A 56,987-nucleotide genomic window follows, 5' to 3' on the forward strand; every position below is an offset into this window, starting at 1 on the left:
CCGGCTCCTGCGTCCGCGCCTGCACCCGCACCCGCACCCGCAGCGGCACCGGCACCGGCACCCGCAGCGGCGCCTGCGCCCGAAGTCGCTTCGACGACCACCGAGAAAACGCCCGAAGCCGCGGCGATTTCCCAGGCACCGGCGCCCGCCATCGCGCCGCCTCCGGCCCCGCCGGTGCTCCGCACCGAAGTGCCGCTCTTCGCGGCGCTCCCTGCCCAGCTTCGGCAAGCCGATCTCGCAATGCTCGGCAATATGCACGGCCGCGTCGGCGACACCGGCCCGGATCGCAGCGCCTGGGCACGCGCGGTCTACACCGACCTCGACCTGCGCCAGGCCGGCAATGCTGCCCCGCACAGCCGGGGCCATGTCGGCGGCGTGCAGGTCGGCGCGGACCTCCTTGCCGGCGGCAACTGGCGCGTCGGCGCCTACGTCGGAGGGCTGGACGGAAGCGCGGACGTGAGCGGCAACGCGAACGGCGCCTTCGGCAGGGTCGGCAGCACGGACCTGCAGTCGCGCTATCTCGCCGGCTATGCAAACTGGCGCGACGCGACCAGCGGCTGGTACGTCGAGGCCGTGCTGCAAGCGGGCCACCACCGCTACAGCGTGCGGCCCGACGGCAGCCTGCCGGTGTCGGGCAAGGCGCGCAGCGTCTCCGCCTCGATCGAGACCGGCAAGTCCTTCGCGCTGTCCGAAAGCTGGAGCATCGAGCCACAGGTGCAGCTGATTCGCCAAAGAACGCGCGTCGACGACGTGTCGATCAACGGCGCGCTGGTCCGGCAACATGCCGATGGCGGCTGGATCGGCCGTCTGGGCGTGCGGATCAAGGGCGACATGCCCACCGGCGCGGGGCGGCTGCAGCCCTACGCTCGGTTCAACGTCTACCGCGCCAGCGCGGGCGCCGATGTGGTGGATTTCGTTGCCCCGGCTGCCGCCACCCGCGTTGCCAGCAGCGGCGGCTACACCGCGACCGAAGTGGCAGGCGGACTTTCGCTGGCGCTCACGCCGGGCACCACGGTGTACGGCGAGATCGGCCGCACCTTCAGCTCGGGCGGCGACACCCGGGTGAAGTCATCGGTGCAGGGCACGGTCGGCTTGCGCGTGACCTGGTAGCCGATGCCTCGGCGCGGATCGGGTCCGGCGGTGGCTCAGGGGTGCTCGGGTGGCAGGCCGCCGTCTTTCTGGCGCTCGCGGAACAGCGCGGCGCGCATCAGGAAGATGGTCGTGACGGGCGCACTGAGGGCGACGAAGAACGCGACCAGCGCCGCATGCAGGAAGAGATGCGCCCCTTGCACGGAGAAGTAGACGCTGGTGGCCAGCGTGATGCACCAGGTGCCCAGCGTGGCCCCCAGCGTTGGCGCGTGGATGCGCCGGAAGAAGGTGGGCAGCCGCACCAGCCCGAAGGAGCCGATGGCGGCAAAGGCGGCGCCGGCGACAGCGAACACCGCGGTCAGGATCTCTGCCCACAGCGGCAACGGGCCCGCGATGAAGTCGTTCATTCGATGACCTCGCCGCGCAGCAGGAACTTGGCCAGCGCTGTCGAGCCGACGAAGCCGAAGAGCGCAACCAGCATCGCGGCCTCGAAGTACACGCTGCTGGCGTAGACGATGCCGAGCACCAGCATCATCAGCATGCCGTTGATGTACAGGCAGTCCAGCGCCATGATGCGGTCCTGCGCGGCGGGGCCGATGAGCAGCCGCGCCAGCGCGCAGAGCATGGCCACGGCGAGCAGCAGCAGCGCCAGCTTGAGGGCCCAGAGGAGTATCGGGGTCATGATTCGAAGATCTCCATCAGTGGACGTTCGTAGCGGGTCTTGATCATGCCGATGAATGCCGCTTCGTCCTCCTCGTGGAAGAGGTGGATCAGGAGGGTCGAGCGGTCCAGCGCAATCTCGCCCCAGGCCGTGCCGGGCGTCAGGCAGAGGATCATGGCCAGCGTGGCGAGCGCGTTGGGGTCGCGCATTGCGAGCGGTACGCGCACGAAGCACGGCGACATCTCCCTGCTGCGCCGGGTGAGGAGCAGGCGGGCCACGGCGAACGCCGAAACCACCAGGTCGTAGCCCACCAGGCCTCCGAGCCGGAGCGCGAGCCAGGGCTTTCGCATCTTCACGCGCGCCGGCCGCAGGCTCTGCGTCAGCAGCGGGACCACAATCGCGAGCAAGGCCGCGAGCAGCAGCGTGGCCGCATCCAACGACTGGTTCAGCAGCAGCCAGACGACGAAGAGCGCCAGCGACAGCAGCGGCGAGGGCAGCCAGCGCTTGATCATGGTGCGGAGTCTCCCTTGGAGAGGGTCGGGCCGGGCCGCTGGCGCGCGCCGAATACGGCCTCGCGATAGGCGCCGGGGGAGCGCAGCCCCTGGGCGGTGGCGCTGGCGTGCTGCATCACCGGCTCGGCCATCAGCGTGAGGGCCAGGCAGGCGGCCAGCAGCGCCGCTACCGGCAGCACCTCGAGCGCACGCAGCGCAGGCAGGGTCTGGTGCGGCTGGGTCCAGAAATGGCGGATGCCGGTGCGGCTGAGCGCGATCAGCGTGAAAAAGCCGGAGGCGAGCAGCAGCGCGGTGAAGGTCCAGTGGGCCGGCGAGAGGCCACGCGTCTCGCCCACGAGGCTCGAGAGCATCGCGAACTTGCCGACGAAACCCGACAGCGGCGGCAGGCCCGCCAGCAGCAGCGTGCAGGCGAGGAAGCTGAGGCCGAGGAAGGCAATGCCGGCGGGAATGGCCCGGCCATAGAGTGCCTGCGCCTCATCGTCGAGGTTGACGTCTTCCACGTTGCGCAGATCCTCCGCGAGAAAAGGAGCGCCGCCGGGCGCCTCGTGCGGCGCGATGCTCAGGCCGGCGTTGCGCCAGCGCTCGATCATGTCGGTCAGGAGAAAGAAGGCGCTGACCGCCAGCGTGGAGCTCAGCAGGTAGTAGAGCGCGCCGGCCCACACGGACGGCTGGCCCAGCCCGATGGCCGCCAGCAGGGTGCCGGCGGACACCAGCACGCTGAAGCCCGCCAGGTTGGACAGGCGCTGCGTGCCGACGATGCCGAGCGCGCCGCAGAACAGCGTGGCCAGCCCGATTGCGACCAGCGCCCCCTGCCCGAACGTCGCCGAACTGCCGGTATCTGGCGCAAACAGCAGGCTCCAAAGCCTCAACAGCGTGTAGATGCCCAGCTTGGTAAGGAGCGCGAACACTGCGCCCACGGGCGACACTGCGGCGCTGTAGGCCGGCACCAGCCAGAAGTTGAGCGGCCATGCGCCGGCCTTGGCGAAGAAAGCGGTGGCGAGGATGGCTGCCGCCGCATGCACCAGCCCGCGATCGGCCGGCGCCAGCTGCGCGATGCGCACGCCCAGGTCGGCCATGTTCAGCGTGCCCGTCACCCCGTAGAGCAGGGCCGCGCCGACCAGGAACAGCGAGGAGGCCGCCAGGTTGATCGCTACGTAGTGCAGGCCGGCCTGCACGCGCAGCCGGCCGGAGCCGTGCAGCAGCAGACCGTAGGAGGCGGCCAGCATCACCTCGAAGAAGACGAAGAGGTTGAACAGGTCGCCGGTGAGGAAGGCGCCGTTGAGGCCCATGAGCTGCAGCTGCAGCAGTGGATGGAAATGCACGCCCGCGCGGTCCCAGCGCGAGGTGGAATAGATCGAGGCGCAGAAGGCGACCACGCCGGTGAGCGCGACCATCATGGTCGAGAGCCTGTCGGCCACCAGCACGATGCCGAAGGGCGCGCGCCAGTTGCCGGGCAGGTAGACCCCGACCGAGCCGGGGCCGTCCCCGGTGTCAGCGGCGTTGACCCAGCGCAGCAGGGCCAGCGCGGCCAGGAGGCCCAGCAGTCCGGAGACCACGCTCAGGAAGGACTTGGCGCGGCGGCGCTCCTCGCCCATCAGGAGCATCAGCGCGGCCGTGAGGAGCGGCAGCAGGATCGGCACCGCGACCAGGTGCGGCATGCCGAACTCGAGCAGGCGGTCGAGGAAGGAGACGAGGCCCGTCATTCCGCGAGCTCCGTCTTTTCTTCGCCGTCCACGTGGTCTGTGCCGCTGAGCCCGCGCGAGGCGAGCAGCACCACCAGGAACAGCGCCGTCATCGCGAAGCCGATCACGATGGCGGTGAGCACCAGCGCCTGCGGCATCGGGTCGGCTGTGTTGGCCAGGGTGGCGGCGAGGCCGGGGACCAGCACCGGCTCGCTGTCGACCTTGATGCGGCCCATGCTGAAGATGAAGAGGTTGACCGCGTAGGAGATCAGCGTGAGACCCATGATCACCTGGAAGGTGCGTGGCCGCAGCAGCAGGTAGACACCCGAGCCGGTGAGGACGCCGATGGCGATGGCGAGCACGGCTTCCATCAGGCGGCGCCCTTCGCTGCGAGCGCCGCGAGCGCTGCGCGCTCGGCTTCCTTCTCCGCTTGTTCCTCGGCCCAGCGGTGGCTGCGGATGGATTGGTGCGCGAGCGCCGTGAGGATCAGCATCGTCGCGCCGAGCACGAGCGCGAACACGCCGATGTCGAAGAACAGCGCGCTCGGCACGTGTACGTCGCCGAGCACCGGCAGGTGCAGGTGCGCGGTGTGCGTGGTGAGGAAGGGATAGCCGAAAAGCAGCGCGCCCGAGCCCGTTCCCAGGGCCAGCAGCAGGCCGGCGGCGATCCAGCGGCGCGGATAGATGCGCAGGTGCTCCTCCACCCATTCGGCGCCCGAGACGATGAACTGCAGCAGGAGCGCCACCGACATCACCAGCCCGGCGACGAAGCCGCCGCCCGGCTGGTTGTGGCCGCGCATGAAGAAGTAGACCGACACCAGCGCCGCGAGCGGCAGCAGGAAGCGAACCAGCACGGCCGGCACCATCAGGTAGCCGATGGCGGTGTCCGGGGCGCGGCGCGGGTTCAGCAGGTCGCTGCTGCCGTCGTCGGCTTGGGCCCGCTGCTGCATGGGCAGGGCCATGGATTCAGGCGCGGGGCGGAAGCGCCGCAGCAGCGCATAGACGGTCAGCGCGACGATGCCGAGCACCGTGATCTCGCCGAAGGTGTCGAAGCCGCGGAAGTCGACCAGCATCACGTTGACCACGTTGGTGCCGCCGCCTTCGGACAGCGCGCGCTCCAGGAAGAAGGGCGAGATGCTCTGCGGGAAGGGCCGCGTCATCATCGTCCAGGCGAGCGCCGCCATGCCGCCGCCCGCGGCGGACGCTACCAGCAGGTCGCGCCCGCGCCGGCCCCACGGCCGCAGGCGCGCGCGCATCGGCTGCGGCTTGGCGGTGCGCATCGGCAGCCAGCGCAGGCCGAGAAGGATCAGCACCATCGTAACGGTCTCGACCACCAGCTGCGTCAGCGCGAGGTCGGGCGCCGAGAACCAGATGTAGGTGGTGCAGCACACCAGGCCCGCGCCCGAGGCCAGCATCAGCGAGGTCAGGCGGTGGAACTTGGCCTGCCAGGCAGCCGCCAGCGCACAGGTGCAGCCGATCACCCAGGTCATCGCGAACATCGGCGAGAAGGGCAGCAGCTCGCGTGTGCCGCGGTTCGCCGGCGTGAGCCACAGCGAGGCGCCGGCCCCGGCCACCGCCACCACGACCAGCAGCAGCAATTGCATCTGCATGCGCCGCGTGCCCAGCACGCGCCGGCTGCGCCGGCCGGCCTCGCTCAGGCGGGCCATCAGGTTCTCGAAGATGCGCTGACCGTCGAAGCGGTGCAGCAGCGGGGTGCGTGCGAGCGCGCCATGCGCGCGGCCCCGCCGCTGCAGCAGATAGAGACCGGCACCGCCGACCAGCGCGACGGCGCTCATCGCGAGCGGCAGGTTGAAGCCATGCCACACCGCGAGGCTGTATTCGGGCAGCGTGCCGCCGACCACGGGCGTCGCGGCAGTGGCGAGGAAGGCGCCCACGGACCAGGCCGGGGCCACGCCCACCACCAGGCAGATCAGCACCAGCAACTCGGCCGGCACGCGCATCCAGTGCGGCGGCTCGTGGGGCTGCTTCGGCACCTCGGGGCCCGGCAGCGGGCCGAAGAAGACGTCGAACACGAAGCGGGCCGAGTAGGCCACGCTGAAGACGCCGGCCAGGGTGGCGATGACCGGCAGGCTTCGGTTGACCCAGGGCGTGGCCTGGATGAAGACGGTTTCGGCGAAGAACATTTCCTTCGAGAGGAAGCCGTTGAGCAGCGGCACGCCGGCCATCGAGGCACTGGCGATGATGGCCAGGGCGCCGGTGATCGGCATGAGCTTCAGCAGGCCGCTGAGCTTGCGGATGTCGCGCGTGCCGCTCTCGTGATCGATGATGCCCGCCGCCATGAAGAGCGAGGCCTTGAAGGTCGCGTGGTTCATCACGTGGAAGACGGCAGCGACTGCGGCGAGCGGGCTGTTGAGCCCGAGCAGCAGCGTGATGAGCCCGAGATGCGAGATGGTCGAGTAGGCGAGCAGCGCCTTGAGGTCGCGCTGGAACATGGCCACGTAGCCGCCCAGCAGCAGGGTGGCGGCGCCGGCGCCGCCCACCAGCCAGAACCAGGCTTCGGTGCCGGAGAGCACCGGCCACAGGCGCGCCATCAGGAAGACGCCGAGCTTCACCATCGTGGCCGAATGCAGGTAGGCCGACACGGGCGTGGGTGCCGCCATCGCGCGCGGCAGCCAGAAGTGGAAGGGGAATTGCGCGCTCTTGGTGAATGCGCCCAGCAGGACCAGCAGCAGCACCAGCGGGTAGAGCCGGCTGGCGCGGATCTGCTCGCCGGAGGCGAGCACCGCGTCGAGTTCGTAGCTGCCCACGATGCGGCCGAGCACCAGCACGCCGGCCAGCAGGCACAGGCCGCCCGCGCCGGTGACCGTGAGCGCCATGCTCGCGCCGCGTCGCGCATCGCGCCGGTGATGCCAGTAGCCGATCAGCAGGAAGGAGAACAGGCTGGTGAGCTCCCAGAACATCACCATCTGGATCAGGTTGCCCGAAAGCACCACGCCCACCATCGAGCCCATGAAGGCGAGGAAGAAGGAGAAGAAGCGCGGCACGGGATCGGAGGCCGACATGTAGTAGCGCGCGTAGAGCACCACCAGTGCGCCGATGCCGAGCACGAGCATGCAGAACAGCCAGGCGAAACCGTCCATGCGGAACACGAGATCGAGGCCGAGCGCGGGAATCCAGCGGATCTCTTCGCGGATCACGTCCCCGGCGGCGAGGCGAGGGAAGAGCCACGCCACATGCACCGCACAGCCCAGCGCGACCAGGCCTGCAAGTGTCGACTCCCGGTTGCGTGCGTTCGACGGCAGCAGGGCCGCGATCACACTGGCGATGAAGGGAAGTGCGACAAGGAGGGCAAGGGGCATCGCGTTCGATTCTATCGACCGCCTTCTGGCGCAAGCCCTGCGATCAGGCGCTGAACTGCTGCACCGTGCGGATGCCGAGCCAGGTGAGAAACAGGGACCCGCAGACATGCAGCGCCGCGGTGCCCAGCGCCAGGCCGAGGCGCTCGTTCATCAGCATCGCGACGACCTCGGCCGAGAAGCTGGAGAAGGTGGTGAGCCCGCCGAGGAAGCCGGTGATGAGCAGCAGGCGCCAGGCGGGATCGAGCTGCGGCATTGCCTGGAACACCGCGACCGCGATGCCGATCAGGTAGCCGCCGATCAGGTTGGATGCGAGCGTGCCGTAGGGCAGGGGGCCCGCGGAGGCGAGCCAGATGCCGAGGCCCCATCGGCACAGCGCGCCGATCGAGGCGCCCGTGCAGATGGCGAGGACGTGCAGGAACATGCGCGGAAGTATCGTCGCCTCAGGGCGCCATCTGTCGCGGCAACCAGGTCACGAGGTCAGGGGCGATGTAGATGAGCAGCACCGCCGCTGCCATCAGCATGAACATCGGCAGGGTCACGCGTGCGATGTAGAGGAGGTCCTTGCCCGTCATGCCTTGCAGCACGAAGAGGTTGAATCCCACCGGCGGCGTGATCTGCGCCATTTCCACGACCAGCACGACGAAGATGCCGAACCACAGCGGGTCGATGCCTGCGGCCACTACCGTCGGCATGACCACGCCCATGGTCAGCACGACCATCGAGATCCCGTCGAGGAAGCAGCCGAGCACGATGTAGAAAAGGGCCAGCATCACCACGAGCTGGAACTTCGACAGCCCGAGCGTCCCGATCCATTCCGCGAGGTGGCGCGGCAGGCCGATGTAGCCCATGGCGAGCGTGAGGAAGGCGGCTCCGGCAAGGATCAGCGCCATCATGCAGTACAGCCGCGTGGCGCCCAGCAGCGAGTCCTTGAAGGTCTGCCAGGTGAGGGAACCCTGCGTCGCAGAGATGACCAGCGCCCCGACCACCCCAACTGCAGCAGCCTCGGTGGCGGTTGCGATTCCTGCGTAGATCGAGCCCAGCACGGCGAGGATCAGCACCGCGACCGGGATCAGGGTCAGCGATGCGCGCAGCTTCTGCACGAAACTCATTGGGGGATCCGGCGGCGGCACGCGTTGCGGGTTCAGCAGCGCCCACGCCGCGATATAGCCCGAGAAGAGCACGGCCAGCAGGATGCCCGGCACCACGCCTGCGATGAAGAGCTTGGCGATCGACACGTCTGCGCTGACGCCGTAGACGATCATGATGATCGAGGGCGGGATGAGCAGACCCAGGGTCCCGGCGCCGGCCAGTGTGCCGATCACCATGTCGTCCGGGTAGCCCCGCTGCTTGAGTTCCGGCAGCGTCATCTTGCCGATGGTCGCGCAGGTGGCGGCGCTCGAACCGGAGACGGCGGCGAACACGGCACAGCCCGCCACATTGGTGTGCAGCAGCCGACCTGGCAGCCGCTGCATCCACGGCGCCAGACCCCTGAACATGTCTTGCGACAAACGGGTGCGGAAGAGCACCTCGCCCATCCAGAGGAACAGGGGCAGGGCGGTGAGCGTCCAGCCGGAGGCCGAGCCCCAGATGGTCACTGCCATCGCGTCGCCCGCGGGGCGGGCAGAAAACAGCTGCATGCCGATCCATGCGACGCCCGAAAGGGTGAGGCCGATCCAGACGCCGCTGCCGAGAATGAGGAAAAGGGTGGCAATCAGCAACCCGGCGACGGCGATGTCACTCATGGCGAACGGCCTCGGCGGTCTCGGCTTCCATCGGCCTGCCGCGCCATTCGATCAGGAACTCGTCGACCGCGGCAATGGCGAAGACCAGTGCGCCGGCGGCCATGCTCAGCTGCGGCAGCCACAGCGGTGTCGCGTCGTTGCCGGTCGAGATGTCGTTGTAGGCATGCGATTGCCACGCAAGCCGTACGCTGTAGAAGGCGAAGAGCGCTGCCAGCAGCGCCGCAGCTCCTGTTGCCCAGCGCTCCAGCCAACGCCGCGGTCCGCCGTGCAGCCTGCCGAGAACCAGCGTGACGCGGATGTGCTCGCCGCGCTTGAGCGTATGGGCCAGCGCCAGGAAGCCGGCGCCTGCCATCATGTAGCCGGCGTAGGCATCGAGCCCCGCGATGTTGAAGTGCAGCTGGCGACCGACGATGGACAGCAGCACCGCCACCAGCAGACCGATCATGAAAAGCGCCGCCAGGGCGGCGGCGCTGTCGTAGACGAAATCGAGCGTCTTGCGCATCCGGGTCACGGGGGGCTACATCTTCTTGTAGGCGTCGACCACCGCCTGGCCTTCGGGGCCTGCCTTTTCCAGCCATTCCTTGATCATGGTGTCGCCGACCTTCTTCATGTCGGTCTTGAGCTGCGCCGATGGCGGATGAATCGTCATGCCGTTCTTCTTGAGCAGGTCCAGGTACTCGACGTTCTTCTTCTTCGAGATTTCCCAGCCGCGCTTCTCGGCCTCGGCACCGGCCTTCAGCAGTCCGTCCTGGGTGGGCTTGTCGAGCGCGTCGAAGGCTTTCTTGTTCACCAGGACCGCATTCTTGGGAAGCCAGGCCTGGGTGTCATAGAAGTTCTTGATGTACTCGTAGGTCTTGGTGTCGTAGCCGGTGGAACCGGAGGACATGTAGGACTCGATCACGCCTGTGGCCATGGCCTGCGACAGCTCGGCCTGCTGGACCGTGACCGGCTGGGCGCCGACCAGTTCGCCGATGCGCGCCGTAGCAGGGCTGTAGGCGCGCCACTTCACGCCCTTGAGGTCCGCGGCGGATGCGATCTCTTTCTTCACGAAGATGCCCTGCGGCGGCCAGGCAACCGCGTAGAGCAGCATCATCCCTTGCTCGGCCAGCTTTTTTTCGAGCGCCGGCTTCTGGGCTTGGTAGAGCTTCCAGGCGGCGTCGTAGCTGTCGGCCAGGAAGGGAATGCCGTCGGTGCCGAAGATCTGCCATTCGTTCTGGTAGTTGACGAGCAGGATCTCGCCCATCTGTGCCTGTCCGCCCTGCACGGCACGCTTGATCTCCGGCGCCTTGAACAGGGCGGCGTTCGAATGAACGGTGATCTTGAGCTTGCCGCCGGTCGCCTTGTCGACGTCGCTCGCGAACTGGGTGATGTTCTCGGTATGGAAGTTGGCGGCCGGATAGGCGGTGGGAAGGTCCCACTTGGTTTGCGCGAAGGCTGCCGCGCCAAGGGCGAGGCTGGCGAGGGCGATGCCGAACTTGTGAATCATGGGCTCTCCAGAACGTACGGATGGGAAAAGGCGTCGAGCAGCATACGTGCAAATATCGGGCCATCGCGTGGGGCTTTCCCCTGAGGGTTTCGTCTGACGCGTACCGGAGGCGCTCGCAAGAAAGCCGCCCGAGGGCGGCTTTCGGTTGGCGATGCGGCGTGGGGCCGCATGCGGGTTTCTCAGGGCTTCGGCTCGGCTTTCTTTGCCGTGCCCTCGGCCTTCTCCTTCTTGGACTCGGCCTTCGCGACCTTGGTCGCCGGCGCCGTGCCGCCGAAGCTCTGGCCGTTGACCGTCAGCCCCTCGGCCGACAGCTTGGCGGCCGCCTTTTCCTTGACGCCCTTGACCCGGCTCATGAGGTCGGGCCAGTCCTTGAAGTCTCCACCCTTCTTCCGCTCGTCGATGATGCGCTTGGAGAGCGAAGGACCTACGCCCCTGACGGCATCGAGTTCGGCGTCGCCCGCCTTGTTGACATCGACAGCCGCCCACGATGCAGCGGCAAACAGCATGGCCATGATGGCCAGAATCTTCTTCAACATTCTTGAAATTTCCCTGTCAACGTTGTGAAAGAGACGCTCCTCGCGTCCCGTCGCATGCGGATTGCATGCGGCGTGGATTTGAACGAGAAGATCGCGAACGGTGTGAAGGTTGCGACAATTTGAGGGATTTCAGAGCTCTTCCACGCGCCGAGGCGGATAGCTGTCCCAGGCCTGGCAGCCCGGGCAATGCCAGAAATGCTGGTGCGCCTCGAAGCCGCAGGCGGCGCAGCGGTAGCGCATCAGCGGCCGAGTGGCCTGGTCGAGAGCCCGCTGCACGGGCTGGCGGTACTGCTCGTGCGCGAAGCGCTCGCCGGCCAGCCAGCGCGCGGCCGCCACCAGCGAGGGTTGATGGCTCAGGTGGGCGATGTAGCCGTCGCGCGGCTCCGGTGGCGTTGTGGATTGCGCCCCGATATCGTCGGGCAGCACCGGGGTGCCGCCGAGCGCCATGATGGCTTCGAGTACGTCGATGGAAGGCGACTCCGCATAGCGGCGCTGCAGCATGAGGAGTGCCTCGCCACCGCGCTGCGATGCGACTGCGGCCTGCTGGAGCATCGTGGCGTAGAGCGGCAGCGCCAGCGGCGCGGTCTCGCACAGGGCGGCGAGTGTGCTGTAGGCGCCGGCAGAATCGCCGTTGCGCAGCTGCAGCGCGGCGGTGTCGATGGCCGGGCGCGGCGCCTGTGGCGCCAGCGCGACCGCCTGTTCCAGCAACTGGGCCGCCCCCTGGGCATCCCCGGCAGCCACCTGCTCGGCGGCCTGCTCGCAGAGGTGATGCGCACGGCGCACGCTGTAGCTGGCCTGTTCGGCCTCGTCGAGCTTGTGCGCAACGGCGGCGGCCTGTGTCCATTCGCGGGAGCGCTCGTAGATGGCAAGCAGTGCCAGCCGGGCCTCGTTCTCGTAGCGTGTGCCTTCGAGCTTCTGCAGTGCGGCCTCGGCACGGTCAAGCAGCCCCGCGCGCAGGAAGTCCTGCGCCAGCGCGTGCTGCGCGCGGTCGCGATCGGCTCGGCTCAGGTCGCCCCGGCCCAGCAGATGCTCGTGCACGCGCACGGCGCGCTGGTATTCGCCGCGGCGGCGGAACAGGTTGCCTAGCGCGAAGTGCAGCTCCTGCGTGTCGGGGTCGTTCTGCACGGCCTCGATGAAGGCATCGATGGCCTGGTCCTGCTGCTCGTTGAGCAGGAAGTTGAGGCCGCGGAAATAGGCCTTGGGCGCCTGGCGATTCTCGATGCGCAGTTGCCGAAGGTCGAAGCGCGAGGCGAGCCAACCCAGGATGAATGCGAGTGGCAGGCCAAGCAGCAGCCAGCTGAAGTCAAAGTCCATGTTGGCGTACGGCGGGCAGGTCAGTCGTGGCCGTTGGCGTCGTGGGCGCGCCGCCTGCCGTGTCAGCAGCACCGGGGAGCTGGGCGGCTGCGCTGCGGTGCTTCCACCAGCCCGGCAGCATGCCGAGTGCGCCCACCACCAGGCCGCCGGCAAAGGCGGCGAGCACCACCAGCACCAGCGGGGCGCGCCAGGAGGTGCCGAAGAAGAAGTAAACGGTGGCGTCGTGCTGGTTGTTCAGCGCGAAAGCGAAGAGGGTAAAAAAAATGGCTGCCTTGAGCAGCCACAGGAGATATTTCATGCGCGTCCCCGTTGGCGGGGGAATTCTATGCTTCAGCCTTCGCGCCGACGCTGCTCGGCATCCAGCTCCGCGGTGCGCGCATCGACCGCTTCGCGCAGGGCCTTGCCCGGCTTGAAGTGCGGCACGCGCTTCTCGGGGATCTGCACGCTTTCGCCCGAACGCGGATTGCGTCCGATGCGTGGCGGACGCCGGTTTACCGTGAAGCTGCCGAAGCCGCGGATCTCGATGCGGTGCCCGCGCACCAGCGCGTCGCTCATTGCGTCAAGAATGGTCTTGACGGCGTATTCGGCGTCGCGGTGCGTGAGTTGCGCGAAGCGGGCCGCCAATTCCTCAACAAGGTCTGAACGAGTCATGTAACAGGCGAAAACACGGCAAGGGCTTTGCCCTTGCCGTGTCCTTCTGTTCTTATTTTTCGTTGTTGCTGTCGAGCTTGGCACGCAGTAGGGCGCCCAGGCTGGTCGTGCCCGCGTTCTCGCGTGCCGACTGCTGGCTGAGGTTGGCCATCGCGCCTTGCTCGTCGGCCAGGTCCTTCTGCTTGATCGACAGCTGGATGTTGCGGGTCTTGCGATCCACATTGACCACCACCGCCGTGACCTCGTCGCCTTCCTTGAGCACATTGCGGGCATCTTCCACGCGGTCGCGGGAGATCTCGCTGGCTCGCAGGTAGCCGATGATGTCGTCGCCCAGGTCGATCTCGGCGCCGCGCGGGTCGACGGTCTTGACCTTGCCGGTCACGATCTGGCCCTTGTCGTTCACCGTGGTGAAGGTGGTGAAGGGGTCGCTGTCGAGCTGCTTGATGCCGAGGCTGATGCGCTCGCGGTCGACATCGACGGCCAGCACGATCGCTTCGACTTCCTGGCCCTTCTTGTAGTTGCGCACGGCGGTTTCGCCGGGCTCGTTCCACGAGAGGTCGGACAGGTGCACCAGGCCATCGATGCCGGCAGCCAGGCCAACGAACACGCCGAAGTCGGTGATCGACTTGATCGGACCCTTGACGCGGTCGCCGCGCTTGGTGTTCTGCGCGAACTCCTGCCACGGATTGGCCTTGCACTGCTTCATGCCCAGGCTGATGCGGCGCTTGTCTTCGTCGATCTCCAGGACCATGACCTCGACTTCGTCGCCCAGAGAGACGATCTTGTTGGGGGCGATGTTCTTGTTGGTCCAGTCCATCTCGGAGACGTGCACCAGGCCCTCGATGCCGGGCTCGAGCTCGACGAAGGCGCCGTAGTCGGCGATGTTGGTGACCTTGCCGAACAGGCGAGTGCCCTGCGGGTAGCGACGCGAGACGCCCATCCATGGGTCGTCGCCCATCTGCTTGAGGCCCAGCGAGACGCGGTTCTTCTCGGTGTCGAACTTGAGGATCTTGGCCGTGATTTCCTGGCCGGCCTGCACCACCTCGCTCGGATGGCGGACGCGGCGCCAGGCCATGTCGGTGATGTGCAGCAGGCCGTCGATGCCGCCGAGGTCGACGAACGCACCGTACTCGGTGATGTTCTTGACCACACCGCGCACGACTGCGCCTTCCTTGAGGGTCTCCATCAGCTTGGCGCGCTCTTCGCCCATGCTGGCCTCGACCACGGCGCGGCGCGAGAGCACCACGTTGTTGCGCTTGCGGTCGAGCTTGATGACCTTGAATTCAAGGGTCTTGTTTTCGTACGGGGTCAGGTCCTTGATCGGACGGGTGTCGATCAGCGAGCCCGGCAGGAAGGCACGGATGCCGTTGACCAGGACGGTCAGGCCGCCCTTGACCTTGCCGCTCGTCGTGCCGGTGACGAAGTCGCCGGATTCGAGCGCCTTCTCGAGCGCCAGCCACGAGGCCAGACGCTTGGCGGTGTCGCGCGACAGGATGGTGTCGCCGTAGCCGTTCTCGACGCTGCCGATGGCCACGGAGACGAAATCGCCGGCCTGGACTTCGAGTTCGCCCTTGTCGTTCTTGAACTCCTCGATCGGCACGTAGGCTTCGGACTTGAGGCCGGCGTTGACCACGACGTGGTTGTGCTCGACGCGCACGACTTCGGCGGTGATGACCTCGCCGCTGCGCATTTCGGAACGCTTCAGGGATTCTTCGAACAGGTCGGCAAAAGATTCAGACATGTGTCATTTCCTTCCGTCACGCAGGGTTTTCAGCCGCAAATGCAAGATCGCGGGGCGGCTGGCTGGGTCTGGAGACGGCGGTTGTGGGCTTGGTGCCCGGGTTGAGTTGGACAACCAGCAGGCCGGTGCGCTGTCGCGCGGCGGGGACCTGCTGGACCGAAACACCTCTCAAGAAGACTTGAAAGGCTGTACTTCCTGCCACAGGACAAGCACTCGCTCGACCGATTGCTCGACCGAGAGCGCGGAGTTGTCCAGGAGGCGGGCATCAGGCGCCGGCTTCAAAGGGGCGACGCTGCGGGAAGAGTCCCGAAGGTCGCGCGCTTCCAGATCGGCGCGAAGACCGTCGAGTGTAGTCGAAATACCTTTTGAAACCAATTGCTTAAAGCGTCGCTCCGCTCGCTGGGCGGCACTGGCGGTCAGGTAGACCTTGAGGGCGGCATCGGGAAAGACGACCGTGCCCATGTCCCGGCCGTCGGCCACCAGGCCGGGCAGGCGGCGGAAGCTCTTCTGCAGCGCCAGCAATGCCTGCCGCACGGCCGGCAGCGCGGAGACGCGGGAGGCGTCCATGCCGGCCGCCTCGGTTCGGATGGCATCGCTGACGTCCTCGCCGGCCAGCAGCACCTTGCCGTCGGCGAAGCGCAGGGGCAAGGTGCGCGCGAGTTCTGCGATCCGTGCTTCGTGGGTCGCGTCCGCCTCCAGGCCGCTGCGGCGCATCGCGAGGCCCGTCACGCGGTAGAGCGTGCCCGAATCGAGATAGTGGTAGCCCAGCTGGTACGCCACGGCCACGGCCAGCGTCCCCTTGCCCGAGGCGGTGGGGCCGTCGATGCAGATCACCGGGACTTCGGCTGCCTCGGCCACCGAGAACAGGGTCTCGAAGTAGTCGGGGAAGGTCTTGGCGACGCAATGCGGCTCGAGGATGCGCACGGGCAGGCCGGACGGGTTGAAGGCCGCCAGCGAGAAGCACATCGCCACCCGGTGGTCGTCGTAGGTGCGGATACTTGCGGCACGCCAGTCGGCCGCGCGGAGAGGGTGCACGCGCAGGAAGTCGGGGCCGTCCTCGACGACGGCGCCCAGCTTGCGCAGTTCCCGGGCCATGGCGTCGATGCGGTCGGTCTCCTTGACGCGCCAGCTTGCGATGTTGCGCAGCAGGCAGGGGCCGTCGGCGTATAGCGCCATGACGGCCAGGGTCATCGCGGCGTCGGGGATGTGATTGGCGTCGAGCTCGATTGCCTTGAGCGGCCAGGCTCCGCGCGAGATCGCCAGCCAGTTGGGGCCGCTGTCGATCCGGGCGCCCATCTGCCGCGCCGCCTCGACGAAGCGGATGTCGCCCTGGATGGAGTCCGCGCCGACACCCTCGATGCGGATGCCTTCACCCTTGGCGATCGCGCCGAGCGCAATGAAGTAGCTGGCCGAGGAGGCATCGGCTTCGACGTGGATGTCTCCGGGCGAGCGGTAGCGGCTGCCCGCGGGGATCACGAAGCGTTCCCAGCCTTCGCGCCGGACCTCGATGCCGAAGCGCGACAGCAGGTTGAGCGTAATCTCGATGTAGGGCTTCGAGATCAGTTCGCCGATGACCTCGATGGTGATGTCGCGCCCCGCGGCCAGCGGCAGCGCCAGCAGCAGGGCGGTCAGGAACTGGCTGGAGACATCGCCTCGCACCCGGATCGGCGCAGCGAGCTGGAGCGTGTCGAGTGGCGCCGGATGGATGGCCAAGGGCGGATAGCCGGGGTTGCCGAGGTAGTCGATGCGGCAGCCGAGTTGCGCCAGCGCATCGACCAGGTCGCCGATGGGACGCTCGTGCATGCGCGGCACGCCGGACAGCTCGAACTCGCCCCCGAGCAGCGACAGCGCCGCCGTCAGCGGCCGCATCGCAGTCCCGGCATTGCCCAGGAAGAGCTTGGCGCGGGGGGTGCGCAGCCGGCCGTCGAGACCCTCGATGCGCAGCGCGGCGCCCGCGCGATCGATGCGGCAGCCGAGCGCAGCGAGGGCATCGAGCATCACCCGCGTGTCGTCCGAGTCCAGCAGGTCATGCACGGTGGTCGTGCCCCTGGCGAGCGCCGCCAGCAGCAGTACCCGGTTGGAAATGCTCTTGGAACCCGGGAGGCGCACGGTGCCGCCGGCACCCGCGAGTGGTGGAAGGTCGAGGAACGGCGTGGAGAACATGGTCAGTCGGGCGACATGCCGGCGCCCGGCTGCCATCGTGCGCGGGCGGCGCTCGCTGCGGCGATGGCGTCCTCGAGCGCCTGCGAATCGCCTGCCCGCATCAGGGCTTCGAGTTGCGAGAGGGACGCGAGAAAGGCTTGCGACTGCTGCAGTACCTGCTCGCGATTGGCCAGCAGGACATCGCGCCACAGGGCCGGGTCGCCGGCTGCGATGCGCGTGAAGTCGCGAAAGCCCGGGCCGGCCAGCTCGAGGAAGCGCTGCCCCTCGGACTGCGCCGTGATTGCGTTGGTGAAGGCGAAGGCGAGCAGGTGGGGGAGGTGGCTGACGGCCGCGAAGGCCCTGTCGTGCGCCTCCGGCGTCATGGTCAAGACCTTGGCACCGATCCCGGACCAGACCTGTGTTGCACGCTGCACGTTGGAACGCAGCGTGGCCTTGACGGGCGTCAGGACAACCTGACGTCCGGCGTAGAGACTCGCATCGGCATGCTCGACGCCGGCGACCTCCTTGCCGGCGATCGGATGCGCCGGAACGAAGCTGGCGAACTGATCATGCAGCCCGCGTCGCGCGGCCTCGATCACGTCGCCCTTGGTCGAGCCCACATCCATCACGAGTATCTGCTCGGTGATGCCGTGGCGAATCGCCTTGAAGGTGGCTTCGGAGGCGCCCACCGGCACTGCGATCAGCACCAGGTCGGCACCGGACACCGCGAGCAATGCGGAGGGCGCCGCGACGTCGATCACGCCCAGCTGCCGGGCGCGCTCGGTGGTCGATGGCGATTTGCTGTAGCCGACCACGCGCTTCACCAGCTTGGCGCGCTTCAATGCCAGCGCGAAGGATCCGCCCATCAGGCCGCAGCCGATCAAGCCGAGCTGTTCGAACATGGCGGCGACCTCAGGCGGTGACGGGGTAGGCCCCGATAACCTTGTAGAACGCGCAGAGCTTGCGCAGTTCGGCGAGGGCGGCGGCCACGTTGGGCTGCGAAGGATGGCCGTCGAGGTCGATGTAGAAGTAGTACTCCCACTGGCCAGTGCGCGCGGGGCGCGACTCGAAGCGCGTCATTGAAACATCGTTGAGCTTCAGGGGGACAAGCAGGTCGTGCACGGCGCCCGGCCGGTTTGGCACGGAGACCACCAGGCTGGTGCAGTCCTTACTCGAGGCTGGCGGCATGGCCAGGGTCTGCGGCAGGCAGATGACGGCGAAGCGGGTGCGGTTGTAGGAGTCGTCCTGGATCGCATGCGAGACGATGTGCAACCCGAAGCGCGTGGCGGCTCGCTCGCTGGCCAGGCCCGCCCAGGCCGGGTTGCCGGCTGCAAGCCGGGCGCCCTCGGCATTGCTGGAGACGGCGCGCCGCTCCGCATGCGGCAGATGCTTGGACAGCCAGGTCTGGCACTGCGCAAGCGCCTGCGGATGGGCCAGGACCGCCTCGATGCCATCCAGCGAATTGACCGTGCGCAGCAGGTGGTGACGCACCAGCAGGCTGACCTCGCCGACCACGTGCGTCGGGGAGTGCAGGAACAGGTCGAGCGAGCGCGTGACCACTCCTTCGGTGGTGTTCTCGACCCCGACCACGCCGTATTGCGCGCTGCCAGCCGCCGTGGCGTGGAAGACCTCATCGAAGCTCGCGCAGTAGATCAGGTCGGCGGCGCCGCCGAAGTACTCGATGGCGGCTTGCTCGCAGAAGGTGCCCTCGGGTCCGAGCACGGCGACGCGCTGCGGGGACTCGAGCGCCAGGCAGGCCGACATGATCTCGCGCCAGATGGCGGCCACGTGCAGCGCCTTGAGCGGGCCCTGGTTGCTCTGCTGCATCTTCTCGATCACCTGCGCGACGCGGTCGGGTCGGAAGTAGGGCGTGCCTTCGCGCTTCTTGACCTCACCCACCTGCTCGGCCACGTGGGCGCGGCGGTTGAGGAGGTCGAGCAGTTGCCGGTCGAGCGAATCGATCTGCACCCGCAGATCGGCAAGGCTGGCGGAAGGGTCGGAGGCGGGGGGCTGGGGCGTGGAGGCGGTCATCGGTCAGGTCGCACGCGTCTCAATCTACGCGTGCGACTGCTCGAATTCTCGCATGTAGCCCACCAGTGCTTGCACGCCCTCGAGCGGCATCGCGTTGTAGATGCTGGCCCGCATGCCGCCGACCGACTTGTGGCCCTTGAGTTGCAGCAGGCCGGCCTCGCGCGCGCCAGCCAGGAAAGCCTCGTTGCGGCTCTCGTCCTTGAGGAAGAAGGGGACGTTCATGCGCGAGCGGCAATCGGCGGCGACCCGATTCTCGTAGAACGGCGATGCGTCGATGAAGTCGTAGAGCAGCCGCGCCTTGGCGATGTTGCGTTTCTCCATCGCCGCGACGCCGGTCAGCCCGCCCTCGGTCTGCTGCCGCAGCCATTGGAAGGTGAGTCCAGCAACGTAGATGGCCCAGGTCGGCGGGGTGTTGTACATGGACTTGTTGTCCGCGACGATCCGGTAGTTGAACGCGCTGGGGCAGATCTCGAGCGCATGACCCAGCAGGTCCTCGCGCACGATCACCAGCGTCAGGCCAGCCGGGCCGAGATTCTTCTGAGCGCCGCCGAAAGCCAGGCCGACGCGGTTCCAGTCGACAGGGCGTGAAGCCACGTGTGAAGAGAAGTCGATGACCAGCGGGGACTTGCTTCCCAGCGCGGCCAGATCGGGCAACTCCTGGAATTCAACGCCGTGAATGGTCTCGTTCGAGCAGAGGTGCACGTAGGAGGCATCGCCTGAGAGCTGCCAGCTCGCAGCCGCGGGCAGCCATGTGTGCTGGCCGTCGGCGTTCGAGGCCGCAATGCGCGACTGGCAATAGCGCTGCGCTTCCTTCTGCGACTTGGCGCTCCAACTGCCGGTGATCACGAAGTCGACGTTTCCGCCGCGCGACAGGTTCATGGGGACGATGGCGTTCTCGCCAAGGCCGCCGCCTTGCATGAAGAGGACGTGGAAGTACTCGGGCACCGCGAGCAGCGCGCGCAGGTCGGCTTCGGCCTGGGCGCAGATCGCGCCGAACTCCTTGCCGCGATGGCTCATCTCCATCACACCCATGCCGCTGCCGTGCCAGTCCAGCATCTCGGCGGCGGCGCGTTGCAGCACCGCCTCCGGCATCGCGGCCGGACCGGCGGAGAAGTTGTAGGGGCGTTGACCGGCGCTTGGCGTCACTTCTTGGCGGGCGCCTTGGGCGCTGACTTGGCCGGCGGAGCGCCTTCCGTCGGGGCCCCCAGAGCCTTGGCGACATTGGCGTCGAGTGTGCGCATTTTCGGCTCGATGCTGGAGCGGGTTTCGGCCACCAGCTTTTCCGTCAGCGCGGTCTGCATCTTGGGATTGAGTTCCTGGTACTTCTTGCTCAGGGGCGAGTTGATCCAGGCCAGCAGCTGACGCAATTCTTCCTCGCTGAAGTTGTCGCGCAGGATCGGGCCGAGTGCATCGGGTGCGAGCGCCACGGCCTTGTCGCGCACGATGGGGTAGGCCTCATCGAAGTACTTCTTGAGCTCGGCGTCGGCAGCCTTGGCGGCGGCCTCGCGCTTCTCTGCGGGGACCTGCGTCTGCAGGTATTGCGAGCCGGCCTGCGCGATGGGCGCGCTCGACTGCTCGACCAGTCCGCGCGCGAGTGCCTCGATGCCGGGGCGCTGCAGGTCGAGGAACTGCTTGACCATTGCCGGCTTGTCCTGGGCCATGGCCATGGAGCTGCCGGCGAGCGCGACCGCGAGGAGCGCGAACTTGAATTTTTTCACTGAGGGTTCTCCGTTGAAGATGTTGAAGTGGCGTCGTCGGCGCCGTTCTCGTTGTCGCTTTCCGCATTCGCGTCGTTCTCGACGATGCGCTGCAAGCCGCTGAGCTTGGCGCCTTCGTCGAGCCCGATCAGCGTGACGCCTTGCGTCGCGCGGCCGAGTTCGCGGATTTCGGAGACTCGGGTGCGCACGAGCACGCCCTTGTCTGTGATGAGCATGATCTCGTCGTCGGCGTGCACGAGGGTGGCAGCCACGACCTTCCCGTTGCGCTCACTTTGTTGAATGGCAATCATGCCTTTGGTTCCGCGGCCGTGACGCGTGTACTCGGTAATGCTTGTGCGTTTTCCGTAACCATTTTCGGTGGCTGTGAGCACGCTCTGCTCCTCGTCCTCGGCCACCAGCATGGCGATCACGCCCTGGCCGTCCTCCAGCGTCATGCCGCGCACGCCGCGGGCATTGCGGCCCATGGGACGCACGTCGTTCTCGTCGAAACGCACGGCCTTGCCGCCGTCGGAGAACAGCATCACGTCGTGCGCACCGTCAGTCAGCGCGGCGCCGATGAGGTAGTCGCCCGGGTCCAGGTCGACCGCGATGATGCCGGCCTTGCGCGGATTGCTGAACTCGTCGAGCGCGGTCTTCTTGACCGTGCCCATGGAGGTGGCCATGAAGACGTACTGGTTGGCCGGGAAGGTGCGCTTCTCGCCCGTGAGCGGCAGTACGACGTTGATCTTCTCGCCTTCCTGCAGCGGGAACATGTTGACGATCGGCCGCCCGCGCGAGCCGCGCGAGCCCGCCGGAGCCTCCCACACCTTGAGCCAGTAGAGCCGACCACGGTTGGAGAAGCAAAGGATGTAGTCGTGCGTGTTGGCGATGAAGAGCTGGTCGATCCAGTCATCTTCCTTGGTGGCCGTAGCCTGCTTGCCGCGTCCGCCGCGCTTCTGCGCTCGGTACTCGCCCAGTGGCTGGCTCTTGATATAGCCGGCGTGGGAGAGGGTGACAACCATGTCGGTAGGCGTGATCAGATCCTCGGTGGACAGATCGAAGGCGCTGTGCTCGACCTGGCTTCGACGCGCGCCCAGCTTGCTCTGGCCGAACTCCTGCTTGAGGGTGGCGAGCTCGTCGCCGATGATGGTCGAGACGCGCTCCGGCTTGGCCAGGATGTCCAGCAGATCGTCGATCTCGGCCATCACTTCCTTGTACTCGGCCACGATCTTGTCCTGCTCCAGGCCGGTCAGGCGCTGCAGACGCATCTGCAGGATCTCCTGGGCCTGCGTGTCCGAAAGACGGTAGAGGCCGTCCGAGCTCATGCCGTAGTCGCGCTCCAGCCCGTCCGGACGATAGTCGTCGGCATTGACGATGCCGCCGTCGGCACGCGCCCGGGTGAGCATCTCGCGCACCAGCTTGCTGTCCCAGCGGCGCGTCATCAGCTCTGCCTTGGCGACTGGCGGCGTTGGCGCGTTGCGAATGATGGCGATGAACTCGTCGATATTGGCCAGCGCGACCGCCAGGCCTTCGAGCACGTGGCCGCGCTCGCGCGCCTTGCGCAGGTTGAAGACCGTGCGGCGAGTCACGACTTCGCGCCGGTGCTGCAGGAAAACCTGGATCAGGTCCTTCAGGTTGCACAGCTTCGGCTGACCATCCACCAGCGCAACCATGTTGATGCCAAAGGTGTCCTGCAGCTGAGTCTGCTTGTAGAGGTTGTTCAGCACGACCTCGGGCACCTCGCCGCGCTTCAGTTCGATCACCAGCCGCATGCCCGACTTGTCGGATTCGTCCTGGATATGGCTGATGCCCTCGATCTTCTTCTCGTGCACCAGCTCGGCCATGCGCTCCTGCAGCGTCTTCTTGTTGACCTGGTAGGGCAGTTCGTCGACGATGATCGCCTGCCGCTGGCCCCGGTCGATGTCCTCGAAGTGGCACCTTGCGCGCATCACCACCTTGCCGCGACCCGTACGGTAGCCGTCCTTGATGCCGTTGACGCCGTAGATGATCCCGGCCGTGGGGAAATCGGGTGCCGGGATGATCTCCATCAGGTCGTCGATGCTGGCGTCCGGGTGGCGCAGAAGGTGCAGGCAGCCGTCGACGACTTCATTCAGGTTGTGAGGAGGAATGTTGGTCGCCATCCCGACGGCAATGCCACCTGAACCATTGACCAGCAAATTCGGCAGCTTGCTTGGCAATACCAGCGGTTCTTTCTCACTGCCATCGTAATTCGGCCCGAAATCGACTGTTTCCTTGTCGATGTCGGCCAGCATTTCATGCGCAATCTTCGCCAGCCGAATTTCCGTGTAGCGCATCGCTGCCGCGTTATCGCCGTCGACTGATCCGAAATTGCCCTGACCATCGACCAGCATGTGGCGCATCGAGAAGTCCTGGGCCAGCCGCACGATGGTGTCGTAGACCGACTGGTCGCCGTGCGGGTGGTACTTGCCGATGACGTCGCCGACGATACGCGCCGACTTCTTGTATGGCCGGTTCCAATCGTTGTTCAGCTCGTGCATCGCATACAGCACGCGCCGATGCACTGGCTTGAGGCCATCGCGAGCATCCGGTAGGGCGCGTCCCACGATCACGCTCATGGCGTAATCGAGATAGCTGCGGCGCATTTCCTCTTCGAGGCTGATGGGCAAAGTTTCTTTGGCGAACGAGGTCATGGGCAGCGGGCTGACGGCAAGGAACCGGAAATTTTACGCCGTGCAGGGTGTCGCACTGCCGCAACACAAGGCCGGGAATCCGCCTCCGTCCTACGGTTCAGGGGCGCCTGCCGGGCGGTTTGCCAAAGATCCCATGGCACAATCGCCTCAACGTTTTGGGTGGTGGTCACTTAAAGCGTCCTTGATTCGCAGCGCGGCTGCGGCTTTTTCCCCAAGAGGAGAACCATGAAGAAACTGAATAAAGTGGCGATGATGTTTGCAGTCGCTGCGCTCGCCACTGCCGCCGGCGCGCAGACCCGTGTCACCGCCGCGAACGGTGGGCCCGTGATCGACAACTGGCAGAACGGCACTGGCGAATTGGTCTGGAAGAACGGCACGAACGAACTCTGCTGGCGCGATGCGAACTGGACGCCTGCAACCGCTGCCGCTGGCTGCGACGGCGCCCTGGTTCCGCCGCCGCCTCCCGCTGCCGTGACCCCGGCCGCTCCGGTGCCCGCTCCTCGGCCCGCTCCTCCGGCTGTTGCCGCTTCGAAGGTCACCTTCGCTGCCGATGCCTTCTTCGATTTTGACAAGTCCGTGCTCAAGCCCGAAGGCCGCGCCAAGCTGGACGACCTGGTCTCGAAGATCCGTGACGTGAACCTCGAGGTGATCATTGCCGTCGGTCATACCGACTCGATCGGTACCGATGCCTACAACCAGCGCCTGTCTGTCCGTCGCGCTGAAGCCGTGAAGGCCTACTTGGTCTCGAAGGGCATCGAACGCAACCGCGTCTATACCGAAGGCAAGGGCGAGAAGCAGCCTGTGGCCGACAACCGCACCCGCGAAGGCCGCGCCAAGAATCGCCGCGTGGAAATCGAAGTGGTTGGTACCCGCGCCAACCGCTGATTCGCAAGAATCTTCAAAGCAAACCCCGCCTCGGCGGGGTTTTTTAATGGCAAATGCATTGCGGATTCGCCGAGAATGGGCTAAGGCAATTCGCGTCGTTTCATAATCTGCATATGACCGAAACCGTGAATGCCGATCCAGCGGAACTCGCCAAATTCTCGGAGCTGGCTCACCGCTGGTGGGATCTGGAAAGCGAATTCCGGCCGCTTCATGAAATTAATCCACTCCGTCTTGAGTGGATCGAAAGTATTACGCCCATAGCAGGACTTCGGGTGCTCGACGTGGGTTGCGGAGGCGGAATCCTCGCTGATGCGATGGCGCGGCGCGGCGGTGACGTGCTTGGCATCGACTTGGCCGACAAGGCCCTCAAGGTGGCCCAACTGCACGCGCTAGAGGCTGCGACGCGCGGCGTGAAGTATCGCCTTATCAGCGCCGAAGCGCTGGCCGCCGAGCAGCCCGAGAGCTTCGACGTCGTCACCTGCATGGAGATGCTGGAGCATGTGCCGCAGCCGGCCTCGGTCGTGGGGGCCTGCGCCCGGCTGGCCAAGCCCGGCGGCTGGGTCTTCTTCTCGACCATCCATCGCAACCTCAAGTCTTTCCTCTTCGCGATCGTCGGGGCGGAGTACGTGCTGGGCATGCTGCCGCGCGGCACGCACGAGTACCAAAAGCTGATCCGGCCGAGCGAACTGGCTGCCCACTGCCGCGCTGCAGGGCTCGACCTGCACCAGACACGCGGCCTGCAGCACAATCCCGTCACACGTCGCTATTGGCTCAGTGACGACACCAGCGTCAACTACATGTTTGCAACGCGCAAGCCGCCTTTGCCCCCATCATGATCTCCGCTGCCGGACCCAGAGCCGTTCTGTTCGACCTGGACGGCACGCTGATCGACAGCGCACCCGACCTGGGTGCCGCTGCTGATCAAATGCGCACCGAGCGCGGACTGGCCTCGCTGCCGATGGAGCGTTATCGCCCCATGGCCGGCGCCGGGGCGCGCGGGATGCTGGGCGTCGCCTTTGGTATCACCCCCGACGCGCCGGACTTCGCACCGCTGCGCGAGGAATTTTTCCTCAACTATGAAGCTCGGATGATGCGCACGCGGGTATTTGACGGCGTGGCTGAGCTGGTGGCGGCACTTTGCGCGCACGGCCTGCAATGGGGTGTGGTCACCAACAAGTCGGTCCGCTTTACCGAGCCGCTCACGCGCGCGATGCCGTTGTTCGCCACGGCGCGCGCGATCGTCAGCGGCGACACGACCCCTTACGCCAAGCCGCATCCCGAGCCACTGTTCGAGGCGGCACGGCAACTGGGTGTGACGCCGGAGCACTGCATCTATGTGGGCGACGACGAGCGCGACATGACGGCTGGGCGGGCCGCGGGCATGCGCACCGTGGCCGCGGCCTACGGCTACATGGGCGCCGATGCGGACGTGACGCTCTGGGAAGCCGACGCGGCCATCAAATCACCCCTGGAGCTCTTGCAACTACTGGAAGCGGCCTAAAATACGCGACTTGGGGCTGCACTGGTTTCGACGTGGGTTCGGAATCGCAGCGGGGCATGTCGAGCTGAATGCGCTCGTAAAACAGATTCAAACAAACTAACTGCAAACGACGAACGTTTCGCACTCGCCGCTTAATTGCCGGTGAGCTTTGCAACAGCACGCCGATGGGCTGGGCAAGGGGGCAAGGAGCAATCCGCGCCTCCCGGCTGCAAAGATAATCTACATCGGCTGGCCTCGATCCGGGTACCTTGGGTCGAGGCGAGATCCAAGGGTACTGGCGGCCGGTGTAGCGTGCGACTGCGCGACACCGGTGGCGAGACTCAAAACAGATCGCTAAACATGTAGATCTGCGCGAAGAAGGCTTGCGGACGGGGGTTCAAATCCCCCCAGCTCCACCATTCAACCTGCAAAGACTTCCTCTTTGCGTTCACGATGGTCGCGGTTTGCTCCCGAGCGGTTCAGCATCGGGCATCGTTTCCAACCTCTCCTCAAGTACTATGCCGCGCCGATCGGTTCGGTCGGGCCGGCGCGCAGTTCTGGGAGACCACAATGACAATCACCACACCTTCGGTGCAGCCCGTCACTTGGAGTGACCTGTGCGATGCCGGGTTCTGGCGCTCGCTCGCCCCTCAGCTTTGTATCGGCGGTGTGCAGTCGGATGTTGGGACCGCGCCGCGGCAGAGCAATGAACGGCTCGCGCAACGGATGTCGAAGGACGGCTATTTTGGCGACAGCGATGAGGTGATCGAGCGGCTGGCGCCGCTCGTCGGCGGTGCCGTGACGCGCTGCGTCGCTATCGGGCTGCCGGCCGTGTTCGCGTGGGTCTACGACGAGCCGTGGGCTTGCTATGCACGCCTGCGACCGGTGTTCGCGCATTTCCTGGGTGCCGAGTACAAGCCATTGCCGGCCTTCTGGGCGTGGCACGTCGATCCAAGGAAGGGAGAGACCGGTTGGAAGCCGCACCGTGACAACCGCTACAACTCACTAGCCGCGGATGGGTCGCCGATCTCACTCACCTGTTGGATCCCGCTGTCCGACGCGAACCCGCTCAACAGCTGCATGTACATCGTGCCAAAGCACATGGATCCTGGTTACAGCACGCCAGCCGGCATGCCGGAGCCACCGACGCCTGTGTTTGCCGCGCGTGCGCTGCCGGCGAAGCCGGGCGACTACCTGGTCTGGAATCAGTGCGTCATGCACTGGGGCGGCCCGACCAGCGAGTTTGCCGAGCAGCCCCGCATGAGCATGGCACTGGAGTTTCAGCGTGGCGACGTTCAACCCATCATGCAGCCATTCCAACGCGGGGAACATTTTCCGGCCATGCCTCCCTTACTGGAGCAGAAGCCCCATCCCGGCTTCGAGGCCCGCCTGCAACTCGTCGCGCGTCAGATCCTCCAGTACCAGCACATGTATGGCTTGTCGCAGAGTCTCGCCGACCTCGCGGCGTATCTGCTGACGGCGCCCACGCGTGACGACTGGCAGCAGCGTCCAAGCTGCAGATTCTGATTCTTTCTTTCGCATTCCTCGCGCGTTGTCGCACGCGGGCTATAGTCCGCCTCGCTCGCGCTCGCAGCCGGAGGGGATCGGCCTTCCGGCAGGCAACGGAGACACCCGTGGCCCGCGCGCGCTGGAGGATACACATGGAATCATCGACGCCGCCCACGAACTCGAATTACTACGATGTCGTTCCGTACGAGTCTCATCCCTTCCCACAATCGACAATCGAGCATCTCGAGGCCCTGGCCTTCCTCTTCGGCCTCGCCACGCCGCCTCTCAAGACGGCGCGTGTGCTCGAACTGGGCTGCGCCGCGGGCGGTAACCTGATCCCCATCGCCGCCCGCCATCCGGACGCATCGATGGTGGGGGTGGATCTGTCCTCGGTGCAGATCCAGCAGGGCCAAGCAGCCATCGACCAGGCGCAGCTCAGGAACATCGAGCTGCGGGCCCTGGACATCACAGGCATCGACGCTTCCTTTGGCCAGTTCGACTACATCATCTGCCACGGCGTCTACAGCTGGGTGCCGGCGGCGGTGCAGGACGCGATCCTGCGCATCTGCTCCCAAAACCTGGCGCCCGAAGGCGTGGCCTACATCAGCTACAACGTGTACCCCGGATGGAAGGCGCGCGAGATCGTGCGCGACGCCATGATCCTGCGCGGCGCCCCACGCGACGAGCCAGACGAGAAGCTTTCCTACGCCCGCGGGATGCTCGAGTTCCTGGAACAGTCGGCGCGGCCCGACAGCGTACTCAAGAAGACGCTGGAAGAGAACATGCCGATCGTGCGCAACTCGGGGGCGTACTACCTCCTGCACGAATTCCTCGAGCCGCACAACGCCCCCTGCTACTTCAAGGAGTTCGCCGCGCGCGCCGGCGCCCACGGCCTCAGCTACCTGGCGGACGCCGAACCCTCGACGATGTTCGTGCAGAACTACGGGGAAAAGGTGCGTGATCCGCTGCTGAGGGAATGCGGGGGCAGCCAGATCATGATGGAGCAGTACCTGGATTTCCTGGTCAACAGGACGTTCCGGCAGACATTGCTCGTCAAGCAAGAGCGTGCCTCGGGCGTCCGCTATCGCCTTGACGCCGAGCGCATCCGGGCGCTGGAGTACGCCGGGGTGTTTTCGGCCCAAGACGGCGAAGTGCTCACGCTCGATGCGCGCGAGCAGGTCTGCCGCGCGATTCGCAACCTCAAGGTCACGCTGCGGGTGCCGGTCCACAAGGCGGTGGCCCAGGTGCTCGACGAGCGCTACCCGGCGAGCACGCCCACCGATACGCTGATCGCCGCGGTCTCGGCGCGCACCGGCGAGCCGCGGGCCGCTGTCGAGACGCCGGTCATGGCGATGCTGGAGGAACTGCTGATCCTCGGGGCGGTGCGCATCCGGCGCACGCCGCCTCAGGCCAGTGTCGCGGTGTCGGCCTTCCCGCGCGCGGCCGCCGTGACGCGCAATGCGCGGGGTCTTGCGCTGAGTGCGGGACCAACGGCCGTCGCCTGCAATCAATGGCATGAGCTGGTGGGACTGTCCTTGCTCGAGCGCTGCCTGCTGCCCTTGCTCGACGGCAAGCATTCGCACGAGGCCCTGGCCCAGCACCTGGCTGCAGAGGCCCGCGCTGGAAGGCTGCGGTTCATCAAGGACGAGAAGCCGCTGACCGAGGAAGCGGCGCTGCGCGAGTTCACGCAGCGGCAGGTGGCCCTGGCATTGCGCGACCTTCGTCGAAAGGCGCTGATAGAGGCATGATGCACTCCTTTGCAAAAAGGAGATCGCGGTGAAAGAACTCATGTGGACCACGGCAGCGCGCAGCGCGGTCGTGGCGGCGCTGGCGCTGGCCGGTGTGGCCCAGCTGCATGCCGCTTCACAGGCGCCCGCGGCCGCCGAGAACGGCATGGTGGTGAGCGCCCAGCACTTGGCGACAAAGATCGGCGTGGATGTGCTCAAGCGCGGGGGCAATGCCATCGATTCTGCGGTGGCGGTGGGGTACGCGCTCGCGGTGGTTTATCCGGCGGCCGGGAACCTGGGTGGCGGTGGCTTCATGACAGTGCAACTGGCCGACGGCCGCAAGACCTTTCTCGACTTCCGCGAAAAAGCGCCGCTGGCGGCAACCGCCAGCATGTACCTCGACAAGGAAGGCAACGTGGTCAAGGGCCTGAGCACTCTTGGCCATCTTGCAGTCGGCGTTCCGGGCACTGTTTCCGGGCTCGAGCTGGCGCGCCAGAAATACGGCACCCTGCAGCGCGCCGCGCTGATTGCGCCGGCGATCGCTCTGGCCGAACGCGGCTTCGCGCTGGAGCAGGGTGACGTCGACATGCTCGCCACGGCCACCGCCGCGTTCAAGAAGGATTCGGCCACCGGCGCCATCTTCCTCAACAAGGGTGAGCCCTTCGCGGTCGGCCAGAAGCTGGTGCAGAAAGACCTGGCCAAAACGCTCAAGGCAATCAGCCAAAAGGGCCCCGACGGCTTCTACAGGGGACCTGTCGGCGCAGCCATCGTCAAGTCGAGCCAGGCCGGCAAGGGCATCATCACCCAGGCCGACCTCGATCAGTACACGACCCGCGAGCTTGCGCCGATCGAATGCGACTACCGAGGCTACCGCGTGATCTCGGCGCCCCCGCCGAGTTCGGGTGGGGTGGTGATCTGCGAAATGCTGAACATCCTCGAAGGCTATCCGCTCAAGGACCTGGGCTTCCGCTCAGCCGAGGCGGTGCACTACCAGATCGAGGCCATGCGCCACGCCTACATGGACCGCAACAGTTACCTGGGCGACCCCGATTTCGTGAAGAACCCCCTCGACCGCCTGCTCGACAAGGGCTACGCCGAGAAGATCCGCGCGGTCATCGACCCGAAGAAGGCCGGGGTTTCCAAGGAACTCAAGCCCGGCGTCCCGCCGCACGAAGGCAGCAACACCACCCACTATTCGATCGTCGACCAATGGGGCAACGCAGTCTCGGTGACCTATACGCTCAATGACTGGTTCGGCGCCAAGGTCACGGCGGCCGGCACTGGCGTGCTGCTCAACAACGAGATGGATGACTTCACCTCGAAGGTGGGCGTACCCAATCTCTACGGCCTGGTGCAGGGCGAGGCCAATGCCATCGCCCCGGGCAAACGGCCGCTGTCCTCCATGAGCCCGACCATCGTGACCAGGGAAGGCAAGCCTGTCTTCGTGGTCGGCACGCCCGGTGGCAGCCGCATCATCACGGCGGTGCTCCACACGATCCTCAACGTGGTGGACTACGGCATGAACGTGCAGGAGGCGGTCGATGCGCCGCGCTTCCACCAGCAATGGCTACCTGACGTGACCAATGTCGAGACCTTCGCGCTCGGTCCCGATACCCGCAAGATACTGACCGACATGGGCCACAACATCGGTGTGCCCCAGCCGGCCAATCATGTTGCGGCGATCATCGTCGGCGCTCCTTCGCTGGGCGGCAAGCCGGTGGGCAAGAACCGCTTCTACGGCGCCAACGACCCGCGCCGCAACACCGGACTCGCCCTCGGCTACTGATGCGCATCGAGGAGATCCTCTACACCCAGGGCTTCGGCACCCGGCGCGTTTGCGCCGGGCTGGTCCAACAAGGCTTCGTGCAGGTGCAAGGGGCAGCGGTCACCGATCCGGGCGCGGAGTTCGAGGCGCAGGGCCTGCGTTTCACCGTGCAGGGCAGCGCGTGGGAGTACCACGAGAAGGCCTACGTGATGTTGCACAAGCCGGCTGCCACGGAATGCTCGCAGAAGCCTTCGACCTACCCCAGCATCTACACGCTGCTGCCGGCGCCCCTGCGCCAGCGGCCCAACAAGGGTGCGGTGCAGGGCGTGCAGGCCATCGGACGCCTGGACCAGGACACCACGGGGCTGCTTCTGCTGACCGACGACGGCCAGTTCATCCACCGCATGGGCTCGCCCAAGCACCACGTGCCCAAGGTCTACGAAGTGGGCACGAAGCATCCGATCGATCCCGGGCAGCTCGACCGGCTGCTGGCCGGCGTGGTACTCGACGACGATCCCAAGCCGGTGCGGGCGGCGGCCTGCGAGGCGACCGGTCCGCTGCAGCTTCGGCTGACGCTGACGGAGGGCAAGTATCACCAGGTCAAGCGCATGCTCGCTGCCGTTGGCAATCGGGTCGAGACCCTGCACCGTTCCCGCATCGGCCCGCTCGCATTGCCGCCGGACTTGGCGCCCGGCCAGTGGAGGTGGCTGGAGACGGAGCAGGTCGAGGCCCTGCGAAATGCACGCGCCGGTCAGCCGCCGAACAGGATCGATCGTTAAGATTTGAAGCCTCCTTCCGGAAACGTCCCCCCTTGCGCTTCAAGTTCTCCGCCCCAGGCCGCCGTTACGCGGCCTTTTTGTTTGCCTGCGTGGCGCTGCCTTCGCTGGCCGCCGAGCTGCCACCGGTCTTCGTGCTCAATTCGCTCGATGCCACGGTGAGCGTGATCGATCCGGCCAACTGGAGCGAGAAGCAGCGCATCCCGACCGGCAAGGAGCCACACCATCTCTACCTCTCGCCCGACGAGCGCTCGCTGATCGTCGCCAACTCGGCCGGCGACTCGCTGACGTTTCTCAATCCGCGTACGGCCGAGGTCCAGCGCGTGGTTTACGGCATCATCGATCCGTACCACCTGCGCTTCTCGCCCGACATGAAGTGGCTCGTCACTGCCGGCAACCGGCTCAACCACGTCGACATCTACCGCTGGGACGGCAAGGAGCCCAGGCTGGTCAAGCGCCTCCCGTCGGGCAAGACGCCGAGCCACATCTGGATCGACGGCAAGAGCGCCACCGCCTGCGTGACCATGCAGGACAGCGATGAGCTGGTCGCAGTCGACCTGGCCACCCAGACTGTCCGCTGGCGCACCCCCACCGGGCCCATGCCCGCAGATATCTTCGGTATCCACGACGGAAAGACCCTGTTGGTGGGGCTTACCGGCAGCGACGGCGTGCAGGTCTTCGACGTCGCGGGTCCTCAGCCCAAGCCGCTCGGCAAGATCCTGACGGGGCAGGGTGCCCATGCCTTCCGCTTGGCCGGCGACGGCCGCAGCGTCTTCGTCAGCAACCGCGTGGCCAACAGCATCAGCCGCATCGACCTGCAGACACTGCAGGTTGTCGACACCTACCCGGTGCCTGGCGGGCCCGACTGCATGGATGTATCGGCCGACGGCAAGACGCTCTACGTGACCTCGCGCTGGGCCAGGAAGCTCAGCGTGCTTGACCTGGCGGCCCACAAGGTGGTGAGGCAGGTGCCCGTCGGCCGCTCGCCGCACGGGGTCTGGACCCTGGATCATGCAAAGCGCTAGGGCTGCGGCCGCCTCGTTCCTTCTTGCGGTGGCCGTCGCGCCCACCGGCGCCCTCGCGCAGGGCAAGTGCGCCAAGCCGGTCTACCTGAGCTTCGACACCGGCCACATGGGGGTGGCGCCGCTGGTGGCCGATGTGCTCAGGCGCCAGGATGTGCGCGTAACCTTCTTCGCCGCGGCCGAGCGCACCCAGACGGGCGGCGACAGCCTGGACAGCCAGTGGGCACCGTGGTGGAAGGCGAGGGCCGCCGAAGGCCACGAATTCGCCTCCCACACCTACGACCACGCCTACTGGTGGGGCGACATCAAGGGCGTCGCACCTCGCTTTCGCATGCAGCCCTCGTCCGGCGCATTCGCCGGACGGCAGTTCACATGGGATGCGCAGCAGTACTGCGCCAACATCGCCAAAGCCTCCGATCGCCTGCAGCACATTACCGGCAAGAAGCCGCTGCCGCTGTTCCGGGCCCCGGGCGGCAAGACCTCGCCCAAACTGCTGGCGGCGGCCAAGGCCTGCGGCTATGAGCACGTGGGCTGGTCGCCCGCCGGCTTCCTGGGCGACGAGCTGCCGAGCGAGCAATTCAGCAACGAGAAGCTGCTGCAGCAGGCCCTCGATCGCATCCAGCCCGGCGACATCCTGGTCGCGCATTTGGGTATCTGGTCGCGCAAGGACCCGTGGGCGCCGGCGGTGTTGGAGCCCTTGATCGTCGGACTCAAGGGCAAGGGCTTCTGTTTCGAGACGCTGCGCCAGCATCCGGCCTATCGTGCCTGGATCGCATCGCATTCCTGAATCGCGTGCTGCTGTGCCGATGGACTGGCTGACGGACATCTTCGCCAACGTGCAGCAGTGGCTCTTCGAAGCCGCGGTGCAGCCGCTGGTCTACGCCGTCGGCCTCGGCGGGTGGGTCGAGGACGCCTTCAACGCCACAGGCTGGCTTTTGGTCGGGCTGATCCAGATCGGCGTGCTGGTCGCGCTCATCGGCCCCCTGCAGCGCTGGCGCCCGGCCGAGCCGGTGGTCGACCGGCCGGCCATCCGCACCGACATCCTCTACACGCTGATCCATCGGCTGGGCCTCTTTCGCCTGGCCATGTTCTTCGCGGTCGATCCACTGTTCGACGACGTGTTGGGCGCTGTGCGCGCTGCCGGCTGGGGCTCCGCCCACCTGGACCAGCTCTGGCCGGGCATGACGGACATCCCCTGGGTCGCCTTCGCCATCTACCTGGTGGTGCTGGATTTCGTCGAATACCTCATCCACCGCGGGCAGCACCGCTTCAACTGGTGGTGGGCGCTGCATTCGCTGCACCACTCGCAGCGGCAGATGACCATGTGGAGCGACAACCGCAACCACCTGCTCGACGACCTGATCCACGACTCCATCATCGTCGTGGTGGCCCAGGTGATCGGCGTGGCGCCGGGGCAGTTCATCGTCCTTGTCGCCTTCACGCAGCTCAGCGAGAGCCTGCAGCACGCCAACCTGCGCTGGAGCTTCGGCGCGCTCGGCGGGCGGCTCTGGATCAGCCCTCGCTTTCATCGCGTGCACCACAGCATCGGCATCGGCCACGAATCGAAAGGCCCGCGCACGCTCGGTGGCCACAACTTCGGCGTGCTGCTGCCGTGGTGGGACATGCTGTTTCGCACCGTGAGTTTCGAGGATCGTTACGACCCGACGGGCGTGCGCGACCAGGTCGAGCCCGATGCGCATGGCCGGGTGCGGGATTACGGCCGCGGCTTCTGGTCGCAGCAGTGGCTGGGCCTGAAGCGGCTGGCGGACCGCGGTTGAACAGGGTCGCGCGGCTCATGCCGGGGTCATTGAGCCCCGCGTTCACCCGCTGGCGTTATCCTCGGCCCCCGATGCGTCTCCTCCTCGACTCCTTCTGGCGATCGGTTGCCTATTGCATGCACCCGCGGGTGATCGTGCTGTCGCTGCTTCCGCTCGGGCTCATGGTGCTGCTGGCCGCGCTGCTCGGATACTTCTACTGGGACGCCACCGTCGCCTGGACGCGCGAGGCGCTCGAGGCCTGGCCGCTGCTGGCCAGTTTCTGGGGCTGGATCGGGCGGCTGTTCTCCGGCGACGTCACTTCCGTGGTCGCGCCGATGGTCGTCGTGATCGCCGCGACGCCGTTGATCGTGGTGGTGGCGCTGCTGGTCGTCTCCGGCCTGATGGCGCCGGCGCTGACGCGACTGGTGGCCGAGCGCCGCTTCCCGGCGCTGGAGCAGAAAAAGGGCGCTTCATTCGTCGGCAGCGTGTTCCGCTCGCTGGGCCTCACGGTCCTGGCGCTGCTTGCGCTGGTGGTGTCGATGCCGCTATGGCTGATCCCGCCCCTGGTGCTGATCCTGCCGCCGCTGATCTGGGGCTGGCTGACCTACCGCGTGATGAGCTTCGACGCCCTCGCAGAGCACGCGAGCCCCGAGGAGCGTGCGACCCTGCTGCGCGACCACCATCTGCCGCTGCTCGGCATCGGTGTGCTGTGCGGCTACCTGGGCGCGGCGCCAAGCATCGTCTGGGCGTCCGGGCTGCTCTTCGTCGCTGCCTTCCTGGTGCTGGCGCCGCTCGCGATCTGGATCTACACGCTGGTGTTCGCCTTTTCCGCGCTCTGGTTCTCGCACTACTGCCTGGACGCGCTGGCCAAGCTGCGGGCGCAGCGCGCTGCGGCGGCCCTTCCCACCACGGCGGCCGAGGCGGCGGACGCCCGCGCTGTCGCAACCCAATGGGGTGCTCCATGACCCGTCTCATCGGCCTGCTCGTCGTCGGCGACGAGATCCTCTCCGGCAAGCGCGCCGACAAGCACATGCCCAAGCTGATCGAACTGCTCGCCGCTCGCGGCCTGCAACTGGCCTGGGCCGAATACGTGGGCGACGAGCCGACCCGCATCACCGCTGCGCTGGGGCGCGCCTTCGCATCGGGCGACATCGTGTTCTCTACCGGCGGCATAGGCGCCACGCCCGATGACCACACGCGCCAGTGCGCGGCCGCGGCGCTGGGCGTGCCGCTGGCCTTGCATCCCGAGGCCGAGGTCCTGATCCGGGAACGCATGCAGGACACGGCGCGCGAGCAGGGCACCGTCTATGAGCCGGACCGCCCCGACAACATCCATCGCCTCAACATGGGCGTGTTCCCGCTCGGGGCGAAGATCATCCGCAACCCCTACAACAAGATCCCCGGCTTCAGCGTGGCCGACGTGCATTTCGTGCCCGGCTTCCCCGTCATGGCCTGGCCGATGATCGAGTCGGTGCTCGACGAGCGCTACGGCCACCTGTTCGCCCGCGGCCGCTCGGTCGAGAAGTCGGTGATCGTCTACGGTGCCATGGAAGCCACGCTCACGCCGCTGATGGAGGCTGTCGAGCGCACGCATCCGGGCATCAAGGTCTTCAGCCTGCCCAGCGTCGACCACGCCGAGCACGGTCGCCACATCGAACTCGGCGTCAAGGGCGACGCCGAGCGCGTCGACGCGGCCTATGCGCAGCTGCTCGAAGGCCTGCACAGTTTTAATGCGCGTCTTGGCCCCGAATTGGTGCGTTGAGCTGACAGGCACCAATTTGGTTACAACTTGCCTGCTTTTGGGCGCATCGCACGGTGCTTCATGCCGCTACATGCCCCTGACAATGGCACAGAAACTGCATCCTCGAACGCTGCTGTATTTCCAACCACTACCAATCCTAGGAGAAGCCTGATGGCTAAGACCGTCGCCGATGTACTCAAACTCGTCAAGGAAAACGAGGTCAAGTTCGTCGACTTTCGATTCACCGACACCCGCGGCAAAGAGCAGCACGTGACCGTGCCGGTCTCGCACTTCGACGAGGGCAAGTTCAACGACGGTCACGCCTTCGACGGTTCGTCGATCGCCGGTTGGAAGGGCATCGAGGCCTCGGACATGCTGCTCATGCCCGATCCGAACACCGCCAACATCGATCCCTTCTTCGAAGAAACCACCCTGATCCTGACCTGCGACGTGGTCGACCCGACCGACGGCAAACCCTACGAGCGCGATCCGCGCTCGCTGGCCAAGCGCGCAGAGGCCTACATGAAGGCCTCCGGCCTGGGCGACACCGCCTTCTTCGGGCCGGAGCCCGAGTTCTTCGTCTTCGACGGCGTGCGCTGGCAGAACGACATGTCCGGCTGCTACGTCAAGATCGAGTCCGAAGAGGCCTCGTGGAACACCGGCAAGGAGTTCGAGCACGGCAACACCGGCCACCGCCCCGCCGTCAAGGGCGGCTACTTCCCCGTTCCGCCGGTCGACAGCTTCCAGGACATGCGCTCCGAGATGTGCCTGGTGCTCGAGTCGCTGGGCATCCCGGTCGAAGTGCATCACCACGAAGTGGCGAACGCCGGCCAGATGGAGCTCGGCACCAAGTTCAGCACGCTGATCCAGCGCGCCGACTGGGTCCAGCTGCAGAAGTACGTGATCCACAACGTGGCCCATGCCTACGGCAAGACCGCCACCTTCATGCCCAAGCCCATCGTAGGCGACAACGGCTCCGGCATGCACGTGCACCAGTCGGTCTGGAAAGACGGCAAGAACCTGTTCGCCGGCGACGGCTACGCAGGCCTGAGCGACTTCGCGCTGCACTACATCGGCGGCATCATCAAGCATGCCCGCGCGCTGAACGCCATCACCAACCCCGGCACCAACAGCTACAAGCGCCTGGTGCCCGGCTTCGAAGCCCCGGTGAAGCTGGCCTACTCGGCCAAGAACCGCTCGGCCTCGATCCGCATCCCGTTCGTGGCCAACCCGAAGGGCCGCCGCGTCGAAGCGCGCTTCCCCGATCCGATGATGAACCCCTACCTCGGCTTCGCCGCCATGCTGATGGCAGGCCTGGACGGCGTTGAGAACAAGATCCATCCGGGCGAGGCTGCCAGCAAGGACCTCTACCACCTGCCGCCGGAGGAAGACGCGCTGATCCCGACCGTGTGCCACAGCCTCGACCAGGCGCTCGACTATCTCGACAAGGACCGTGCCTTCCTGACCAAGGGCGGCGTGTTCACCGATGCATACATCGACGCCTACATCGACCTCAAGATGCAGGAAGTCACGCGCTTCCGCATGGCCACGCACCCGGTCGAGTTCGACATGTACTACTCCCTGTAAGGGCATCGCCCTCCCGGGGCGCCTTTCAGTGAAATAAAGGACGGCTTGCCGTCCTTTTTTCTTGGGGCGATGGCCTCCCGTGGTCGTGCCGTCGAATTGCACGAAAATGCCGTCCGGTTGCCCACTTTCATACGATGATCATGAAGACTTCTTTCGTTTACCTGCTGGCCGCCATGGCAGCGGCCGGCGTCCACATGCAGGCCCAGGCGCAGCAGGAACGCGTCTGGCGCTGCGGCAACGAGTACACCAACAACGCAGCCATGGCCCAGCAGCGCGGCTGCAAGGTCATGGAAGGCGGCAACGTGACCGTGGTACAGGGGAGCCGGCCGGTTGCGGCGGCTGCTCCAAGCAGCGGAAGTAGCGCCGTGCGGGCACCGGCCGGCAGCCCGCGCGTCGAAAGCGTCGACCAGCGCGCCCGCGACGGCGAAGCCCGATCGGTGCTGGAGTCCGAGCTCAAGAAGGCCGAGGAGCGCCAGGCCCAACTGCTCAGGGAATACAACAACGGCGAGCCCGAGAAGCAGGGCAGCGAGTCCCGCAACTACCAGAAGTACCTCGACCGCGTGGCCGAGATGAAGGCCGAGATCGCCCGCAACGAGAGCGACATCGCCGGCATCCGCCGGGAGATCGGCCGACTGCCGGCCGCGCGCTGATGGCCTTCGGCAAGTCCGCTGCCGCCGCCAAGCGCTTCCAGGCCTTCGACCTCCTTTCCACGCTGATCGCGGTAGTGCGCACCGACGGCTCGGTGCTCTTTGCCAATGCCGGCCTCGAGGACGCGCTGGGCACCTCGCGCCGCACGCTCGAAGGCTCGCAGTTCGGCGCCTGCTTCCACGAACCCCAGGTGCTGCGCACCGCCATCGACGGCGCTCGCAGCAACGACTTCGCCACGCTGCGCTACGAGGCCTTCCTGCGCCGCGTCAACCACGAGCTGATGCCCGTGCAGGTGACGCTCGCGCAAGGCGACCGCAAGGGCGAGCTGATCATCGAGATGTCGCCGCTCGAGCAGCAGGTGCGGCAGGACCGCGAGGAGCGCCTGCTCGACCAGGCGCAGGCCAACAAGGAGCTGATCCGCAACCTCGCGCATGAGATCAAGAACCCGCTGGGCGGCATCCGCGGCGCGGCGCAGCTGCTGCAGATGGAGGTGGAGTCGCGCGACCTGGTCGAGTACACGCAGGTCATCATCCACGAGGCCGATCGCTTGCAGACTCTCGTCGATCGCCTGCTGGCGCCGCACCGCCGCCCGCACGTGGTCGGCGACGTCAACATCCACGAAGTCTGCGAGCGCGTGCGTTCGGTGATCCTCGCCGAGTTCCCGCGCGACCTGCACATCGAACGCGACTTCGACGTATCGATTCCGGAGTTTCGCGGCGACCGCGAGCAACTCATCCAGGCCACGCTCAACATCGTCCACAACGCTGCCCAGGCGCTCGCCGAGCGGCGCGCGGCGGGCGATGCGCGCATTACCTTCAAGACTCGCATCGCGCGCCAGGTGATATTCAACAAGCAGTGGTATCGACTGGCACTGGAATTGCATGTCATCGACAATGGACCGGGTGTGCCGGACGCGATCAAGGACCGCATCTTCTATCCGCTGGTGTCGGGCAGGGAAGGCGGGACAGGCCTTGGATTGACGCTGGCACAGACTTTCGTGCAACAGCACCATGGCGTGATCGAGTGCGACAGTGTCCCGGGCCGGACTGATTTCAAGATATTGATACCGTTGCCTTAGGACAGGGAAGAAGGAACTGCATGAAGCCGATCTGGATAGTGGATGACGACCAATCGATACGCTTCGTGCTTGAGAAGGCGCTGCTGCGCGAGGACCTGCCCACCCGCAGCTTCACCAACACCCGCGAGGTGCTGGCCGCGCTCGAAGCCGCGGCCGACGACGAGATGCTCGGCCCCCAGGTACTGGTGAGCGACATCCGCATGCCAGGCGGCTCGGGCCTCGACCTGCTCGACAAGATCAAGGCCAAGCATCCCGGCCTGCCGGTCATCATCATGACCGCCTTCTCCGACCTAGACAGTGCCGTCTCGGCCTTCCAGGGCGGCGCCTTCGAGTACCTGCCCAAGCCCTTCGATCTGCCGCGCGCCGTGGAACTGATCCGCCGTGCCGTCGACGAGAGCCAGCGCGAGGAAGTGGCAGAAGAGCGCATGGCCGCCACCCCCGAAATGCTGGGCCAGGCGCCGGCCATGCAGGACGTCTTCCGCGCCATCGGGCGGCTGTCGCAGAGCAATGTGACGGTGCTGATCACCGGCGAGTCCGGCAGCGGCAAGGAACTGGTCGCACGCGCGCTGCACAAGCATTCGCCGCGCGCCAACGGGCCCTTCGTGGCCATCAACACCGCGGCGATCCCGAAGGACCTGCTCGAGAGCGAGCTCTTCGGCCACGAGCGAGGTGCCTTCACCGGCGCGCAGACCATGCGGCGCGGGCGCTTCGAGCAGGCCGAGGGCGGCACGCTCTTTCTCGACGAGATCGGCGACATGCCCTTCGACCTGCAGACGCGCCTGCTGCGCGTGCTGAGCGATGGGCACTTCTACCGTGTGGGCGGCCACAACTCGGTCAAGGCCAACGTGCGCGTGATCGCGGCCACGCACCAGGACCTGGAGCTGCGGGTGAAGCAGGGGGGCTTTCGCGAAGACCTGTTTCACCGCCTCAACGTCATCCGGCTGCGGCTGCCTGCCTTGCGCGAGCGAGGCGAGGACGTGCCTGCACTTACCCGCCACTTCCTGCAGCAGAGCGCCAAGCAGCTCGGCGTCGAGCCCAAGCGCATCTCGGACGCAGCGCTGGCGCGGCTGTCGACTTTCGCATTCCCCGGCAACGTCCGGCAGCTCGAGAACATCTGCCACTGGCTGACCGTGATGGCGCCGGCGCAGCTGATCGAGGCCAAGGACCTGCCCCCCGAGGTGATGGCCGGTGCGCCGGTCGAGGCGCCGCTCTCCGCGGCGAGCGCCGCCCCGGCGGCGGCCGGCGAACGCGAGGCTGCCGCTCCTTCAGCCGTGCCCCCCGCGGCCGCGGTGCCAGCCGCGCCGGCTGCCGCTGTAGGTCAGGTCGCCGGCTGGGAAAGCGGCTTGGAGCAGGAAGCCCAGAGCCTGCTGGCGGCCGGGCGCCACGATGTCTGGGACACGTTGTCGCGCCGCTTCGAATCGCGTCTGATCCTCACCGCCCTGGCCAACACGCGGGGCCGCCGCATCGAGGCAGCTCAGAAGCTCGGCATCGGCCGCAACACCATCACACGCAAGATCCAGGAGCTGGGCCTCGAGTAGGTCAGCGCGGGGCCGCGGCCTGTGCTCAGCGGCTGCGCTGGCCCAGCGTCAGCGTGTCGAGCTGGAACTGGCCGCTCCTGTCCCACAGCCAGGTGTCGACATAGGTGTGCGCGCCGAGCTTGCCCGGGTTCGGCAGCGGCGAGGCCTCGCGGATCAGCTCGGCAATCTTGCCGCTGACCTCCGGTGCGTGGCTTGGCGTGCGCGTGAAGTGCACGCCCTTTACCTGCCCCGTGGCGTCGATGTCGGTTTCGGTCACCACCACGGCGTACACCAACGGCGGGATCTTCCCCTTGTAGATGCGCTTGGGATAGGCGTTGTAGATGTGCCGGGCGCCGACCTTCCGATACGCGCGCACGGCCGGCGTCTGCGCGGTGATGAGGCGCACGGTGGGCACGTCGGCGGAGGGCCTGGACACTTCGTCCGCAGGCTTGTCGGCCTCGCGCGAAGCCGCGGGGCCTGCGGCGTCCGGCTTGAAGATCGAGCAGGCGGACAGAGCGAGCGTGGCCGCCAGCAGCGCGGCCTTGAATGCAGTGGTCGAAGTTTTCATGCGTCGAGCTCCAGAATCACGGGGGCATGGTCGCTGGGCTTGTCCCATTTGCGGGGGACGCGGTCGATGACGCATCCCTTCGCCCGCGGCACCAGCGGCTCGCTCACCAGGATGTGATCGATGCGCAGCCCGCGGTTCTTCTGGTAGCCCAGCATTCGGTAGTCCCACCAAGAGTAGCTCTTCTCCGGCTGCTCGAACAGGCGGAAGCTGTCCACCAGTCCGAGCTGCAGCAGGGCCTTGAAGTGCTCGCGCTCCTCGGTGGTGTGATGGATGGTCTCGGCCAGGCCCGCAGGATCGAAGCTGTCGCGGTCCTCCGGCGCGATGTTGAAGTCGCCGAGCACCGCCAGCCGCGGATGCCCCGCCATTTCTTCGCGCAGCCAGTCGCGCAGTGCTCGCAGCCAGCTCATCTTGTAGGCGAATTTTTCTGTCCCGGGCGCCTGTCCGTTGACGAAGTAGCCGTTGACAATGCGCAGCTCGCCGGACGGCGTGTCAAGCGTCGCACTGATGACGCGCGAATGGTCATCCGCGAAGCCGCCGATGTTCTTCGCGACGTCGCGCAGCGGCGCGAGGCTCAGGATCGCGACGCCGTTGTAGGTCCGCTGCCCGAACACCGCCGCGTGATAGCCGGCTGACTGCAGCACGTCCAGCGGGAACTTGTCGTCGCTCATCTTGAGCTCCTGCAGGCACAGCACGTCGACAGGGTTGGCGATCAGCCAGTCCAGCACATGCTGGAGCCGGGCGGTGAGGGAATTGACATTCCAGGTGGCAATTTTCATGAGCAGCGTGTGAACGGCTTGGGGGTGATCCAGGGGGCAGGACCGAAGCGTACCCGAGTCCCGCGGCCCTTTCCGTACGACGGGGACGCAGACTCTCGCGGCGTCAAGCAGCAGCGCCGCTCGCCACGCCTCCCAGGAGGGTCGCCTGCGAGTGGACTGTTCCACGCAGCCTATGCATCCGCAGGGCGACGTGCAGTTCGAGAAAGCGCCCGTCCTGGCGCCAGTCCTTCAGCAGGTTGTCGACCGACTCGAGTCGCTGGCGCAGGGTGTTCACGTGGATCTGCAGCGAGTCGGCGGTGGCCTTCGCGTTCTGCGCATGCTCGAGGTAGGCGAGCAGGGTGCCCGCCAGGTCGGTGCCGCGGCGCTGGTCGTTCTGCACCAGGTCGCCGACGGTCGCCTCGATGAAGCTCGCGACGTCGGCTGCGCGGCGGTGCTCGAACAGCAGCGAATACATCGACAGCGTCGCCTCGGGGACCAGCTCGCGCGATCGACCCAGTGCGCGCAGGATGTCGATGCCGCGCTTGAGCGCGCGGAAGCAATCGGGCAGCCCGTCGACCTGCGACAGCGTGCCGGAGGTCACGCCGACGGCGCCCAGCCGCGCATCGACGAGCAGCGTGGCCTGCAGCGCGCCCTGCAGCGCCTCGAAGGCGGCCTCGGGACTGATGGCGACGATGAAGCCCTCGCATTCCTCCAGCAGCGTGCCGCGCACGATGGCCGGCCGCATGCGGCGCAGCGCGTACTCGATGTGCCGCTCCTCCACGCTGAGCACGACCATGCGCAGCGGCAGCGCCAGGTCCAGCCCCAGCGGTTGCGTCCGCAGCTGCAGCGCGGCCATGGATTCCTGCTGCCAGCTCACCAGCGCCCGGATGGCGGCAGCCGATTCGCCGCTCACCACCAGCTCGCTGCGCTCCTGCGACAGCAGCACCACGCCTGCGACCAGCGCGCCGCGCTCGAAGGTGCGGATCTCGTTCGCGCTCATCGCTCGGTCCGACAGCATGAGCATGGCGCCCAGCAGGCGGTCGGCACCCATCAGCGCCGCCACGCGCAGGTAGCGGCCGGGGCCGCCGTCGACTTCGTGCGAGCGGCCGGTGCGCCGGCCTTCGGTCAGCGCGCGGTGCACCAGGTCCTGGGTGTCCGTGCTGCCCAGCAGTTCGGCCAGCCCGCTGGCAAGATGCGCGGGCGCGACCGTGGCGCGCTGGGTGGGCTGCTCGGCCTCGTCGAGCAGCACGATATGGCCGCCGAGCATCGAGGCCACCATGTTGAGGATGTCGACCACGCTGCAGCCGCGCGCGACCAGCCGCGTCATTTGCTCATGCGCCTCGGCTGCGGCCTGGATCTCCTCGGCCTGCCGGTGCAGCGAGGCGTTTGCATCACTGGCGCGCTGGAGCGCGACCTGCGCCTCCTGGAACAGGCGCGCGTTCTCGATCGCGACCGCGGCCTGTGCAGCCAGTGTCGACAGCATGGCGACCTCCCAGGGTGCATGGCGACGCGGTTGCCTGTCGCAAATGCACAGCACGCCGATGCAATGATTGCCCACCATGAGCGGTGCGCCCAGGAGCGACTGGACACCCTCCTCCTTGATCGCGAGGTCGATGCCCTGCTCGTGTGCGAAGCCATCGTCGGTCAGGTAATTGCTGCTGTGGTAGGGCGTCTTGTGCTTGAGCACGTGCCCGCAGATGCCGTGGTCCGGCGGCACGCGCACGTTCTTGAAGCGCTCCGAGATCGCTCCCTCTGTGGCACGGATATAGAAGTCGTTGCGCACCCGGTCGAAGTTCGTCAGGTAGCCGATGTCGGACGAGAAGATCTGCCGCGCGCGCCGAACGATCGCCAGCAGCACCAGCTCCAGGTCGCGGATCGACGTGAGGTCGTGCGCGCTCTCCAGCACCACCAGCAGTCCACGCTCGCGCCGCTGCTGCAGTGCCTGCTGCTCGCAGATCGCGACCGCGGCACGGATGCTGCCGGCCAGCAGCGAGCGCTGGGCCGGGTCGTGCAACGTGGCCTCCACCCGCTCCAGCATCTCGTCGAACTCGCGCGCGCTGGCGTTGCGCTGGAGCATGGCGAGCAGCTCGGACTGTAGCTCCGTGGGCACCAGCGACGAGGTTTCCGCTATCCGCTCGCCCGTGGCTGGGGGGGCGTGGCGCTCGACTGAATTCGACGTTGTCAAAGATCTCTCCCGACCCTCGCCCTGGGGACGGTGAATCTCAGTGCAAACCCTGATGTGAATCGCATCTGCACCTCAGTGATGTGTGGAGTGCCCATAAGCCTCGTGGTTTGCTGTGCTGATCCGCCATAGCAGATCGTTGGTGCGAACCGGATGATTCATGCACTCGCACATTAACAGTGAGAGACCACAGGAGACAACTCAGTGAAATCGATTGCCAGACTCATGGCGTGGGGAACGGCTCTGTTCGCCCTGGCCACCGCTGCCGTCGCCCAACCCCAGCGCCCACCCGAGATCAAGCTCGGCATGAGCACCTTCATGACCGGACCGGCCTCGGTGCTCGGCGCGCCCGCCAAGGTGGCGGCCGACATGTGGATCGAGGAATTCAATGCCGCGGGCGGCATCAACGGCACGAAGCTCAGCCCGACATGGATCGACGAAGGGCAGGGCGACGACAAGTTCCTTTCCGAATACCGCCGCCTGGCGCAGGAGCCCGGCGAGAAGCTGATGCTCTCGGCCATTTCGAGCGGCTACTGCAATGCATTGGCCCCGGTGGCCGAGGACCTGAAGGTCATCAACATCCTCTGGGAATGCTCGACCGAGAAGGTGCTGGAGGAGCGGCCCTACAAGTACGTGTTCCGTACCGGCCCCAACGCCACGATGGAGATGGTGGCGGCGGTACTGCACCTGCTGAAGCTCAAGCCCGACTTCAAGACCCTCGCGGTGGTGAACCAGGACTACGCCTGGGGCCGCGATTCCTGGGAGATCTTCCGCAACACGCTGCAGGCGCTCAAGCCCGACGTGAGGATCGTGGCCGAGCTGTTCCCGAAGTTCGGCGCCTCCGACTTCTCCACCGAGGTCACGCGGCTGCAGGCGCTGCGGCCCGACGTGGTGCTGTCCACCGCCTGGGGCGGCGATCTCGACACCTTCCTGCGCCAGGCCTCGCAGCGCGGCCTGCTCAAGTCCTCGCAGTTCGTGTTGCCGCTCGCCGACTCCTCGCTCGAACGACTGGGCGACGCAGTGCCTCCGGGCGTGATCGTCGGCTTCGTGGGCGACGGCTACTTCGCCGACCCCGAATTCGCGAACGACCCCGAGGCACGCGCCTTCGTGCGGAAGTTCAAGGAGCGCACCGGGGCTTATCCCAACTTCGCGGTCTACCACATGGTCCAGGCGCTGAAGGCCGCCACGGGTGCCTATCGGCAGGCGATCGCCGACAACAAGGGGCAGTGGCCGACCACCGACCAGCTCGCGGCCACCTTGCGCAAGCTCGAGTACCGCGGCCTGTCCCGCCCGATCCGGCTGCGCGAGGACGGGCAAGCCCTCCAGGGGCAGCTGTACGGCGTGACGGCCAAGGATGCATCGCAGCCGTTTCCGGTGGTGCGGCAACTCATCTTCTATCCGGCCGAGATCCTGGCGCCGCCGGTAGGGCAGAAGTCCGCCGAATGGGTGAAGACGCTCAAGCCGGCGCTGATGCAGAACGGTCAGATCCGGCGCGTGGGCGACTGATTCCGAAGACACGAGACGCCCATCGTTCATGGATCTGAATCTCCTCCTGCTGGCCACCGTCGACGGACTGTCGTACGCCGGCCTGCTGTTCCTCATCGCGCTCGGGTTGACCCTGATCTGCGGCGTCTTCGGCGTCATCAACGTGGCGCACGGCAGTCTCTATGCCTTCGGCGGCTACAGCGCCGCCAGCCTGCTGGCCTGGCTGCTGCCCCACACCTCGTCGACGGCCGTGCTGGTGGCCTCGCTGTTTGCCGCTGCCGCCGTCGTGGGCGGGAGCCTGGGTGCCCTGCTCGAGCGTGGCCTGCTGCGGCACTTCCAGGACCGTGATCCGGTGCTGCAGCTGCTCGTCACCTTCGCGGCCTTCATGGTGCTCGAGGACGTGCAGCGCATGGTGTGGGGTGCCACGCCCGTGAACGCGGGCGACCTGGCGACGCGCCTGGGCACCACCGAGCTGCTGGGCGTGACCTTCATGAACTACCAGCTCCTGTTCATTCCCGGCGTGGCGCTCGTCGCCTACGCGGGGCTGCAGTTCCTGCTGCGCCATTCGATCGCGGGACGCCAGATCGTGGCCGTCATCCATCACCGCGAAGTGGCCACGGCGCTGGGCATCAACGCGGCGCGCGTCGGCACGCTGACCTTCTCGCTGGCGGGCGCGCTCGGGGCCCTGGGCGGCGCGCTCTCGGTTCCGATGACCTCCTTCGTGCCGGGCCTGGGCGCCGAGATGATCGTCACCTCGTTCGCCGTCATCGCCACCGCAGGGCTCGGGCAGATCACCGGCGCGCTGGTCGCTGCGGTGCTCATCGGCATGGCCCGCTCGCTCGCGGTGTACACGCTGCCCGAGCTGGAGGTCGTGATGCCCTACCTGATGATGGTGGCGGTGCTGCTGGTCCGCCCGCACGGCCTCTTCTCCGCCGCCGCGGCACGAAGGATCTGATGCGCACCCCGGCTTCCCTCGCAGCCGTGGCGCTCGCGGTCATGCTCCTGCTCGGTGCCGGCTGGGCGTGGCCCTGGTCGCGCATGCCGATCATCACCTTCCTGTGCTTCGGCCTGGGCGCCCTCGGCCTCACGGTGCTGATGCGGGCTGGCCAGGTGTCCTTCGGCCATGCCATGTACGCGGCCATCGGCGGCTATGGCACTGCCTTCACGGTGCGCGCCTTTCCCGGCGTCGACGGCCTGGTCGCGGCAGCGGCGGGCGTGGTCGCCAGCCTGGCGGTCGGTGCGCTGGTCGCTGCCTTCGTGTCGCGCTATCGCGGCATCTTCTTCGGCATGCTGAACCTCGGCCTCTCGATGGTGCTGTTCTCGCTGGCCGGCAAGCTCTATGCATGGACCGGCGGCACCGATGGGCTTCGCTTCGAGCGGCCCTCGCTGCTGGGCATGGCGATGGAACGCGGCCAGTTCGAGCTGGCGATGCTGGTGCTGGCGCTGATGCTGGCCGTGGGCGTCACCTGGATGGTGCAGCGCTACTTCGACTCCTGCTCGGGCCAGGTCATGGTGGCGATCCGCACCAACGAGACGCGGCTGGAATACATCGGCCTGTCGGCGCGGTGGGTGCTCGCACAGGGCTATGTGCTTTCTGCCGGCCTGGTGGGCCTGGCAGGCGCGCTGCTGGCGCTGGTGCAGAGCCTGGTGACGCCCGAAAGCGGCTACTGGATCCGCTCGGGCGAGTACGTGTTCATCGCCATTCTCGGCGGCTCGGGCCACGCCTCGGGTGCATTCCTGGGCGCGGCCGTGTTCGAGCTGATCAAGCTCACGGCAGCGGCCTATTTCACCAACGCATGGCAGATCCTGCTCGGCGCCACCTTGATCGCCGTGATCTTCTTCGCCCCGCAGGGCATCGTCGGCTGGCTCCGGCGCCCGAAGCCGGCCACGCCGCAGGAGGCCTTGTGAGCGCATCAGCATCAACTACCAGGGAACTGCTGCGCACCGAGGGGCTCACCCTGCACTTCGGCGGCATCGCCGCCGCCGACGGGATCGACTTCGCGCTGGCGCATGGAGAGCACCTGGCGGTGATCGGCGCCAATGGTGCCGGCAAGACCACCTTCATCAACATCTGCACCGGCTACATCAAGCCGAGCCGAGGGCGGGTGCTGCTCGAGGGCCTGGACATCACGCGCAAGGGGCCGCGGCAGATCGCGCGCCTGGGCGTGGGCCGATCGTTCCAGCTGCCGCAGCTGTTCCTCGACCATACGGTGCGGCAGTGCCTGGAGCTGGCCTCGGTCAGCCGCCAGGGGCGGCTGTCGCGATGGACCTCGCTGGCGCGCGCCGCGGACCAGCGCGCCGTCGCCGAGATGCTGGAGCTGGTCGAGCTCGCCGGCCATGCGGACGATCCGACAGCGGCCCTGCCCGAGGGCCGGCGCAAGCTGCTGGACGTGGGCATCGCGCTGATGCTCGAGCCCAAGCTGGTGATCATGGACGAGCCGACCAGCGGCGTGTCGTCGGAAGACAAGCATGGGGTGATGCAGACGATGATGCGCGCGCTGCGGCAGCGCCGCGTCACGAGCTGGTTCGTCGAGCACGACGTCGAGATCGTGCGCCGCTACGCGACCCGCGTTGCCGCATGGATCGACGGACGCATCGCGGCGGACGGCACGCCGGACCACGTGTTCGCCGACCCGCTGGTGCGCCGCGAAGTGCTGGGGGAACGCTGATGCTGCGCATCCAATCCATGAGCATCGACCTGGCGGGTCACTCGGTGCTGCGCGGCGTCGATCTCGAACTCGAGCCGGGCCAGACGGTGGCCGTCGTCGGCCGCAACGGCGCGGGCAAGACCACGCTGCTGCGCGGCATCATGGGCCTCGTCCCGCCACGCTCGGGCCGGCTGCTGCTCGACGGCGAGGACATCACACGCAGCCCTGCGTCACGCCGTGCTGCCGCCGGCTTCGGCTACGCGCCCGAGGACCGCGTGATCCTGCCGACCCTGAGCGTCGCCCAGAACATCGCCTTGCCGTGCGAGGTGCTGCGGCTGCCGCGCCACGAGATCCGTCGCCGGATCGACGCGTTGCTTGCCAGCGTGCCGCAGATCGAGCCGATGCTCGCGCGTTCCGGTGCGGCGCTGTCCGGCGGCCAGGGAAAGATCGTCGCGCTCGCGCGCGCCCTCATGGTCGGCGTGCGCTTCGTGCTGCTGGACGAACCCTTCCAGGGGCTGGCGCCTGCATTGGCGCGCCAGTACGGGGACGCGCTGCGCGCCTTGCGGGTTTCGCACCCGCAGCTGTGCGTCGTGGTGACGGAATCGAATGCGGCGCTGCTCGAGGCGGTACAGAGCCGCACGCTGCACATCGAGCGCGGCTCGATCACGGAGGCGGCGGGCGCGACGGACGCTGATGAAGTCTCGACATGGACCCAACGGAGAACACACAAGTGAGTACTGAAACGATGCAGCTTCCGCTCGGCGAGGGGCCGCTGCGCGGCCTGGTGGTGGTCGATGTCACGCGGGTCGTGGCCGGCCCCTACTGCACCATGATGCTGGCCGACCTGGGCGCCACGGTGATCAAGGTCGAGAACCCCGCCGAACCCGACTACGTGCGCAGCTTCCCGCCCTTCGTGCAGGGCGAGACCGGCCGGGCCAGCGGGTTCTTCGCGCAATACAACCGCCACAAGCTGGGCGTGAGCCTGGACCTCAAGTCGGAGCAGGGCCGCGCCCTGCTGCGCGAGCTGGTGCGCAAGGCCGACCTGCTGGTGGAGAACTTCCGACCCGGCACCATGGAGCGCATGGGGCTGGGCTACGAGGCGCTGAAGCAATGCAACCCGCGGCTGGTCTACGTGTCGATCAGCGGCTTCGGCCAGACCGGTCCCAACTCGCGCCGGCCGGCCTACGACAACAGCGCGCAAGCGACCGGTGGCCTGTGGTCGCTGAACGGAGAGAAGGGTCGCCCGCCGCTGCGCGTGGGCACCATCATCGGCGACCTGTCGGCCTCGTTCTACGCGGCCATCGCAGCCTTGTCGGCAGTGATCCACACGCGGCACAGCGGCGAAGGCCAGTGGGTCGATGTCGCCCAGCAGGACGCGGTCGTGACGCTGACCGAGCATGCGATCGTCAACTACACGGTGGACGGAGTGGTCGGCGAGCCGCTGGGCAATGACCACCCCTTCGTGCGGCCCTACGGCCAGTACGCCTGCAAGGACGGGTTCGTCTTCTTCGGCGCCTACACCGACAAGTTCTGGCGCGAGGCGTGCCGGATCTTCGGCGAGGCATCGCTGGTCGACGACACCGAGATCGACACCATGGAAAAGCGCTTCGATCCCGAGACCTACGCGCGCCGGGTGCAGCCGATCGTGCAGCGCTGGTGCGCGCAGCACACCAAGGCCGAGCTCGAGGCCATGGCCGGCGACATCATTCCGATGACACCGATCAAGACCATTGCCGAGGTCGTCGACGACCCGCACCTGAAGGCGCGCGACATGTTCGTCTCGACGAAGATCGATGGGGCTCAGGTGCAGGTATTCGGCAGTCCGATGAAGCTGTCGGCCACGCCGGCTTGCGCAGTCGGCAGTGCGCCCGCGTTCGGCGAGCACAACGAGATCGTCCTCAAAGGCTGGTTGCGCGTTGCTGCCGCCGACTACGACCGCTACGTCGCCGAGGGAGTGATCTGATGGCAATCTCCTATGCGGTGGACGAAGGCATCGCGCACGTTCGCTTCGACCGGCCCGAGAAGCTCAATGCGCTGACGCTCGCCATGTACGAGGAGCTCGCGCAGTGCTTCGCCCGCGCGAACGACGACCCGCAGGTGCGGGTTGTGCTGCTCGGCGGCAACGGCGACCGCGCCTTCTGCGTCGGTGCCGACCTGGGCGAGTCGATCCCGGCGCTGGCAGAAGGGCGCTTCGACATCTCGGAATGGGATGGCGCCCACATCAAGCAGCCGGGCTTCTACAAGCCGGTGGTCGCCGCGATCAACGGGCTGTGCATGGGAGGCGGCTTCGAGATCATGCTGGCCGCGGACATCCGGATCGCTTCGGAGACAGCCGTGTTCGCGCTGCCCGAGGCCTCGCTCGGCTTCACGCCGGCCGGGGGCACCCTGGTGCGGCTGGTGCGCCAGATCCCCTACGCGCTGGCGATGGAGCTGATGCTCACGGCCGAACGCTTTCCCGCACGCCGGCTGGCCGAGATGGGCCTGCTGAACCGCGTGGTGCCGCCCGGCGAACTGGAGGCTGCGGCGCTGTCCTGTGCCCGAGGCATCGCGCAGAAGGGGCGCGTGGCCGTGTCGGTCATCAAGGAGGCGGCGCTCACGCTCGGGCACCTGCCCTTCGACGAAGCCTTCCGCCGCGAGGCCGTGCTCGGCCAACGCGCCTTCACCAGCGACGAGGCCCGGGAGGGCCTGCGCCGCTTCCTGTCGCGCGATCGGACCGGGTCCTCGCCGGGCTGAGCCCGTCGCGCCGTTGCATCCGGCTCCCGCCCACTCATTCACCCATCGATTCAGGACGTCACATGGTTCAGGACTCCCGCCTCCCCAACTTCCGGGCTCTCTCGCCAGCCCAACGGCTCGATCACGTCGCGGTGGCGGCGGGCCTCACCGCCGACGATGTCGGGTTGCTGAAGACGCCCGGCGCGCTCGCCTTGTCGCGCGCCGACGGCATGATCGAGAACGTGGTCGGCACCTTCGAACTGCCGCTCGGCATCGCCGGCAACTTCCAGGTCAACGGCCGCGACGTGCTGGTGCCGATGGTGGTGGAAGAGCCGTCCGTGGTCGCTGCGGCATCGTTCATGGCCAAGCTGGCGCGCGAATGCGGCGGCTTCGAGGCCTCGAGCACCGGGCCGGTCATGCGCGCGCAGGTGCAGGTCCTCGGCGTGACCGACCCCTATGGCGCGCGGCAGGCGCTGCTGCGGCAGCGCGACCGCGTCCTGGAGATCGCCAACAGCCGCGACACGGTACTGATCGGACTGGGGGGCGGTTGCCGCGACATCGAGGTGCACGTCTTTCCCGATACGCCGCGCGGCGCGATGGTGGTGATGCACCTGATCGTGGACGTGCGCGACGCGATGGGCGCCAACACCGTCAACACCATGGCCGAGGCGGTGTCGCCGCTGGTCGAGCAACTGACCGGCGGTACGGTGCGCCTGCGCATCCTGTCGAACCTGGCCGACCTGCGGCTGGCGCGCGCACGCGTGCGGCTCACGCCCGAGGTCCTGAAAACCGCCGAGCGCAGCGGCGAGGAGATCATCGAAGGCGTGCTCGATGCGTACACCTTCGCGGCGGGCGATCCCTACCGTGCCGCCACCCACAACAAGGGGATCATGAACGGCATCGATCCGGTGATCGTGGCGACCGGCAACGACTGGCGCGCAGTCGAGGCCGGCGCGCACGCGTACGCCTGCCGCAGCGGCCGCTACACCTCGCTCACGATCTGGGAGAAGGACCGCAGCGGCGCGCTGGTCGGCACCATCGAGATGCCGATGCCCGTCGGCCTGGTGGGTGGCGCGACCAAGACGCATCCGCTCGCGCGCCTGGCACTGAAGATCCTCGACGTGAAGTCGGCCCAGGAACTCGGCGAAGTGGCCGTGGCCGTGGGCCTGGCGCAGAACCTCGGCGCGCTGCGCGCGCTCGCGACCGAAGGCATCCAGCGTGGCCACATGGCGCTGCACGCCCGCAACATCGCGCTGGTGGCCGGCGCCACTGGCGACGAGATCGACACCGTCGCGCGGCAGATGGCCGCCGAGCACGACGTGCGCACCGACCGGGCCCTCGCGTTGCTCGAGGCGCTGCGCGGCAAAGCTTCGCTATAACCGTGGCCTTGTCGTGAGCATCCAGGAGGCAGAACCGTCATGAGCCATACGGCCGTTCCGAAGCGGGATAGCACCGCAGCCGAACTCGCAGGGACTGCAGGGCCAGCCATCGCCGCGCGCTGGCGTTTTCATGCCGGATGGCTGACTCAGGAGCGCATCGTGCTGCTGCTGGCCGTGCTGCTGTTCGTGGTTTTCAGCCTCGGGCTGAACGGCTTCGCCGCGCGCGACAACCTGCTCTCGCTGCTGCGCGGGGTGGCCGTGCTCGGGATCCTCGGGCTCGCCATGGCGCTGGTGGTGATCGGGCGGGGCATCGACTTGTCGCTGGTGGCAGTGATGGCGATCTCGGTGGCCTGGTCGCTGGCGCTGTCCGCCAGCGGCATGTCGCTCGGCATGGCCCTTCTGGTGGGCATGGCCTTTGCACTGGTGCTGGGCGTGGCCAACGGCCTCCTGATCGCCTATGCCGAGATCCCTTCGCTTTTCTCGACGCTGGCCATGGGCACCTTCATCTACGGGCTCGGACGCATGAAGCTGATTCCGCTCGACGTGGTCTATGCGCCGGAGGACGCAGCCTGGTTCAGCCGCATCGGCCAGGGCGAACTCGCCGGCGTGCCGCTGCCGGTGCTGTTCTTCCTGGCCACGGCTGCGCTGGTGGCCACGTTCCTGCGCTACACCCGCACCGGCCGCTTCATCTATGCCATGGGCGACAACTACCAGGCCGCCCGCATCACCGGCGTGCCGGTGCGGCCGCTCGTGGTGCTGCAGTACGCGATCGCCTCGTGCGTGGGCTGCGTGGCCGGTGTCATCACCGCAGCGTCGGTCGGCAGCATGAACACCCGCATCGTCAACTCCACCATGATCTACGACGTGATCCTGGTGGTGGTGCTCGGCGGCATCGGCCTGAGCGGCGGCAAGGGCGGCGTGCGCAACGTCCTGGTGGGCACCGTGCTCATCGGCATCCTGCTCAATGGCATGACGATCATGGACATCCAGTACACGGTCCAGAACGTCATCAAGAGCGCCATCCTGCTGGCCGCGCTCGTCATCGACAGCCTGATCAATCCGCGCGACGAGCAGACGGCCCAGCAGGGCGACATCTAGCGCCGCGCACCAAGCCGCCGGACACGGGCCGTACCCTTTTCGTTCAAATGACCCAGGAGACAAGACCATGAGATCCCTTTCCCTCCGACTCGCATTCGTGGGCGCCGCCTTCGCCATCGGCTGCGCGGCGCAGGCCGCCGACGCCCCTCTCAAGGGCAAGACCGTGGCCTTCGTGCCCACCTCGCTCGGCTACGACCTGACCGATGGCTGGAACGCCATGGTGCGCGGCCAGCTCGAGCCGCTGGGCGTCAAATGGATCGTGCGCGACCCCAACTGGAGCACCGACGCCGGCGCCCAGGCGATCACTTCGCTGATCAACGAGAAACCCGACGTGCTGCTGGTGCAGAACCCGGACATCCAGTCCTACGCCCGGCTGCTCAAGCGTGCCGAGGACGCCGGCATCCGCGTCGTGCAAGTCAACATGCGATCGGCTGCCAGGACGAGCGCCTTCGTCGGCGCCGACTGGGTCGGCATCGGCGAAGCCATGGCCAAGGCCGTGGTCGAGAAGTGCAGCCCGAAGACCGGCAGGTCGGGCAAGGTCACCATCGTGCAGGGCGTGCTGACGGCGGCGGCGAGCACCTTCCAGATGCAGGGCGTGCAGGCCGTGCTGGCCAAGAACCCGGACATCAAGGTGGTCTCGAACCAGGCGGCCGACTGGGACGCTTCGAAGGCCCGCGCCGTGACCGACACCGCGCTCAAGCAGCATCCGGACCTGTGCGGCGTGATCGGCTTCTGGGACGGGCAGGACACCGGCACGGCAGCGGCAATCCGCGAGGCCAAGAAGCAGGACCAGGTGTTCCTCGCCACCAACGGCGGCGCCGCGCGCACCGGTTGCGCCAACGTGGCCAACGGCAACTTCAGCGCCTACATGACCTACGACGTGAAGCAGCAGTCGCAGGACCTGGTGCAGGTGATCAAGACGCTGCTGGCGAGTTCGGCGCGCCCGGCGCAGGACATCTCCCGCGTCACGCCCGTGGGGGTGATCACCAAGGCCAGCCTGCGCGACGACACGTGCTGGAACCTCGAGGAATACAAGAAGAAGTAAGCACCGCGATCACCGCTCACAGCCGTACGGCGGACCGCCCGCTGCTCGGCGCGCCTCTGGAGTTTGCCGCACATGTCTGTGTCCCGAAGCATCGCCCGATGGCGATACAAGTATGTGCCCGACCACGTCGTCGGGGAGATCCTGTCGAAGAACTGGATCGACAACGCCGTGCCCTTCCTGGCGCTGGCGGTCGTCCTGGCCGTGTTCGGCAACCTGATTCCGGACTTCTTCGGCGCCGCCAACCTGGGGGACACCTCGCGGCAGCTCGGCGAATTCATCTTCATCGTCTGCGCAATGATGATCGTGATGGTCGCCGGCGGCATCGACCTGAGCGTGGGTTCGAACTTCGCGCTGGGGAATTTCGTCGCGCTCTTCCTGATGAACGTCGCGCAGTGGTCGCCCTGGGCGGTGATGCCGGCCGTGCTCCTGGTCTGCGCGGCCGTGGGCCTGCTCAACGGCGTGCTGATCGGCTACCTGAAACTGCGCGCCTTCCTCACCACGCTGGTCACGCTGATCATCGTGCGCGCGGTGGTCGACATGCTGCTGCTCAAGCATGCGGTCGACATCGCCAGCAACATGCCGGAGTCGGCAGTGTGGGACTTCATCGGCGCGGGTTCCGCGCTCGGGGTGCCGCTGAGCTTCCTGGTGGCGGGCGTGTTCGCGGCCTGCGCCCACTTGTTTCTCAGCCGGACGCGGCCCGGCTGGCACATCATGGCGATCGGGGGCTCGCGGCGCTCCGCCTACAACGTCGGCATCCCCGTGCGGCGCACGATCTGCCTGACCTATGTGGGCTCGGGTCTGCTATGCGGCCTGGCGGCCCTGATGTATGCCGCGCGCCTGGGCAGTGCCGGCTCGGACACCGGGGTCGGCCTCGAGATCATGGCGCTCACCGCCGCGGTCGTGGGCGGCAACAGCCTCGGCGGCGGGCGGGGCTCGGTCGCGAAAGCGCTGATGGGCGCGGTGGTGGTGGTGCTCGTCACCAACGGGCTGGTGCGCATCGGATTCCAGAGCGGTGCGGGATCGCTGGCACTCGGCCTGATCCTGCTGTCGGCCATTGCGATCGACGTGCGCTGGCTCAAGAACAAGCACAAGCTGCTGGCGAAGTCCTATGTGTCGCCCGCCTATCTGGAGCTGCCGCCGGCGCCCCCTACCGAGGCCGGCTCGGCCTCGCCCTACGCGGTGAACGATCGGCTGCGCGACGTGGCCCTGATCGGCCTCGGGCGGGTCGAAGGGCCGGAGGACGTGATCTTCGACGCGCAGGGACACCTCTACACCGGCACCCGGCACGGCGACATCGTGCGCTTCTTCGGACCGGAGCACGAGCGCATGGAGGTGTTCGCCCACGTGGGTGGTCATCCGCTGGGCCTGGCCTTCGATCGCGCGGGCAACTTGCTGGTGTGCATCGCCGGCATGGGCCTCTACAGCGTCTCGCCCGAACGCCGGATCGAGCGGCTGACCGACGAGACGAACCGCACGCCCTGGTCCGTCATCGACGACTCGCGGCTCAAGCTGGCCGACGACCTCGACGTGGCGCCTGACGGGCGCATCTTCTTCAGCGAGGCGACCGTTCGCTACGAGATGCACAACTGGGCGTACGACGCGCTGGAGAGCCGCGGCAACGGCCGCATCATCTGCTACGACCCCGCCACCCGAAGGACCCGCACGGTGCTGCGCAACCTGGTGTTTCCCAACGGGGTGTGCATGGCGCACGACGGCGAGTCCTTCTTCTTCGCCGAGACCTGGGCCTGCCGCATCAGCCGCTACTGGTACGCCGGGCCGAAGGCGGGCAGGGTGGAGCGTGTCATCGACGACCTGCCGGGCTACCCCGACAACATCAACCGTGCCTCCGACGGCAACTTCTGGCTCGCGCTGGTCGGCATGCGGACGCCGTCCATGGACCTGTCGCTTCGCATGCCGGGATTCCGCAAGCGCATGGCGCGGCGTGTCTCGCCGCAGGAGCTCATCTTCCCGAACATCAACACCGGCTGCGTGATCAAGTTCGACGTGCAGGGCCGGGTGCTGGAATCGCTGTGGGACCTCGGCGGGGAAAACCATCCCATGATCACCTCGATGCGCGAGCACCAGGGATACCTCTACCTCGGCGGCCTGCTCAACAACCGGATCGGCCGCCTGAAGCTGACGGACGCCGATCCGGCGTGGACGGGGCAGCAGAGCTATTGGGGAGGCGCGGCATGAGACGCACGGCCACTCCGAGCGGCACCGCAGCCGGAGGCGAAGGTGCGCCCGTCAGCACGCTGCCGCACGGAAGGTTCGGGGCACTGCTCGACCGGCTGCTGGGGCGCGGCTCGCACGCCGTCACCGTGCCGCCCATGGACGGTCCGCTGCGG

At 67.0% G+C, this 56,987-nt stretch carries 53 protein-coding genes and 1 other RNA gene (1 of these 54 running past the window's edge); 30 read left to right on the forward strand and 24 right to left on the reverse strand.

Going from position 1 to position 56,987, the window contains the following annotated elements:
- On the forward strand, nt 1-1,110 hold a 1,110-nt coding region (locus APY03_RS36325), incomplete at its 5' end, for an autotransporter domain-containing protein (RefSeq protein WP_157103517.1).
- Nucleotides 1,111-1,145: 35 nt separating this feature from the next.
- Here APY03_RS36325 and mnhG read toward each other — a convergent pair.
- The 21 genes from mnhG to gyrA all read right to left on the reverse strand — a co-directional run bounded on the left by mnhG (nt 1,146) and on the right by gyrA (nt 23,275).
- A complete protein-coding gene (mnhG, locus tag APY03_RS36330; protein ID WP_068685118.1) occupies nt 1,146-1,496 on the reverse strand; it encodes a monovalent cation/H(+) antiporter subunit G in 351 nt (116 codons plus the stop codon).
- Nucleotides 1,493-1,771, reverse strand: a complete 279-nt coding sequence (locus tag APY03_RS36335; RefSeq protein ID WP_068685120.1) for a K+/H+ antiporter subunit F — start codon at nt 1,769-1,771, stop codon at nt 1,493-1,495. Before APY03_RS36335 ends, mnhG begins: the two co-directional genes overlap by 4 nt.
- Entirely contained in the window at nt 1,768-2,259 is a 492-nt protein-coding gene (locus APY03_RS36340; RefSeq protein WP_083944841.1) for a Na+/H+ antiporter subunit E, read from the reverse strand. The genes APY03_RS36335 and APY03_RS36340 overlap by 4 nt, the downstream gene beginning before the upstream one ends.
- Nucleotides 2,259-3,965: a monovalent cation/H+ antiporter subunit D gene (locus tag APY03_RS36345; RefSeq protein ID WP_068685124.1), complete on the reverse strand. Its 1,707-nt coding sequence runs from the start codon at nt 3,963-3,965 to the stop codon at nt 2,259-2,261. Before APY03_RS36345 ends, APY03_RS36340 begins: the two co-directional genes overlap by 1 nt.
- The gene (locus APY03_RS36350; RefSeq protein ID WP_068685126.1) at nt 3,962-4,315 is read right to left on the reverse strand and encodes a Na+/H+ antiporter subunit C; all 354 of its coding nucleotides are present in this window, start codon (nt 4,313-4,315) and stop codon (nt 3,962-3,964) included. Before APY03_RS36350 ends, APY03_RS36345 begins: the two co-directional genes overlap by 4 nt.
- Nucleotides 4,315-7,263: a monovalent cation/H+ antiporter subunit A gene (locus APY03_RS36355; protein WP_068685128.1), complete on the reverse strand. Its 2,949-nt coding sequence runs from the start codon at nt 7,261-7,263 to the stop codon at nt 4,315-4,317. Before APY03_RS36355 ends, APY03_RS36350 begins: the two co-directional genes overlap by 1 nt.
- A gap of 43 nt (nt 7,264-7,306) precedes the next feature.
- Nucleotides 7,307-7,684: a fluoride efflux transporter CrcB gene (gene crcB / locus APY03_RS36360; RefSeq protein WP_068685130.1), complete on the reverse strand. Its 378-nt coding sequence runs from the start codon at nt 7,682-7,684 to the stop codon at nt 7,307-7,309.
- Between the two features lie 19 nt (nt 7,685-7,703).
- Entirely contained in the window at nt 7,704-9,005 is a 1,302-nt protein-coding gene (locus APY03_RS36365) for a TRAP transporter large permease (protein ID WP_068685132.1), read from the reverse strand.
- A complete protein-coding gene (locus tag APY03_RS36370) occupies nt 8,998-9,507 on the reverse strand; it encodes a TRAP transporter small permease (RefSeq protein WP_068685134.1) in 510 nt (169 codons plus the stop codon). Before APY03_RS36370 ends, APY03_RS36365 begins: the two co-directional genes overlap by 8 nt.
- 15 nt (nt 9,508-9,522) lie before the next feature.
- Complete coding sequence (locus APY03_RS36375) at nt 9,523-10,491, reverse strand: TRAP transporter substrate-binding protein (RefSeq protein WP_068685136.1); 969 nt, start codon at nt 10,489-10,491, stop codon at nt 9,523-9,525.
- Between the two features lie 179 nt (nt 10,492-10,670).
- A complete protein-coding gene (locus APY03_RS36380; protein WP_068685137.1) occupies nt 10,671-11,027 on the reverse strand; it encodes a ComEA family DNA-binding protein in 357 nt (118 codons plus the stop codon).
- 129 nt (nt 11,028-11,156) lie between these two features.
- A complete protein-coding gene (lapB, locus tag APY03_RS36385) occupies nt 11,157-12,341 on the reverse strand; it encodes a lipopolysaccharide assembly protein LapB (RefSeq protein ID WP_068685139.1) in 1,185 nt (394 codons plus the stop codon).
- A complete protein-coding gene (locus APY03_RS36390; RefSeq protein ID WP_068685141.1) occupies nt 12,331-12,639 on the reverse strand; it encodes a LapA family protein in 309 nt (102 codons plus the stop codon). Before APY03_RS36390 ends, lapB begins: the two co-directional genes overlap by 11 nt.
- 32 nt (nt 12,640-12,671) lie before the next feature.
- Nucleotides 12,672-12,992, reverse strand: a complete 321-nt coding sequence (locus APY03_RS36395; RefSeq protein WP_068685143.1) for an integration host factor subunit beta — start codon at nt 12,990-12,992, stop codon at nt 12,672-12,674.
- A 52-nt stretch (nt 12,993-13,044) separates the two neighbouring features.
- On the reverse strand, nt 13,045-14,733 hold the full coding sequence (gene rpsA / locus APY03_RS36400; protein ID WP_068685144.1) for a 30S ribosomal protein S1: 1,689 nt from the start codon (nt 14,731-14,733) through the stop codon (nt 13,045-13,047).
- 168 nt (nt 14,734-14,901) lie between these two features.
- Entirely contained in the window at nt 14,902-16,896 is a 1,995-nt protein-coding gene (locus APY03_RS36405) for a bifunctional 3-phosphoshikimate 1-carboxyvinyltransferase/cytidylate kinase (RefSeq protein ID WP_068685146.1), read from the reverse strand.
- Nucleotides 16,897-16,898: 2 nt separating this feature from the next.
- Nucleotides 16,899-17,777, reverse strand: a complete 879-nt coding sequence (locus tag APY03_RS36410) for a prephenate dehydrogenase (RefSeq protein ID WP_068685149.1) — start codon at nt 17,775-17,777, stop codon at nt 16,899-16,901.
- A gap of 10 nt (nt 17,778-17,787) precedes the next feature.
- Nucleotides 17,788-18,906, reverse strand: coding sequence for a prephenate dehydratase (gene pheA, locus APY03_RS36415; RefSeq protein WP_068685151.1), 1,119 nt, complete (start codon nt 18,904-18,906; stop codon nt 17,788-17,790).
- Nucleotides 18,907-18,930: 24 nt separating this feature from the next.
- The gene (serC, locus tag APY03_RS36420; RefSeq protein ID WP_068685330.1) at nt 18,931-19,998 is read right to left on the reverse strand and encodes a 3-phosphoserine/phosphohydroxythreonine transaminase; all 1,068 of its coding nucleotides are present in this window, start codon (nt 19,996-19,998) and stop codon (nt 18,931-18,933) included.
- A 50-nt stretch (nt 19,999-20,048) separates the two neighbouring features.
- Nucleotides 20,049-20,624, reverse strand: a complete 576-nt coding sequence (locus tag APY03_RS36425) for a DUF2059 domain-containing protein (protein WP_068685153.1) — start codon at nt 20,622-20,624, stop codon at nt 20,049-20,051.
- Nucleotides 20,621-23,275: a DNA gyrase subunit A gene (gene gyrA, locus APY03_RS36430; RefSeq protein ID WP_068685154.1), complete on the reverse strand. Its 2,655-nt coding sequence runs from the start codon at nt 23,273-23,275 to the stop codon at nt 20,621-20,623. The genes APY03_RS36425 and gyrA overlap by 4 nt, the downstream gene beginning before the upstream one ends.
- A 225-nt stretch (nt 23,276-23,500) precedes the next feature.
- On the opposite strand from gyrA, the gene ompA reads away from it, so the two are divergent.
- The 17 genes from ompA (at nt 23,501) to ntrC (ending at nt 40,788) form a co-directional block, all read left to right on the forward strand.
- Nucleotides 23,501-24,160 carry an outer membrane protein OmpA gene (gene ompA / locus APY03_RS36435; protein ID WP_068685156.1) on the forward strand — a complete coding sequence of 220 codons (660 nt, stop codon included), beginning with the start codon at nt 23,501-23,503 and terminating at the stop codon, nt 24,158-24,160.
- Nucleotides 24,161-24,273: 113 nt separating this feature from the next.
- Nucleotides 24,274-24,996, forward strand: coding sequence for a bifunctional 2-polyprenyl-6-hydroxyphenol methylase/3-demethylubiquinol 3-O-methyltransferase UbiG (ubiG, locus tag APY03_RS36440; RefSeq protein WP_068685158.1), 723 nt, complete (start codon nt 24,274-24,276; stop codon nt 24,994-24,996).
- Nucleotides 24,993-25,661 (forward strand): HAD-IA family hydrolase, encoded by a 669-nt coding sequence (locus APY03_RS36445; RefSeq protein WP_068685160.1) that lies wholly within the window; start codon nt 24,993-24,995, stop codon nt 25,659-25,661. Before ubiG ends, APY03_RS36445 begins: the two co-directional genes overlap by 4 nt.
- A gap of 12 nt (nt 25,662-25,673) precedes the next feature.
- Nucleotides 25,674-26,059: a transfer-messenger RNA gene (gene ssrA / locus APY03_RS36450) on the forward strand.
- A gap of 151 nt (nt 26,060-26,210) precedes the next feature.
- A complete protein-coding gene (locus APY03_RS36455) occupies nt 26,211-27,167 on the forward strand; it encodes a phytanoyl-CoA dioxygenase family protein (RefSeq protein ID WP_162487107.1) in 957 nt (318 codons plus the stop codon).
- A 134-nt stretch (nt 27,168-27,301) separates the two neighbouring features.
- On the forward strand, nt 27,302-28,897 hold the full coding sequence (locus tag APY03_RS36460) for a methyltransferase regulatory domain-containing protein (protein WP_068685164.1): 1,596 nt from the start codon (nt 27,302-27,304) through the stop codon (nt 28,895-28,897).
- A 40-nt stretch (nt 28,898-28,937) separates the two neighbouring features.
- Nucleotides 28,938-30,662, forward strand: a complete 1,725-nt coding sequence (gene ggt / locus APY03_RS36465; protein ID WP_174262816.1) for a gamma-glutamyltransferase — start codon at nt 28,938-28,940, stop codon at nt 30,660-30,662.
- Nucleotides 30,662-31,420 (forward strand): pseudouridine synthase, encoded by a 759-nt coding sequence (locus tag APY03_RS36470; RefSeq protein WP_068685168.1) that lies wholly within the window; start codon nt 30,662-30,664, stop codon nt 31,418-31,420. The genes ggt and APY03_RS36470 overlap by 1 nt, the downstream gene beginning before the upstream one ends.
- A gap of 77 nt (nt 31,421-31,497) precedes the next feature.
- Entirely contained in the window at nt 31,498-32,442 is a 945-nt protein-coding gene (locus APY03_RS36475) for a YVTN family beta-propeller repeat protein (RefSeq protein WP_232081328.1), read from the forward strand.
- Nucleotides 32,429-33,226 (forward strand): polysaccharide deacetylase family protein, encoded by a 798-nt coding sequence (locus APY03_RS36480; RefSeq protein ID WP_068685172.1) that lies wholly within the window; start codon nt 32,429-32,431, stop codon nt 33,224-33,226. Before APY03_RS36475 ends, APY03_RS36480 begins: the two co-directional genes overlap by 14 nt.
- Nucleotides 33,227-33,245: 19 nt before the next feature.
- Entirely contained in the window at nt 33,246-34,217 is a 972-nt protein-coding gene (locus APY03_RS36485; RefSeq protein WP_068685174.1) for a sterol desaturase family protein, read from the forward strand.
- Nucleotides 34,218-34,288: 71 nt separating this feature from the next.
- On the forward strand, nt 34,289-35,161 hold the full coding sequence (locus APY03_RS36490) for an EI24 domain-containing protein (protein WP_068685176.1): 873 nt from the start codon (nt 34,289-34,291) through the stop codon (nt 35,159-35,161).
- Nucleotides 35,158-35,958: a competence/damage-inducible protein A gene (locus APY03_RS36495; protein ID WP_068685178.1), complete on the forward strand. Its 801-nt coding sequence runs from the start codon at nt 35,158-35,160 to the stop codon at nt 35,956-35,958. Before APY03_RS36490 ends, APY03_RS36495 begins: the two co-directional genes overlap by 4 nt.
- A 150-nt stretch (nt 35,959-36,108) precedes the next feature.
- Nucleotides 36,109-37,524 (forward strand): type I glutamate--ammonia ligase, encoded by a 1,416-nt coding sequence (gene glnA / locus APY03_RS36500; protein ID WP_068685180.1) that lies wholly within the window; start codon nt 36,109-36,111, stop codon nt 37,522-37,524.
- Between the two features lie 140 nt (nt 37,525-37,664).
- Entirely contained in the window at nt 37,665-38,174 is a 510-nt protein-coding gene (locus APY03_RS36505; RefSeq protein WP_068685332.1) for a hypothetical protein, read from the forward strand.
- Nucleotides 38,174-39,250 carry a nitrogen regulation protein NR(II) gene (gene glnL, locus APY03_RS36510; protein WP_068685182.1) on the forward strand — a complete coding sequence of 359 codons (1,077 nt, stop codon included), beginning with the start codon at nt 38,174-38,176 and terminating at the stop codon, nt 39,248-39,250. The genes APY03_RS36505 and glnL overlap by 1 nt, the downstream gene beginning before the upstream one ends.
- A gap of 20 nt (nt 39,251-39,270) precedes the next feature.
- Nucleotides 39,271-40,788, forward strand: coding sequence for a nitrogen regulation protein NR(I) (gene ntrC / locus APY03_RS36515; protein ID WP_068685184.1), 1,518 nt, complete (start codon nt 39,271-39,273; stop codon nt 40,786-40,788).
- Nucleotides 40,789-40,813: 25 nt separating this feature from the next.
- Here the strand turns inward: ntrC and APY03_RS36520 are convergent, their stop codons facing one another.
- The 3 genes from APY03_RS36520 to APY03_RS36530 all read right to left on the reverse strand — a co-directional run bounded on the left by APY03_RS36520 (nt 40,814) and on the right by APY03_RS36530 (nt 44,200).
- The gene (locus APY03_RS36520) at nt 40,814-41,335 is read right to left on the reverse strand and encodes a hypothetical protein (RefSeq protein WP_068685186.1); all 522 of its coding nucleotides are present in this window, start codon (nt 41,333-41,335) and stop codon (nt 40,814-40,816) included.
- The gene (gene xth / locus APY03_RS36525) at nt 41,332-42,111 is read right to left on the reverse strand and encodes an exodeoxyribonuclease III (protein WP_068685188.1); all 780 of its coding nucleotides are present in this window, start codon (nt 42,109-42,111) and stop codon (nt 41,332-41,334) included. Before xth ends, APY03_RS36520 begins: the two co-directional genes overlap by 4 nt.
- Before the next feature lie 103 nt (nt 42,112-42,214).
- Nucleotides 42,215-44,200 carry a helix-turn-helix domain-containing protein gene (locus APY03_RS36530; RefSeq protein ID WP_146039320.1) on the reverse strand — a complete coding sequence of 662 codons (1,986 nt, stop codon included), beginning with the start codon at nt 44,198-44,200 and terminating at the stop codon, nt 42,215-42,217.
- A 276-nt stretch (nt 44,201-44,476) separates the two neighbouring features.
- Here APY03_RS36530 and APY03_RS36535 point away from each other — a divergent pair, with 276 nt between their 5' ends.
- The 12 genes from APY03_RS36535 to APY03_RS36590 all read left to right on the forward strand — a co-directional run.
- Nucleotides 44,477-45,778, forward strand: a complete 1,302-nt coding sequence (locus tag APY03_RS36535; protein WP_083944824.1) for an ABC transporter substrate-binding protein — start codon at nt 44,477-44,479, stop codon at nt 45,776-45,778.
- A 28-nt stretch (nt 45,779-45,806) separates the two neighbouring features.
- Nucleotides 45,807-46,712 (forward strand): branched-chain amino acid ABC transporter permease, encoded by a 906-nt coding sequence (locus APY03_RS36540; protein ID WP_068685195.1) that lies wholly within the window; start codon nt 45,807-45,809, stop codon nt 46,710-46,712.
- Complete coding sequence (locus APY03_RS36545) at nt 46,712-47,665, forward strand: branched-chain amino acid ABC transporter permease (RefSeq protein WP_068685197.1); 954 nt, start codon at nt 46,712-46,714, stop codon at nt 47,663-47,665. Before APY03_RS36540 ends, APY03_RS36545 begins: the two co-directional genes overlap by 1 nt.
- Nucleotides 47,662-48,426 (forward strand): ABC transporter ATP-binding protein, encoded by a 765-nt coding sequence (locus APY03_RS36550; RefSeq protein WP_068685199.1) that lies wholly within the window; start codon nt 47,662-47,664, stop codon nt 48,424-48,426. The genes APY03_RS36545 and APY03_RS36550 overlap by 4 nt, the downstream gene beginning before the upstream one ends.
- A complete protein-coding gene (locus APY03_RS36555) occupies nt 48,426-49,139 on the forward strand; it encodes an ABC transporter ATP-binding protein (protein WP_083944827.1) in 714 nt (237 codons plus the stop codon). Before APY03_RS36550 ends, APY03_RS36555 begins: the two co-directional genes overlap by 1 nt.
- Entirely contained in the window at nt 49,136-50,368 is a 1,233-nt protein-coding gene (locus tag APY03_RS36560) for a CaiB/BaiF CoA transferase family protein (protein WP_232081129.1), read from the forward strand. The genes APY03_RS36555 and APY03_RS36560 overlap by 4 nt, the downstream gene beginning before the upstream one ends.
- Complete coding sequence (locus APY03_RS36565; protein ID WP_068685203.1) at nt 50,368-51,138, forward strand: enoyl-CoA hydratase/isomerase family protein; 771 nt, start codon at nt 50,368-50,370, stop codon at nt 51,136-51,138. Before APY03_RS36560 ends, APY03_RS36565 begins: the two co-directional genes overlap by 1 nt.
- 62 nt (nt 51,139-51,200) lie before the next feature.
- A complete protein-coding gene (locus APY03_RS36570; protein WP_068685205.1) occupies nt 51,201-52,496 on the forward strand; it encodes a hydroxymethylglutaryl-CoA reductase, degradative in 1,296 nt (431 codons plus the stop codon).
- Nucleotides 52,497-52,535: 39 nt separating this feature from the next.
- Nucleotides 52,536-53,594 (forward strand): ABC transporter permease, encoded by a 1,059-nt coding sequence (locus APY03_RS36575; RefSeq protein ID WP_083944829.1) that lies wholly within the window; start codon nt 52,536-52,538, stop codon nt 53,592-53,594.
- Nucleotides 53,595-53,661: 67 nt separating this feature from the next.
- Nucleotides 53,662-54,639, forward strand: coding sequence for a sugar ABC transporter substrate-binding protein (locus APY03_RS36580; RefSeq protein WP_068685207.1), 978 nt, complete (start codon nt 53,662-53,664; stop codon nt 54,637-54,639).
- 72 nt (nt 54,640-54,711) lie between these two features.
- The gene (locus APY03_RS36585) at nt 54,712-56,835 is read left to right on the forward strand and encodes an ABC transporter permease (protein WP_068685208.1); all 2,124 of its coding nucleotides are present in this window, start codon (nt 54,712-54,714) and stop codon (nt 56,833-56,835) included.
- Nucleotides 56,832-56,987, forward strand: the 5' end (the start) of a protein-coding gene (locus APY03_RS36590; RefSeq protein ID WP_083944831.1) for an SMP-30/gluconolactonase/LRE family protein. It continues 1,005 nt past the right edge of the window; only the first 156 of its 1,161 coding nucleotides appear in the window; its start codon is at nt 56,832-56,834; its stop codon lies off the right edge, out of view. Before APY03_RS36585 ends, APY03_RS36590 begins: the two co-directional genes overlap by 4 nt.

Origin of the sequence: Variovorax sp. WDL1 (assembly GCF_001541225.1) — a bacterium.
Taxonomy (GTDB): Bacteria; Pseudomonadota; Gammaproteobacteria; order Burkholderiales; family Burkholderiaceae_C; genus Variovorax.

Excerpts from the sequence above, each read along its gene's own strand:
- rpsA (WP_068685144.1), bottom strand. The coding sequence starts at position 14,733 with ATGTCTGAATCTTTTGCCGACCTGTTCGAAGAATCCCTGAAGCGTTCC.
- serC (WP_068685330.1), bottom strand. The coding sequence starts at position 19,998 with ATGCCGGAGGCGGTGCTGCAACGCGCCGCCGCCGAGATGCTGGACTGG.
- APY03_RS36455 (WP_162487107.1), top strand. The coding sequence starts at position 26,211 with ATGACAATCACCACACCTTCGGTGCAGCCCGTCACTTGGAGTGACCTG.
- APY03_RS36575 (WP_083944829.1), top strand. The coding sequence starts at position 52,536 with ATGAGCCATACGGCCGTTCCGAAGCGGGATAGCACCGCAGCCGAACTC.
- xth (WP_068685188.1), bottom strand. The coding sequence starts at position 42,111 with ATGAAAATTGCCACCTGGAATGTCAATTCCCTCACCGCCCGGCTCCAG.
- APY03_RS36495 (WP_068685178.1), top strand. The coding sequence starts at position 35,158 with ATGACCCGTCTCATCGGCCTGCTCGTCGTCGGCGACGAGATCCTCTCC.
- APY03_RS36520 (WP_068685186.1), bottom strand. The coding sequence starts at position 41,335 with ATGAAAACTTCGACCACTGCATTCAAGGCCGCGCTGCTGGCGGCCACG.
- glnA (WP_068685180.1), top strand. The coding sequence starts at position 36,109 with ATGGCTAAGACCGTCGCCGATGTACTCAAACTCGTCAAGGAAAACGAG.
- lapB (WP_068685139.1), bottom strand. The coding sequence starts at position 12,341 with ATGGACTTTGACTTCAGCTGGCTGCTGCTTGGCCTGCCACTCGCATTC.
- crcB (WP_068685130.1), bottom strand. The coding sequence starts at position 7,684 with ATGTTCCTGCACGTCCTCGCCATCTGCACGGGCGCCTCGATCGGCGCG.
- APY03_RS36350 (WP_068685126.1), bottom strand. The coding sequence starts at position 4,315 with ATGGAAGCCGTGCTCGCCATCGCCATCGGCGTCCTCACCGGCTCGGGT.
- APY03_RS36490 (WP_068685176.1), top strand. The coding sequence starts at position 34,289 with ATGCGTCTCCTCCTCGACTCCTTCTGGCGATCGGTTGCCTATTGCATG.
- APY03_RS36395 (WP_068685143.1), bottom strand. The coding sequence starts at position 12,992 with ATGACTCGTTCAGACCTTGTTGAGGAATTGGCGGCCCGCTTCGCGCAA.
- APY03_RS36335 (WP_068685120.1), bottom strand. The coding sequence starts at position 1,771 with ATGACCCCGATACTCCTCTGGGCCCTCAAGCTGGCGCTGCTGCTGCTC.
- APY03_RS36570 (WP_068685205.1), top strand. The coding sequence starts at position 51,201 with ATGGTTCAGGACTCCCGCCTCCCCAACTTCCGGGCTCTCTCGCCAGCC.
- mnhG (WP_068685118.1), bottom strand. The coding sequence starts at position 1,496 with ATGAACGACTTCATCGCGGGCCCGTTGCCGCTGTGGGCAGAGATCCTG.
- APY03_RS36390 (WP_068685141.1), bottom strand. The coding sequence starts at position 12,639 with ATGAAATATCTCCTGTGGCTGCTCAAGGCAGCCATTTTTTTTACCCTC.
- APY03_RS36460 (WP_068685164.1), top strand. The coding sequence starts at position 27,302 with ATGGAATCATCGACGCCGCCCACGAACTCGAATTACTACGATGTCGTT.
- ompA (WP_068685156.1), top strand. The coding sequence starts at position 23,501 with ATGAAGAAACTGAATAAAGTGGCGATGATGTTTGCAGTCGCTGCGCTC.
- APY03_RS36380 (WP_068685137.1), bottom strand. The coding sequence starts at position 11,027 with ATGTTGAAGAAGATTCTGGCCATCATGGCCATGCTGTTTGCCGCTGCA.
- APY03_RS36345 (WP_068685124.1), bottom strand. The coding sequence starts at position 3,965 with ATGACGGGCCTCGTCTCCTTCCTCGACCGCCTGCTCGAGTTCGGCATG.
- APY03_RS36545 (WP_068685197.1), top strand. The coding sequence starts at position 46,712 with ATGCGCACCCCGGCTTCCCTCGCAGCCGTGGCGCTCGCGGTCATGCTC.
- APY03_RS36505 (WP_068685332.1), top strand. The coding sequence starts at position 37,665 with ATGAAGACTTCTTTCGTTTACCTGCTGGCCGCCATGGCAGCGGCCGGC.
- gyrA (WP_068685154.1), bottom strand. The coding sequence starts at position 23,275 with ATGACCTCGTTCGCCAAAGAAACTTTGCCCATCAGCCTCGAAGAGGAA.
- pheA (WP_068685151.1), bottom strand. The coding sequence starts at position 18,906 with ATGACCGCCTCCACGCCCCAGCCCCCCGCCTCCGACCCTTCCGCCAGC.
- APY03_RS36540 (WP_068685195.1), top strand. The coding sequence starts at position 45,807 with ATGGATCTGAATCTCCTCCTGCTGGCCACCGTCGACGGACTGTCGTAC.
- APY03_RS36565 (WP_068685203.1), top strand. The coding sequence starts at position 50,368 with ATGGCAATCTCCTATGCGGTGGACGAAGGCATCGCGCACGTTCGCTTC.
- APY03_RS36485 (WP_068685174.1), top strand. The coding sequence starts at position 33,246 with ATGGACTGGCTGACGGACATCTTCGCCAACGTGCAGCAGTGGCTCTTC.
- APY03_RS36470 (WP_068685168.1), top strand. The coding sequence starts at position 30,662 with ATGCGCATCGAGGAGATCCTCTACACCCAGGGCTTCGGCACCCGGCGC.
- APY03_RS36375 (WP_068685136.1), bottom strand. The coding sequence starts at position 10,491 with ATGATTCACAAGTTCGGCATCGCCCTCGCCAGCCTCGCCCTTGGCGCG.
- APY03_RS36370 (WP_068685134.1), bottom strand. The coding sequence starts at position 9,507 with ATGCGCAAGACGCTCGATTTCGTCTACGACAGCGCCGCCGCCCTGGCG.
- APY03_RS36555 (WP_083944827.1), top strand. The coding sequence starts at position 48,426 with ATGCTGCGCATCCAATCCATGAGCATCGACCTGGCGGGTCACTCGGTG.
- ubiG (WP_068685158.1), top strand. The coding sequence starts at position 24,274 with ATGACCGAAACCGTGAATGCCGATCCAGCGGAACTCGCCAAATTCTCG.
- ggt (WP_174262816.1), top strand. The coding sequence starts at position 28,938 with ATGTGGACCACGGCAGCGCGCAGCGCGGTCGTGGCGGCGCTGGCGCTG.
- ntrC (WP_068685184.1), top strand. The coding sequence starts at position 39,271 with ATGAAGCCGATCTGGATAGTGGATGACGACCAATCGATACGCTTCGTG.
- APY03_RS36365 (WP_068685132.1), bottom strand. The coding sequence starts at position 9,005 with ATGAGTGACATCGCCGTCGCCGGGTTGCTGATTGCCACCCTTTTCCTC.
- APY03_RS36580 (WP_068685207.1), top strand. The coding sequence starts at position 53,662 with ATGAGATCCCTTTCCCTCCGACTCGCATTCGTGGGCGCCGCCTTCGCC.
- APY03_RS36355 (WP_068685128.1), bottom strand. The coding sequence starts at position 7,263 with ATGCCCCTTGCCCTCCTTGTCGCACTTCCCTTCATCGCCAGTGTGATC.
- APY03_RS36410 (WP_068685149.1), bottom strand. The coding sequence starts at position 17,777 with ATGTTCGAACAGCTCGGCTTGATCGGCTGCGGCCTGATGGGCGGATCC.
- APY03_RS36445 (WP_068685160.1), top strand. The coding sequence starts at position 24,993 with ATGATCTCCGCTGCCGGACCCAGAGCCGTTCTGTTCGACCTGGACGGC.
- glnL (WP_068685182.1), top strand. The coding sequence starts at position 38,174 with ATGGCCTTCGGCAAGTCCGCTGCCGCCGCCAAGCGCTTCCAGGCCTTC.
- APY03_RS36405 (WP_068685146.1), bottom strand. The coding sequence starts at position 16,896 with ATGTTCTCCACGCCGTTCCTCGACCTTCCACCACTCGCGGGTGCCGGC.
- APY03_RS36585 (WP_068685208.1), top strand. The coding sequence starts at position 54,712 with ATGTCTGTGTCCCGAAGCATCGCCCGATGGCGATACAAGTATGTGCCC.
- APY03_RS36480 (WP_068685172.1), top strand. The coding sequence starts at position 32,429 with ATGCAAAGCGCTAGGGCTGCGGCCGCCTCGTTCCTTCTTGCGGTGGCC.